This window comes from Streptomyces sp. NPDC008317 (genome assembly GCF_042955955.1).
Classification (GTDB): Bacteria; Actinomycetota; Actinomycetes; order Streptomycetales; family Streptomycetaceae; genus Actinacidiphila.
On the sequence record NZ_JBIBFQ010000002.1, the window covers coordinates 226,267 to 283,062 of the forward strand.

The following is a 56,796-nucleotide window of genomic DNA, read 5'->3' on the forward strand; positions in this document are numbered from 1 at the left end:
CCCGACGTCGTCGGCGTCCCTGGCGTGGCTCATGTACATGCGGGTGCGGATCACGCTGTCGGGCCCGAGGCCGAAGGGCTCGATCGCCGCCAGCGCGTTCCCGAAGGCGAGCAGGGCCTGTTCGTACGGGCTGCCCTCGCCGCGCACCTCGCCGTCGACGAGGGGCATCGTGCCGGACACCAGGACCAGGTCCCCCGCCGCGACGGCGCGGGCGAAACCGATGGTCTCCTCCAGCGGGCTTTCGGACTGGTCGCGCCGTACTGCGGGGGTCTCCGTCATCGTGATACCGCCTCCAGGGCTTCTTCCAAGGTGAACGCCTTGGCGTAGAGCGCCTTTCCGACAATCGCGCCTTCGACACCCCGCGGCACGAGAGTCGCGATGGCGCGCAGGTCGTCGAGGGACGAGACGCCGCCGGACGCGACGACCGGCCGGTCGGTGGCGGCGCAGACCCCGGCGAGCAGTTCCAGGTTGGGGCCCTGGAGCGTACCGTCCTTGGCGATGTCGGTGACGACGTACCGCGCGCAGCCCTCGGAGTCCAGCCGGGCCAGCGTCTCGTAGAGGTCGCCGCCGTCGCGGGTCCAGCCCCGGCCGCGCAGCGTGGTGCCGCGCACGTCGAGGCCGACCGCGATCCGGTCGCCGTGCTCGGCGATGACCTTGGCGACCCACTCCGGGGTCTCCAGCGCGGCCGTGCCGAGGTTGACGCGGGTGCAGCCGGTGGCGAGCGCGGCGGCGAGCGTGTCGTCGTCGCGGATGCCGCCGGACAGCTCGACCTTGATGTCCATCGAACGGGCCACCTCGGCGATCTGCGCCCGGTTGTCGCCGGTGCCGAAGGCCGCGTCGAGGTCCACCAGGTGCAGCCACTCCGCGCCCGCCGCCTGCCAGGCCAGCGCGGCGGCGTGCGGGTCGCCGTAGGACGTCTCGGATCCGGACTCGCCGTGCACGAGGCGTACGGCCTGACCGTCCCGGACGTCGACGGCGGGGAGGAGTTCGAGCCTGTTCATCGGGTGCGTCCTACGTCGTAGAAGGGAGGAGGTGAAAGCGGACGGTGGAAGGGGGCGGGGCGGCGAGTGAGAGGGTCTAACGGGTCGAGCGGTTGACGCGTGAGACCGCGTTAGAGGGTGTCCAGCCAGTTGGTGAGCAACTGGGCGCCCGCGTCGCCGGATTTCTCCGGGTGGAACTGGGTGGCCCACAGCGCGCCGTTCTCCACCGCGGCCACGAACGGCTCGCCGTGCGTGGCCCAGGTGACCTTCGGCGCGCGGATCGCCGCGTTGTGCGTGTCGAATTCCCACTCGCGCACCGCGTAGGAGTGCACGAAGTAGAAGCGGGCGTCGGTGTCCAGGCCCGCGAACTGCCGTGAGTCGGCGGGCGGCCGTACGGTGTTCCAGCCCATGTGCGGGACGACGGGCGCCTTCAGCGGCTCGACCGTGCCGGGCCACTCGTCGAGCCCTTCGGTCTCCACGCCGTGCTCGATGCCGCGGGCGAAGAGGATCTGCATGCCGACGCAGATGCCCATGACCGGCCGTCCGCCGGCCAGCCTGCGGCCGACGATCCAGTCGCCGCGTACGCCCTTCAGGCCCGCCATGCAGGCGGCGAAGGCGCCGACGCCGGGCACCAGCAGCCCGTCGGCGTTCATCGCCCGGCCGAAGTCGGCGGTGATCTCCACCTCGGCCCCGGCGCGCGCGAGCGCCCGCTCGGCCGAACGGACGTTGCCGAAGCCGTAGTCGAGGACGACCACGCTCTTGTGCCTCAGTCCAGTCATGTCGGCTCCTCCCGCTAGAGCTGGAGCAGCCCGGCCGCCAGCGCCATCACGGAGCCGATGGCCAGGACCGCGATCATGCTCTTGGACTGCTTCTGCTGCCAGAAGGAGTAGACGCCTCCGGCGAGGAAGAGCCCGAGCAGGATGAAGAGGGTCGAGTACGTGTTCATAGCGCGCCCTTGGTCGACGGCAGGATTCCGGCGGCGCGCGGGTCGCGCTCGCTGGCGTAGCGCAGCGCCCGGGCGAGCGCCTTGAACTGGCACTCCACGATGTGGTGCGCGTTGCGCCCGTACGGCACGTGGACGTGCAGCGCGATCTGCGCCTGGGCGACGAAGGACTCCAGGATGTGCCGGGTCATCGTGGTGTCGTAGGAGCCGATCATCGGCGCCATGTTCTCCGGCTCGGTGTGCACCAGGTAGGGGCGGCCCGACAGGTCCACGGTCACCTGGGCGAGGGATTCGTCCAGCGGGACCGTGCAGTTGCCGAAGCGGTAGATGCCGACCTTGTCGCCGAGCGCCTGCTTGAACGCGGCACCGAGCGCGAGCGCGGTGTCCTCGATCGTGTGGTGCGTGTCGATGTGCAGGTCGCCCTCGGTCTTCACCGACAGGTCGAACAGGCCGTGCCTGCCGAGCTGGTCGAGCATGTGGTCGTAGAAGCCCACACCGGTGGAGACGGCCACCTGTCCCGTACCGTCCAGGTCGATCTCGACGACGACGGACGTCTCCTTGGTGCTGCGCTCCACGCGGCCCACGCGGGTCATGCGGACTCCTCCGTACGGTGGTGCCTGATGTGCTGCTGGTCGCTGTGTTCCTTGACCACGGTCCTGACGGCGTCGAGGAACGCGTCGTTCTCCGCCGGGGTGCCCGCGGAGACCCGCAGCCAGCCGGGGACGCCGTTGTCCCGGACGAGGACCCCGTGGTCGAGGATCGCCTGCCAGGCGGCGTGGCTGTCGGCGAAGCGGCCGAACTGCACGAAGTTGGCGTCGGACTCGGTGACCGCGCAGCCGATCGCCGTCAACTCGGCGACGAGCCGGTCCCGTTCGTCCTTGAGCTGCTGGACGTAGCCGAGCAGTGTGTCGGTGTGCTCCAGGGCGGCCAGCGCGGTCGCCTGGGTGACCGAGGACAGGTGGTACGGCAGCCGGACGAGCTGTACCGCGTCCACCACGGCGGGGTCGGCTGCCAGATAGCCGAGCCGCAGCCCGGCGGCGCCGAACGCCTTGGACATGGTGCGGGTCAGCACCAGGTGCGGGCGGCCCTCGATCAGCGGCAGCAGCGACGGGCGGTGCGAGAACTCGCCGTACGCCTCGTCCACCACCACCATCGACGGCTTGGCGGCCTGCGCGGCCTCGTACAGCGCCAGTACGGTCGCGGCGTCCACGGCCGTACCGGTCGGATTGTTGGGCGAGCAGACGAACACCACGTCGGGGCGGCGGCGGTGGATCTCGCGGACCGCCGCGTCCACGTCGATCCGGAACTCCGCGTCGCGCGGCCCGGAGATCCAGCCGGTGCCGGTGCCGCGCGAGATCAGCGCGTGCATCGAGTACGACGGCTCGAAGCCGATCGCGGTCCTGCCGGGGCCGCCGAAGGTCTGAAGGAGCTGCTGGATGACCTCGTTGGAGCCGTTGGCCGCCCACACCTGGTCGCTGCCCACGCGGTGGCCCGCGGTCCTGGACAGATACGCGGCCAGCTCGGTGCGCAGCTCGACGGCGTCCCGGTCCGGGTAGCGGTTGAGCTGCCGGGCGGCCTCGGTGACCCGCTCGGCGATCCGGGCGACCAGCGCGTCGGGCAGCGGATACGGGTTCTCGTTGGTGTTCAGCCGCACCGGCACGTCGAGCTGGGGCGCGCCGTACGGGGACTGGCCGCGCAGTTCGTCGCGGATGGGCAGGTCGTCGATGCCGGTCACGGGAGGTCCCATCCGAAGCGGGCCTTGACCGCGGCGCCGTGTGCGGGCAGGTCCTCGGCCTCGGCGAGCGTCACCACGTGGTGGGCGACCTCGGCGAGCGCGTCGCGCGTGTAGTCCACGACGTGGATGCCGCGCAGGAAGGACTGCACGGACAGGCCCGAGGAGTGGCAGGCGCAGCCGCCGGTGGGCAGGACGTGGTTGGAGCCCGCGCAGTAGTCGCCGAGCGAGACGGGGGCGTGCGGGCCGACGAAGATCGCGCCCGCGTTGCGCACGCGGGCCGCGACGGCGGCGGCGTCCTCGGTCTGGATCTCCAGGTGCTCGGCGGCGTAGGCGTCCACCACCTCCAGGCCCTGGTCGAGGGTGTCGACCAGCACGGTCGCCGACTGGCGGCCGGTGAGCGAGGCGGTGATCCGCTGGGTGTGCCGGGTGGCCTCGACCTGGGCCTCCAGCTCCTTGTCGACCGCGTCGGCCAGCTCGGGCGAGGTGGTGACCAGGACGGCGGCGGCGAGCGGGTCGTGCTCGGCCTGGCTGATCAGGTCGGCGGCGACGTAGCCGGGGTCGGCGGCGGCGTCGGCGAGGATCGCGATCTCGGTGGGCCCGGCCTCGGCGTCGATGCCGATCCGGCCCTTGAGCAGGCGCTTGGCGGCGGCCACGTAGATGTTGCCGGGGCCGGTGACGAGGTTGACCGGGCGGCACTCGTCGGTGCCGTACGCGAACATCGCGACGGCCTGCGCGCCGCCGGTGGCGTACACCTCGGTCACGCCGAGCAGGGCGCAGGCGGCGAGAATGGTGGGGTGCGGGGAGCCGCCGAAGTCCTTCTGCGGCGGGGAGGCCACCGCGATGCCCTCGACCCCGGCCTCCTGCGCGGGCACGACGTTCATCACGACGGACGACGGGTAGACGGCGAGGCCGCCGGGCACGTAGAGGCCCACGCGCTGGACGGGCAGCCACTTCTCGGTGACGGTCCCGCCGGGCACGACCCGTGTGGTGACGTCCTGGCGGCGCTGTTCGCGGTGGACCAGGCGGGCGCGGCGGATCGACTCCTCCAGCGCGGCGCGCACGGCCGGGTCGAGCGCGGCCAGCGCGTCGCTCAGCGCCCGCTCGGGCACCCGCAGCCGGTCGACCCTGACGCCGTCGAACCGCTCTCCGTACTCGATGACCGCCGCCGTGCCGCGATGGCGCACGTCCTCGCAGATCGGCCGCACGGTGTTCAGCGCCGCCTCCACGTCGAACTCGGCTCGGGGCAGCAGGTCGCGGTCGATCCCGCCCTCGGGGAAGGCGGCACCGCGCAGATCGATTCGGGAGATCACCCTGCCAAGTGTAGAGACCCGGGCATGGGGGACGTTCCGCGGTTCCACTCCGTGATACGCCGCCCGGGACGGGCCCGCCGCTGTCGCGGGCATGCCCTAGCGTGGCGGCGGGTCGTGGGAGGGGGAAGGGTGAGCGAGCGTCGTGGTGAGGGGCCGCCGGGCGACTGGACGGCTGTGGAGCAGGGGATGTGGCGGGCCTTCCGGCTCGGTGCGGCCTTCGGGGCGGGGGCCGGGGGGACGCCCGCGGTACGGGCCGACGCCGTCGCGCAGCTGCTGCTGGACGGGCCGCCGCCGGAGCCGGGGCGGGTGGCGGCGCTCAAACTGGCGGGCCTGCGGATCACCGGCCGTCTGTCGCTGGCGGGCGGCACCGTCGCCCCCTACGTGCAGTTCGACGACTGCCGCTTCGAGGACCAGGTGCTGCTGCCGGAGTGCCGGGCGGGCAGTGTCCGGCTGGTGCGCTGCCACCTCCCGCGGCTGGAGGCCGCCCGGCTCCAGATCACCGGTGACCTGCATCTGCCGCAGTGCGTCGTGACCGGCGGCATCCGCCTGACCGACGCCCAGATCGGCACCGACCTGCTGCTCAACCAGCTCACCGTCCGCCGCGACCGCCACGGCCGCGCCATCGCCGCCGACGGTCTCACCGTCGGCCAGGACCTGGACGCCGAACTCCTCGACCTGCGCGGCGAGTTCAGCCTCCGCAGCGCCCGCGTCGGCGGCCGTCTCAACCTGCGCGGGGCCACCCTGCGCAATCCGTACGGCCGCGACGCGCTCAACGCCGCCCGCACGACGGTCGAGCACACCGTCTACCTCACCACCAGTTGGCCCGCGAACCGCTCGCCCGACACGACCGCGGCTCCCGGCGGGACGGACCCCGCGGGCGGCGGCGAGCCGTCCGGCACGGCCCGCAGGGAGTTCAGCGCGGAGGGCGGGGTGCGGCTGGACGACGCCAGGGTGGGCAACGCCGTGGTGATCGACCGGGCGCGGTTCCGGCTGGGGGAAGGGCAGCAGCTCTCGCTACGGCGGTTGCAGACGCCCGAGTTGCGGATCACCTTGGGGACGCCGCCCAGCGGGACGGTGTCGTTGGCGGGCGCGCGGGTGGGGCGGCTGACCGACGCGCCGCAGAGCTGGCCGGGGCCGGGGCAGGTCGATCTGACGGACTTCTCCTACGAGGCGCTGACCCCGCGCACCGCCTTCCCGCTGCGCGAGCGCGTCGCGTGGCTGAACGCGGCGACGCCGGAATACAGTCCCGGCCCGTACGAGCGGCTGGCCGCCGCGCTGCGGGCGGGCGGCGAGGACGCGCACGCCCGCGAGGTGCTGCTGGCCAAGCAGCGCCGCCGCCGCGAGTCGCTGCCGCCGGCCGGGCGGGCGTGGGGGTGGCTCCAGGACGTGACGGTCGGATACGGCTACCGGCCCGGCCGGGCGGCGGTGTGGATGGCGGTGCTGTGGGCGCTGGGCGCGCTGTACTTCGCCCTCCACAGGACGCCGCCCCCGGCGGGGAACGACTACCGGCCGCATTGGAGCCCCGCGCTCTACGCCCTTGACCTGCTCCTGCCGGTGATCGACCTCGGCCAGGACAACGCGTGGCGGGAGGTCGGCGTCAGCCAGTGGGTGGCCTCCCTGCTCACCCTGCTCGGCTGGACCCTCGCCACCACGGTCGCCGCGGGCGCCTCCCGCATGCTCAGCCGCGGTTGAGCACGGGCGGCTGCCCTCGGCCGCGGTCGAGCCGGACGACAGCCGTCAGGGCCGGGCGGGCCGCACGGCCGGACGACAGCCGTCAGGTCCGGGCGGGCCGCACGGCCGGACGACAGCAGTCAGGGCCGGGCGGGCGCCGTGTGCGGGAGAGCCGGGCGGCCGCCATGAGGTGCGTCACCCCCGCTCAACCGATCGGCGGCGTTTCGGGGCCCGCCGCGGCACCGAGGGGCGCAGCGGATGCCTAAGGCGGGCGTACTGCCCGTACCCTTGCTCACTGTGACCGATCGTCTTCCGCTCTTCCCGCTCAGTACGGCGCTCTTTCCCGGCCTGGTGCTGCCGCTGAACGTCTTCGAGGAGCGGTACCGCGCGCTCGTGGGCGATCTGCTGGCGCTGCCCGAGAACGCGCCGCGGCGTTTCGGCGTGGTGGCGATCAAGAACGGCCAGGAGGTCGCTCCGACGGGCCAGGACGGCGGGGACACCGGTCCGGCCGCCGGTCTCGGCGAGGACCCGGAGGCGGCGCTGTACGGCTACGGGTGCATCGCGGACGCGGCGGGCATCGCGGAGCGCGACGACGGCGGGTACGAACTGGTGGCCACGGGTCTGATCCGGTTCAAGCTGCTGTCGGTGGACGCGAGCGGGCCGTATCTGACGGCCGAGTACGAGGAGCTGCCGGACGAGCCCGGCGCGGGCGCGGGAGCGCTGGCCTCCGAGGTCTCACGGGTGTTCGGCACGTATCAGAAGCGGCTGGCCGGGGCGCGCGAGCGCACGCTCGCGCCGGGGCAGGAGTTCCCCGACGACGCCACGGTGCTGTCGTATCTCGTCGCGGCGGCGGTGGTCGTGGAGACCTCGGTGAAGCAGGAGCTGCTGGAGGCGGCGGACACCGCCGCCCGACTGACGGCCGAACTGCGGCTGCTGCGCCGCGAGAGCGCGGTGATCGACAAGCTGCCGTCACTGCCCGCGGTGGAACTCACCCACCAGGCGATCAGCGCCAACTAGCGCGTATCAGGGGGTCGGCGATGGCGAAGAAGGCGCGTACGGCCGGAGGCACCCCGGCCACGGTCGCCCTGGAGAAGGCGGGCCTGCCGTTCACCGTGCACGGCTACGCGCACGACCCGGCCTCCGAACTCTCCTACGGCGCCGAGGCCGCGGCGGCGCTGGGCGCGGCGCTCGGGGTGCCCCCCGACGAGGTCCGGGGCCGGGTCTTCAAGACGCTGGTCGCGGAGGTGGACGGCGCTTTGACCGTGGCGGTCGTCCCGGTCGCGGGCTCGCTCGACCTCAAGGCGCTGGCCGCGGCGGTCGGCGGCAAGCGCGCCACGATGGCGGCGCCGGCCGACGCCGAGCGCAGCACCGGTTACGTGCTCGGCGGGATCTCCCCGCTGGGCCAGCGCAAGCGCCTGCCCACGGCCCTGGACGCCTCGGCGCTCGGCTTCCCCACGGTCTTCGTCTCCGCGGGCAAGCGCGGCCTGGAGCTGGAGCTGTCCCCCGCCGACCTGGTGACGCTCACCTCAGCGGTGACGGCCCGGATCTCCCGTATCTGACCGGGACGTCTCGACCTCGCCTTGAGCGGGAGAGCGTCACTGCGCCGGGGGCGGCGGCGGAGGCGGCGGCGCGCCCCACGGCTGCGGCGCCACGTACACCGGCTGCGGGTCGCGCGGCCCGAAGAGCGAGGTCAGGCCCAGGTGCACCAGCATCGCCGCCGCCGACCAGGCGACCAGCGCGCTCTTGGCGCGCAGCTTCAGCGGCCCGTCGAAGACGACGTTCGGGCCGACCTCCTTGGCGTGTGCCTTAATGTGGACGGTCGGTCCGAGGGCGATGCCCAGCCGCCAGCCGACGAGGGAGGCGAGGACGCCGCCGACGGCGAGGCCGAGGACCACGGCGACGCCGCCGCGGCGGTACCAGAGGAAGACGCCGAGGGCGGTCAGCGCGCCCAGGCACAGCGCGATCAGCACGAAGGTGCCGTCGCCGCCGATCGCCTCTTCGCCCTCGGTGTCCTTGAGGTAGATGTACTTGCCGTCCGAGATCAGCGGGACGCGCGGTGACAGCCACGCCCACAGCAGCCCGAGGAACACCCCGCACACCGTGACGGCGACCGCGACGAGCGCGGCGCGGCCCAACTCGGCGACCGGTGAGGGCCGGTCCCCCTTGCCGTCGCCTCCACCGGGGCCTGCGCCCGGGTACGGCGGGAACGGCGGCGGCTGGTCATGCGGCGTCAGGGGTGCGGTCACCCGCCCATCGTGCCAGGTCTGCCTGTCCGTCGCTTCATCGGCAGGCCGCCCTGCGGTAGGCCCAGGTGGCGACGGCCAGCGAGCCGACGCCGACGGCCGCGCACACGGACAGGTCGCCGACGACCGCGGCCCAGTGCGGATGCCCGCCGAAGGTGCGGGCGAACGCCTCGACGCCGTACGTGGAGGGCAGCAGATCGCGCGCCCAGGAGATCGGCGCGGGCATGTGCGAGGCGGGCAGCACGCCGAGCAGCAGCGCCGCCGACATGCCCAACTGGCCGAAGAGCGTGGCGATCTCCTGCCGCGGCGCGAGCAGCCCGAGGGCCGCGCCGAGGCCGGAGAGCGCGGCCCCGGCCAGCGGGATCACGACGGCGAGAATCCACAGATTGGCCAGCGGCAGATGGAACAGGACGCAGCCGGTCACGGCGGTCACGAGGGTGCCGGGCACGGTGAAGGACGCGTACGCGCCCGCCGCGCCGAGGACGACGGCGGCCGGCGGCACCGGCAGCGTGGCGTAGTGGTCGAGTCCGCCGGACGCCCTGAGCTGTCCGAAGTACTGCGCGAGCAGATTGAGCGCGACGAAGGCGACCACCAGGACGCTGGAGCCCGCGACGACCGAGCGCGCCGCCTCCCCGTCCCCGCCGTCGACCACTCCGCGCATCATCACCATGATCCCGACGGACTGGAAGGTGGCGACGAACAGCAGCGGTATCCGGGCCACCCGGGCCCGCGAGAGCTGCGCGCGGTAGACCGCGCCGAAGGCGGGCCACAGCCGGGCCCGCGGCGCGAGCGGCGCGGCGCCGGACTGCTGCGCGGCGACGCCCCGGGGCGCGGGAACGGTTGGGGTGAGCACGCTCATACGCAGGCTCCACGCGTCGGTGCGGAACACGGCGGGGCCGTGTCGTACGGCGAAAGCACGGGGTCGCACCGCCTGGGGGCGGGTGCGTACGGCCGGAGGGCGGGTGCGTACGGCGCGACCGCCGGCCGGGGCGGCGCGGACCGCGGGGGGAGCCGTCTCATGACTTCACCAGGCCCTCTCCCCTGCCGCCGAGCGCGAGGTAGACGTCCTCCAGGCTGGGCATCGCCAGGGTGAAGTCGTCCAGGGCGGCGAAGGCCGGTCCCCCGGTGACCTCGGCGACGGCGGCGCGGGCCCGCTCCTGGGGCAGCCGCAGCGTCCAGCGGCGGCCCGAGATGTCGGCGAGCGGGTGCAGGGCGGCGATGGCGGGCAGCGACATCGGCGGCTCGTCGCGCCACACGAGGTCGAGCCTGACCTCGTCGGCGACCAGCGACCGCAGGCCCGTGGGGGTGTCGCAGGCGATGACCTTGCCGTGGTCGAGCACGGCGACCCGGTCCAGGACGTTCTCCGCCTCGATGACGTTGTGGGTGACCAGCAGCACCGTCGCGCCGTGCTCGGTCCTGCGGCGGCCGACCGCGGCCCACACCGCGCGCCGGGCGACCGGGTCCATGCCGGTGGTGGGCTCGTCGAGGACCAGGACGGGCCGCTGGCCGACCAGGACGGCGGCGAAGCAGGCCAGCCGCCGCTGGCCGCCGGAGAGGCGCTTGATGGGGCGTCCCGCGATCGGGCCGAGTTCGAGTTCGTCCAGGACGGCGTCGCGTTCGGCGCGGGCGGCGCGCGCGTCCAGGCCGCGCAGCCGTCCGGTGGTCTCGGCGGCGAGCGCGACGGTCAGCTCGTCCAGCGCGGACGACTCCTGGCCGAGGTAGCCCACCAGCCGGGAGGCCCGGTCCGGGTGGCGTACGAGGTCGTGGCCGAGCAGGTCGATCGATCCGGCGTCGGGCCGCAGCAGGCCGGTGAGCTGGCGGACCAGGGTGGTCTTGCCCGCGCCGTTGGGGCCGAGGATGCCGAAGAGTTCGCCCCTGCCGACGTCGAGGTCGATGCCGTCGTTGGCGCGTACGACACCGGGCCTGGGCACCGCGGCGGTCTCGGGTGCCTGGTCGGCGGCGGTACGGCGGCGGCGCAGCCCTCGGCCCCTGGCCGCGGAACCGGCCGGGTACGTTCTGACCAGACCGCGCACGGTGCACACCGTGTCGCGGGCTGTGGCGACCGCTGGGGGCGCCGTCTCCTCCGTGCCCGTACTCACGAGGATCGAGAGTACGCGCCGCACGCGGCATCCGGCGCAAGGGGGCCCGGTTCACCCGCTTTCCCCTCGGACCCGACCGAGGCGCGGGAGGGCGCGGGCCCGGCCGCTCACTCCCCCGCGGGTGCGTGCTCGGCGACCGCGTGGGCGTCGACCTCGCGCCAGAATCCGGCCCTGATCGCGTACCGGTCGTGCTCGTCGATCTGGTCGTCCTTGTGGGCGAGCAGGCCGAAGCGGGCGGCGTATCGCAGCAGCTCACCGTCTATGCGGTGCGGGACGCGGGGGTAGTGGGTGGAGAGCTGCTGGAGCTGGGAGGTGTCGGTGAGGCGGGCGATCCAGCGGCGGGCGAAGACCTGGCCGACCTCGAAAGGGTCGCCGCTGACCGCCGTGATGTCGGCCTCGCGGTCCGCCCAGCGCTGCTCGGCGGAGGTGAGCTGGGCGAGGGTGGGCAGGCCGCTGGTGTCGGGCAGGTCGGCGCCCGCGCCGCGGTCGGTCCAGCCCTTGTCCGACGACCAGCGCAGGGTGGCGCTGGGGGCCGGCTGGGCCGGCGGCGGCGCGGGGGCGGCGTGGCTGCGGCCCAGATCGGCGAGATCCTTCGGGGTGGGCACGGTGGGACCGGCGGGCTCCGGAGGGGCAACCTTGCCCGGCGGTGTGCTCTCGGCCGCCGCCGGTTCCGGCGCGGTGCCGTTCTTGCCCGGCCGCTCCTCCGGGGGCGCCAGCCGCTCGCCGCCCGAGGCCGACTCGGGCAGCGGCGCGGAGAGGATCGCGGCGATCTCCGGGCGCGGGCCGGGCGGCGGACAGACGCCGGGGATCTCGCGGGCCCTGATCGCCGCGGTGATCCACTGGCGGTCCAGCACGCGCCGCTCGTCGGCCTCCGCGACCAGGTCTTCCGACTGGTTGTAGTCCCCGTCGGCGGCCTGGACGGCCCACAGGTGGACGGCGACGCCGTGCTCCTTGGCGGACATCATGCCGGGCAGCAGATCGCCGTCACCGGTCACCAGGACGACGTCGGAGCACGCGCGGTTGCGGGCCAGCTCCGACAGCTCGGCGTGCATGGCGGCGTCCACGCCCTTCTGCGCCCACCGGCCGTCCGTCCGGGTGAGTGCGCCCAGTCGTACGGTCACTCGGGGCATCACCCGCAGCCGACGGTGTTCCGGTTGCGGAACCCGGTCGGGTGCGCCGTCGAACCAGTAGATCCGCAGCAGTGGCTGGCCGGTCTCCAACTCGGCACGTTCGCGCAGGCCAGCGACGACGGCGGCATGATCAACGGTGATCCGGGACCGGGAGGGTTCACCCGCCAACAGACTCGCCGCAGCACCCAGTAGGTAGCCTGCGTCCACCAGGACGACGCAGCGGTCCATGTTGCACCTCTTCCGGTCGCCCCCCGGCACGGATTTCCCCCGAGTCTGCCCGAATGCTCGGGGGTTATGACCTCGAACCCGATCATCGGCGTGGCGGTGGTCACTTTTCCGGCCGCCCCACTCCGTCAACTGCCCGAAATGCGCGCTTCGTACTCCCATGCAAATCTGATGGCGGCCGATGGGCCACCAGGCCAACGGCCGACATCCCCCACTAGGAGAGACGATCGTGGCTAAGAACAAGAACCAGAACCGTCAGCGCGAGAACCAGAACCAGCAGCGCGGCGCCGCCGCCACCGAGGAGCGGGAGCGCACGCAGCGCCCGATGGACGAGAACCAGCCGGAGATGGCGCCCGCGCAGGACTTCTCGCACAAGCAGAACAAGCAGAAGTTCGGCCACAACTAGTCCCACCGCGTGGTCGCGGGGGCACCCCTCCACCAGGGGTGCCCCCGCACTCACATCACGCGCGCCGGGCTCGTGCGGCCCGCGCCCCGGCGGTCAACCCGCCCCCGGCCCGGCGGTCAACGCGCCCCCCGCCCCGGCGGTCGACCCGCCCGCCGCGCCGGTGATCAGCCCGCCTGCTGCTGCGCGGCGCCCAGGCACGCGGGGCCCAACAGGGCCTTGAGGTCGCCGAAGAGCGAGGGGTCCGCGGTCACCCGGTGCCGGTCGAGCCGCAGCACCGTGGTCGTCCGCGCGCCCTGGAGCTTCACCCGTACCTCGGTGTTGCCCTTGTGGCTGGAGAGCACTTCGCCGAGTCTGGCCACCAGCGGCGGGGTCACCTTGACCGTCGGGATGGAGATCATCACCGGCGCGTTGGTGCCCACGTCCGACAGGTCGGGGACCATCAGCTCCATCGCCACCAGCCGGGGGATGTCCTCCCGCTTGTCGAGCCGCCCCTTGACGAAGACCACGGCGTCCTCGACGAGTTGGGTCGAGACCAGTTGGTAGGTGGCGGGGAAGAACATGCAGTCGACGGAGCCCGCCAGGTCCTCGACGGTGGCGATCGCCCACGCGTTGCCCTGCTTGGTCATCTTCCGCTGGAGCCCGGAGATGATGCCGCCGATGGTGACGATCGCACCGTCGGAGTAGTCACCGGCCAGCGCGGCGATCGCGGCGTCCGTCTTGTCGTTGAGGATGTGCTCGATGCCGAAGAGCGGATGGTCGGAGACGTAGAGGCCGAGCATCTCCCGTTCCTGCGCGAGCAGATACGTCTTGTCCCACTCGATGTCGGAGAAGACCACGTCCATCCCGAAGGCCGGGGTGTCGTCGCCCTCCTCCCCCGCGCCGCCGAACAGGTCGAACTGGCCCTCGGCCTCCTTGCGTTTGACCTGCACCACGTTGTCGATCATCGTCTCGAAGTGCTCGGTCAGACCGCGCCTGGTGTGCTTCATCGTGTCGAACGCCCCGGCCTTGATCAGCGATTCGACGGTCCGCTTGTTGCACGCCACCACCTCGACCTTGTCGAGGAAGTCCGGGAAGGTCGCGTACCGCCCCTTGGCCTTGCGGCTGCGGACCACCGACTCCACCACGTTCGTCCCGACGTTGCGCACGGCGGTGAGGCCGAAGACGATCGTGTCGTCGCCGCGCGGTGTGAAGTTGGCGTTGGACTCGTTGACGTCCGGCGGCAGCACCTTGATGCCCATCCGGCGGCACTCGTTGAGATAGAGCGCCATCTTGTCCTTGTCGTCCTTGACCGAGGTCAGCAGGCCCGCCATGTACTCGGCCGGGTAGTTGGCCTTGAGATACGCGGTCCAGTAGGAGACGAGGCCGTACGCGGCCGAGTGCGCCTTGTTGAAGGCGTATCCGGCGAACGGCACCAGCACGTCCCAGACCGCCTGGATGGCCTGGTCGGAGTAGCCGCGCTCGCGCATGCCCGCCTGGAAGGGGATGAACTCCTTGTCGAGGACTTCCTTCTTCTTCTTGCCCATCGCGCGGCGCAGCAGGTCGGCCTGGCCGAGCGAGTAACCGGCCAGCACCTGGGCGGCCTTCTGCACCTGCTCCTGATAGACGATCAGGCCGTAGGTGATGTCGAGGACTTCGCGGAGCGGCTCTTCCAGTTCCTTGTGGATCGGGGTGATCTCCTGCTGCTTGTTCTTGCGCAGCGCGTAGTTGATGTGCGAATTCATGCCCATCGGGCCCGGCCGGTACAGGGCCGAGACGGCGGAGATGTCCTCGAAGTTGTCGGGCTTCATCATGCGCAGCAGGGCGCGCATGGGGCCGCCGTCGAACTGGAAGACGCCCAGGGTGTCGCCGCGCCCGAGCAGCGCGTACGTGTTGGGGTCGTCCAGCGGCAGGGACAGCAGGTCGATGTCGATGCCCTTGTTGGCCTTGATCGACTTGACCGCGTCATCCATGATCGTCAGGTTGCGCAGGCCGAGGAAGTCCATCTTCAGCAGGCCGAGCGACTCACAGCTCGGGTAGTCCCACTGCGTGACGACCGCGCCGTCGTTCTTCGGCGAGAAGATCGGCACGTGGTCGATCAGCGGCTCGGCGGACATGATCACGCCCGCCGCGTGCACGCCCATCTGCCGGACCAGGCCCTCGATGCCCTTGGCCGAGTTGATCACCTTGGTGACGTCCGGCTCGTTCTCGTACATCGCCCGGACCTCGCCCGCCTCGCTGTAGCGCGGGTGGTCCTTGTCGGTGATGCCGGAGAGCGGGATGCCCTTGCCGAGGACGTCGGCGGGCATGGCCTTGGTGATCCGGTCGCCCATGGAGAAGGGGTAACCGAGCACGCGGGCCGAGTCCTTGATCGCGGCCTTGGCCTTGATGGTGCCGTAGGTGGCGATCTGCGCGACCTTGTCGGAGCCGTACTTCTCGGTCACGTAGCGGATGACCTCGCCGCGCCGACGCTCGTCGAAGTCGATGTCGACATCGGGCATGGACACGCGCTCGGGGTTGAGGAAGCGCTCGAAGATCAGGCCGTGCGGGACCGGGTCGAGGTCGGTGATGCCCATGGCGTAGGCGACGATCGAACCGGCCGCGGAACCACGCCCGGGGCCGACCGCGATGCCGTTGTTCTTCGCCCACATGATGAAGTCGGCGACGACGAGGAAGTAGCCCGGGAACCCCATCTGGACGATGGTGTCCATCTCGTAGTCGGCGAGCTTCTGCCGGTCCTCGGGGATGCCGGCGGGGAAGCGCCGGGCCATGCCGCGGGCCACTTCCTCGCGGAACCAGGTCACTTCGGTGTAGCCCTCGGGGACGTCGAACCTGGGCATCAGGTTCTTCGTCTCGAACATGCCCTCGGTCTCGATCCGGTTCGCGATCAGGAGCTGGCTGTTGCGGCAGCCCTCCTGCCACGCGTCCGAGGAGTCGATCGCGTACATCTCGGCGGCGGACTTCAGGTAGTAACCGCTGCCGTCGAACTTGAACCGGTCGGGGTCCGACATGTTCGAGCCGGTCTGGATGCACAGCAGGGTGTCGTGCGCCGAGGACTCGTTGGCGTACGTGTAGTGCGAGTCGTTGGTGACGACGAAGGGCGCGTCGATCTTCTTGGCGATCTCCTCCAGGCCCGCGCGGGCCCGGCGGTCGATGTCGATGTCGTGGTCCATGATCTCGACGAAGAAGTTCTCTTTGCCGAAGATGTCCTGGTACTCGCCGGCGGCCTTGATCGCCTCGTCCATCTGCCCGAGCCGGATGCGGGTGGAGATCTCGCCGGAGGGGCAGCCCGTGGTGCCCATCAGGCCCTCGGCGTACTCGCTGAGCAGTTCGCGGTCCATCCGGGGCTTGCGGAAGTAGCCCTCGAAGGCCGCCCGCGACTGGGCGCGGAAGAGATTGTGCAGCCCGACGGCGTTGCGCGCCCAGATGGTCATGTGGGTGTACGCGCCCGCACCCGAGATGTCGTCCCGCTTCTGGTGCGGCGCGCCCCACTTGACGGGCTTGTTGTACCGCCGCGACTCGGGCGCGAGATACGCCTCGATGCCCATCACCGGCGTGACACCGGCGTCCTTGGCCTGGTGGAAGAAGTCGTACGCCCCGTGCAGATTGCCGTGGTCGGTGATGGCCACATGGCTCATCCCCATCTCGTTGCACGCCTTGAACATGTCCTTCAATCTCGCCGCTCCGTCCAGCAGCGAGTACTGGGTGTGGACATGGAGATGGGTGAAGGGCTGGTCGGTCACGGGCGGCGATACCTCCGGCGAGAGGGGGCGGACTGCTGGTGCGTCGCTGGCTGATTCTGGCGGCGCTGCGAGTCTACGACTCGGGTCCGACAACGCGGCGCGGCTCCCCGTACCGCCACCCGTACCGCCACCCGCGCCGGTCCGCCGGAGGAGTCCGCCGCGTGCCGGCCGCCCTCTGTAGTCCCATCCGTTACCCGCCTTTAGGTCACACATACGCTCGCGCATGGCACACTCTGTCGCCATGGAGGACATACGGCCGAGGCTGAGGGCGCTGCGCGCTGCCCTTTTCGCCGCGCTGTGCGTCACCCTCTCCTCCACCTCCCATGTGCTGATGTCGCACACCCCGCTGCCGCTGACCGTGGTCGGCGGCGCGTTCGGCGGTGTCTTCGCGCTGGCGTATCTGCTCGGCGGCCGGCACGAGCGCGGCTTCTGGCCGATCGCGGGCCTGATGGTCCCGCTGGAACTGGCCGTCGACACCGTCTTCACCGCGGGCCAGCAGGCCTGTTACGGGCCCGCGGGCGGCCCGGTGACCGGTTCGTGGTGGTCGTTCCACGAGACGTTCCTGTGCAACGGCGGCCAGGTCGGCGGCCAGGGGCTGTCCGCGGTGCCGGGCGGCGCCGCCGCGGCGCAGATGCCGTCCACCGCGCTGCCGTGGCTGCTGCTGGCCGTCCATGTGACCGTCGGCCTGGTCGCGTCCTGGTGGCTGCGGCGCGGTGAGGCCGCGCTGCACCGGGTGCTGCGCGTGATGGCCGCCGCCGCCTTCCGGCCGCTGCTGCTGGCCGTGGCCGCCCGCACCGGGCTCGCGGTGCCGCCGCGCCGGTTCCGCCCGGCCGCCCGCGCCTCGGCGGGCCCGCTCGCCGTGCGCCCGCTGCTGCACTCCGTCGTACGCCGTGGTCCGCCCGTCGCGGTCGCAGTCTGACCGTCGTACCGGCACTTTCCTCTCATACCACCACGCGTCATCACGGAGATCCCCCATGAGCAGCAGGAACAGCAAGGCCAGCAAGCAGGCCGCCCGCGAGCGGCTGCGCGCGGAGCGCGAGCGCGAGGCGAAGCGGGCGAAGGTCCGCCGCCAGATATTCGTCGGCGTCGGCGTCGTCGCGGTGCTGGCCATCGCGGGCGGTGTCGCCGTCGCGGTCAACGCGGCGAACAAGCCCAGCTACTGGGAGTCGGCCAAGAAGGACAAGCTGGTCAAGCCCGCGAACACCTCGGGCACCAACGGCTCGACCATCGTGGTCGGCGACCCGAAGAACAAGAACAACCTCGACCTGTTCGAGGACCTGCGCTGCCCGGCGTGCGCGCAGTTCGAGCAGACCTCGGGCGCGGACGTCCTCAAGGGCGCCAAGGACGGCAAGTACAAGATCACGTACCACTTCGGCACGTTCCTGGACGGCAACCTCGGCGGCACCGGCTCCAAGAACGCGCTGAGCGCGGTCGGCGCGGCGGCCAACGTGAGCCTGGACGCCTTCGAGGCGTACCACACGCTGCTCTACTCCAAGGACCACCACCCGGAGGAGTCCGGCCCCGACCTGTTCGCGGACGACGCGAACATGATCAAGCTGGCGCAGTTGGTCCCGGCGCTCAAGGACAACGCCGCGTTCCAGACCGCGGTCAAGGAGGGCACCTACGACAAGTGGGCGCTGGACTCCTCCGACGCGTTCAACGCGGCGGGCATCAAGTCCACGCCGACCATCAGGCTCAACGGCAAGGCGCTGACCGCCGACGGCGTGATGGACCAGATCACGGCGGCCCTGAAGTAGCGGCACACCGCTCCGAACGGCGGGAGCCGGTCCCGTACGCGTACGGGACCGGCTCCCGCCGTTTCGCGCGGCCCGGTCTCCTGCGGCCCCGCGGTCCTACAGCCCGGCCAGGAAGTCCAACGCGACCGCCCAGGTCTTCTCGGCGGCCTCGGCGTCGTGGTCCGGCAGGTCGGGGTCGGTGTAGAGGTGGCCGGCGCCCCGGTAGCGGTGCACCTCGACGTCGGCGCCGGCCTTGCGCATCCCCAGGTACCAGGAGTTCAGCCAGTCCTCCGGCTCGAAGGGGTCGGGGTCGGCGACATGGAGCTGTACGGGGATGTCGGTGGCCGCGTCGTCGGCGATGTCCGAGGTGCCATGCAGGAGCAGCAGCCCGCGCGCCTTCTCGTCGCCGAGCGCCACGGTCTGCGCGAGGGCCCCGCCCAGCGAGAAGCCCGCGTAGACCAGCTCCCGCTCCGAGTACGGCGCCGCCGCGAGGACCGCCCGGCGCAGCAGCTCCTCGTTGCCGATCTCCTCGCGGATCGCCCGTCCCGCCTCGACGGTGTCCACGACCCGGCCGTCGTACAGATCGGGCACGACGACCTCGTGCCCGGCCGCCCGCAGCCGGTCGGCGGCGGCGTGCACGGCGGGACGCGGTCCGTAGACGGAGTGGAACAGGACGATCGTCACAGTGCTGCCTTTGTTCGGGTTCGGTACGCGACCATGGTGCCAGCTACCCTCCTTGGGCGGAGCGCCGCGATACGAAGACCCGATGATCCGGGTTTCCTACAAGAAAGCCGAGGTGGACGCGGGATGGTGATGGACAGCGCGCTGCGCCCGGTCCTCGTCGTCTGTGTGGCGGTCGGGGTCTCGCTGGTCGTGGGGTGGACCGTCGACCGCTCCCTGCGCAAGGTGGACGGCCGGCACCCGGAGACCCCGCTGTGGCATCTGCTGCGCCGCTGCGGCATACCCCTCCAGGTGGTGATCTGCACCGCCATACTGCGCGGCGGCTACCGGTCCGCCCATCTGTCGAAGGACCACGCGGAGGCCGTCGGCCAGTTCCTCGTGCTGGTGCTGATCGCCGCGTCCGGCTGGCTGGTGGTACGGGTCGCCGCCGCGGTCATCGACTCCTCGTACGCGCGCTATGTCGCGGTCAGCCACGACGTGCCCAAGATCCGCCGCCTGCGCACCCAGCTCACGCTGATCCAGCGGGTGTTCACCGCGATCGTGACGGTCATCGTCGTCGCGTCGATGCTCTTCACCTTCCCCGCGATGCGGACGGTCGGGGCGTCGGTGCTGGCCTCCGCGGGCATCATCGGCATCGTCGCCGGTGTGGCCGCCCAGTCCACGCTCGCGAATCTCTTCGCCGGTCTCCAGATCGCCTTCGGCGACATGGTGCGGATCGGCGACACCGTGGTCGTGGAGGGCCAGTGGGGTGTGGTCGAGGAGATCACCCTCACCTTCCTGAGCGTGCGCACCTGGGACGAGCGGCGGATCACGATGCCGGTGTCGTACTTCACCAGCAATCCGTTCGAGAACTGGTCGCGCGGCGACCCGCGGATGACCGGCACCGTCCTGCTGCACCTGGACCACTCGGCGCCGGTGGCGCTGATGCGCAAGCGGCTGCTGGAGATCCTGGAGAGCTGCGCGGAGTGGGACCGCAGGGCGTGGGGGCTCGTCGTGATCGACTCCACCCCGACCACGATCCAGGTCAGGGCGCTGGCCACCGCGAAGGACTCGGACGACATCTTCAACCTGCGCTGCATCGTCCGCGAGCAGCTGATCGACTGGCTGCGCTGCGAGCACCCGTACGCGCTGCCCCGGCTCAGCACCGCGCCCGCGCCCGGCCAGGAGCAGGACCCGGGCCGGGAGGCGGCCCCGGCGCCGGAATCGGGCGACCTGGGCCCGGGACCGGGCACCAGGTAAGAGGCTCTTACGCCCCCAAGGAGCCCTCACGCTGCGGGGCGTTACGGCAGTGAGAGGCTCTCACCTGTCAGCCGCGCATCGAGCGCAGGTCCAGCTGGCGCAGCACCCGGTCGACGACCTCCGGGTCGTACCCCGCCTCGCTGCGCGCCGACAGCACCTCGTGCCGGGCGGCGGACATCATCTCGTCCTGGATGCGGCGGACCGACTTGAGCCGCTTGACGCGCTTGGCGTGGCTCTCGCGCCGCTCGTCGTCCACGATGTCCGGGCAGATCCGCGCGCCGAGGTCGAAGGCGCGGCGGTGCAGCAGCTCCGACAGGTCGTCGCTCAGCGGCTCGACGGACTCGATGTCGCGCAGCCGCGCCTTGGCGGCCGTCATGGCCCGCAGCGCCAGCATCTTCTCCAGGTCGTGCTCGGCGTCGATGTCGCTGCGCACCCCGAGCCGTTTCACCAGCCACGGCAGCGTCAGCCCCTGGAGCACCAGGGTGCTGAGCACCACCGCGAAGGCGATGAACAAGATCTCCGTGCGGGCCGGGAAGCCGTCGCCGCTGTCGGTGGTCAGCGGGATGGCCAGGGCCAGCGCGACGGACGCCACCCCGCGCATCCCGGACCACCACATGATGACGCTCTCGCGCCAGCTCATCGGGATGTCCTCGTCCAGGTCGCGCAGCTTGTGCATCTTGCGCGCCGCCCAGGTCGCGGGCAGCAGATACAGCAGCCGCACGCCGATGACCACCGCGACCACTATGGCGGCGTGCCGCACCATCGGGCCCCAGTCGCCCGCGCCGACCCGGAACACATTGTGCAGTTCGAGGCCGATCAGGCCGAAGGCGATGCCGGTGACGAGGGTGTCGACGATCTCCCAGAAGGTGTTGCCCGCCAGACGGGCCGTCACGTCGTCGGCCTCGAAGGCGTATTCGGCCAGGAACAGCGCGGTGGTGAGCACGGCCAGGACCCCGGAGCCGCCGAACTCCTCGGCCAGCGCGTAGGAGGCGAAGGGCACCAGCAGTGACAGGCCGATCTGCAAGGTGGGGTCGCCGACCACGCCCATCAGCTTGTTGGCGCCCCAGCCGAGGGCCAGGCCGACCGCGATCGCGACCACGGCGGACAGCACGAGCTCCAGGGCCGCGTGGGGCGCGGAGAAGTTGCCGGACAGCGCCGCCGCGACGGCCACGTGGTACAGCACGATGGCGGTGACGTCGTTGAACAGCCCCTCGCCCTCCAGGATGGAGATCATGCGCCGGGGCAGTCCGAGGCTGCCCGCGACGGCCGTGGCGGCCACCGGGTCGGGCGGCGCCACGAGCGCGCCGAGCGCGAAGGCCCCGGCCAGCGTGATCTCCGGCACGACCGCGTCGGCGACCGCCGCCACCGCGGCCGTGGTGACGAAGACCAGCGCGACCGCGAGCAGGAAGATCGCCCGCCGGTTCGCGGCGAACTGCCGCCAGGAGGTGCGCTGTACGGACGCGTAGAGCAGCGGGGGCAGCACCAGCGGCAGGATCAGATCGGGGTCGATCTGGACGTTGGGCACCTGCGGGAGCAGCGCGAGGACCCCGCCGAGCAGCGTCATCAGGACCGGCGAGGGCAGCCCGATCCGGTCGCTGAGCGGCACCATGACGATGGCCGCGAGCATGAGGAAGAAGAAGAGAGCGAGCTGATCCACGGCGTCACGATGCCACACCGGCTCCGCGCCGCCGGACCCGCGGCCGCCCCGCCGTGCCTTTCACCGGCCCCGATACGGCTACTCGCTGTCGGCGCGGATCACGTCGAGCGCGTGCCGGAGGTCGTCCGGGTACTCGCTGCTGAACTCCACCCAGCGCCCGTCCGAGGGGTGTTCGAAGCCCAACTGCTTGGCGTGCAGCCACTGCCGGGTCAGGCCCAGGCGCTTGGCGAGCGTCGGGTCGGCGCCGTAGGTGATGTCGCCGACGCAGGGGTGGCGGTGCGCGGACATGTGCACCCGGATCTGGTGGGTGCGGCCGGTCTCCAGCTTGATGTCCAGCAGGCTGGCGGAGCGGAACGCCTCGATGAGGTCGTAGTGCGTCACGGACGCCTTGCCGTCGGCGACGACCGCCCACTTGTAGTCGTGGTGGGGGTGACGGCCGATCGGCGCGTCGATCGTGCCGCTCATCGGGTCCGGGTGGCCCTGCACCAGCGCGTGGTAGCGCTTGTCCACGACGCGGTCCCTGAACTGCGCCTTGAGCAGGGTGTAGGCCCGCTCGGACTTGGCGACCACCATCAGGCCGGAGGTGCCCACGTCGAGCCGGTGCACGATGCCCTGGCGCTCGGCGGCCCCCGAGGTGGAGATCCGGTATCCGGCGGCGGCGAGGCCGCCGATCACGGTGGTGCCGGTCCAGCCGGGGCTCGGGTGGGCGGCGACGCCGACCGGCTTGAGGACGACGACGATGTCCTCGTCGTCGTGGACGATCTCCATGCCCTCGACCGGCTCCGCGACGATCCGCACCGGGGCGGCGGCCTCGGGCATCTCGACCTCCAGCCACGCCCCGCCGTGCACCCGCTCGGACTTCCCCGCGGCCGACCCGTCGATCGACACCTTGCCCGCCGCCGCCAGCTCCGCGGCCTTCGTCCGCGAGAAGCCGAACATCCGGGCGATAGCGGCGTCGACACGCTCGCCCTCGAGGCCGTCGGGCACGGGCAGGGAACGGATTTCCGGAACGGTACTCACCACACGAGTATGCCGGACCCGCCGCCCCCGGCCGTACCAGCGCGGGACCGGGCGCCTCCTGCGGGAGTCAGTCCTCGCGGTGGACGGTGCCGTCCGGGTCGACGCCGCGGAAGGAGAGCAGGACGATCAGGGCGCCGCCGCAGCAGATGGCGGAGTCGGCGAGGTTGAAGACGGCGAAGTGCTCGGGCGCGATGAAGTCCACCACCCGGCCCTGGAAGCCGCCGGGAGCGCGGAAGACGCGGTCGGTGAGGTTGCCGAAGGCGCCGCCGAGGAGCAGGCCGAGCGCGACGGCCCACGGCAGGCTGTGCAGACGGCGGGAGAGCCGGGCGATCACGACGATGACACCGGCCGCGATCATCGTGAAGACGATCGTCATGCCCTGCCCCATGCCGAAGGCCGCCCCGGCGTTCCGGATCGCGTCCAGCCGCAGGTAGTGGCCGAAGACCTTGACCGGCTCGTGGTTCTCCAGGCTGGTGACCACCCAGATCTTGGAGAGCAGATCGAGGAGGTACGCCAGCGCCGCCACCCCGATCAGGGTGACGATCCGGCGCCGCCGCCGCGAGACGGCCTGCGGCCCGGCGGGCTCGTCGCCCCGCGCCGCGCCTTCCGTCCCGTCCGCCGCCGGAGCGGCCTGCTCCGACGGCTCGGCGACGCCCGACTCCTCGACGCCCGTCCCGCCGTCAGGCGTCGCGTCCGGCGTCTCCTCCGGCGTGGTGATGGTGCGCTCCGCTTCCGTCACGTGAGTCCCTCAGCCTTTGTGCTCCGTGCCCGCCAGGCCGAATCCTGACTGATGACGAGGGTACGGCACACCCGTACGACCGGGGCCGTCCGCGGGCGGAGCCCTCAGCGCCGCTCCTGCTTCTGCTTGCAGTCCAGGCACAGCGTGGCCCGCGGGAACGCCTGCATGCGGGCCTTGCCGATCGGATTGCCGCAGGACTCGCAGAGGCCGTACGTGCCCTCGTCCAGCCGCTCCAGGGCGTGCCTGGTCTGCGCCAGCATCTCGCGGGTGTTGGCGGCCAGCGCCATCTCGTACTCGCGGGTGATGTTCTTGGTGCCGGTGTCGGCCTCGTCGTCACCCGCGCCGTCGCCCGAGTCGCGCAGCAGGCCCGCCACGGCCGCCTCCGAGGAGCTGATGCCCTCCGTGAGCCGCTGGACCTCGCCCAGCAGCTCGGCGCGGGCCTCCTCGACCTCTTCCGGCGTCCACGGGTCCTCACCGGGGAGGACGGCCAGGCCGCCGGGGCCCGCGGTGCGGGCGGCGGGCACCGCGGACGCGGCCCCCGTGGTCGCGGCCGTACCCGCCGCGGTCTTCTTCGCTGCCACCTTGCCGGCTCCCGTCTTCTTCGCCGTACGGCCCGTCGCCGCCTTTTCGGCCGCCGCCTTCTTCGCGGCCGTCTTCTTCGCCGGCGCCTTCGCGGCGGCGGCCTTCCCTGCCGGAGCCGTTTCCCTGGCTGCCGTCTTCTTCGCCGCCGCCTTCTTCGCCGCCGTCTTCTTGGCTGCCTTCTTGGCCGGGGCCTTCTTGGCCGCCGCCTTCTTCCGCGGTGCCTCCTCGGCCGCGTCGCCCTCCTCCGCATCGATGGCGACCGTGACCGTACGCACGGACTTCCTCGCCGCCGCGGGCCCGCGGGCAGGCGCCACGGACGCCCCGGTCACACCGGGATGGTCGGAGTCGGCCGCAGGCCGTCCCCTTTTCTTCACGACCATGGCCGCGACCCCTTCACATCCGTGATCTTGTTCGCGAATCGTGCCGGAAACGGTAAATCGGCTCCGGACCCGCGGCAACGGGGCGCGCTGCCTGGCCGACCGGTCCGCCCCGGAGGGCGGGCAGGTCTGCATCCGTTGTGCCCAGCTCACCGCCAGGTATTCCGGTACCTGGCGGTAACGATCCGTGACAGTCGCCGTCGGGGCGCGCGGAGCAGGCCATTCGGGTCAGTGGGCGGCCCGGGTAAACCGTTCGGCCGGGCCGCTCCCAGCGCCGTACACTGAGCGCAGCGAAAGGCGTGGATGGGACGAGTAGCGCCGCACGCAGCCATGAGCGACCCGGGGACGGTGGAAGCCCGGGGGTGTGCGCGGTGCGAAGATCACCCCGGAGCCGCCGGAAGAAAGCCCGCGGGAGGCCCCTCAAGGCCCCCGGGCGAGTAGAACCGGTGTCGCTGCCCCAATGAGGGGGCGGTGGGTTCCCCGTGTGCGGGGCGCCTCCACCGCCAAGGAGGGTGGTACCGCGGGAGCGCTCGCTCTCGTCCCTTCGACGGAGTACGCACCAGTGTCCGCCGGAGGAAACCACCGATGAGCGACCACCAGACCGCGCAGGGACAGCCGCAGCCGCCGCAGTACCGGCCGGTGCCCGCCCAGGTCGACCTGCCCGCCCTCGAACACGAGGTGCTCGACCTCTGGAGCGAGCGGAAGACCTTCGCCCGTTCCGTCGAGCAGAGCCGCGGACTGCCCGACTGGGTCTTCTACGAGGGCCCGCCGACCGCCAACGGCATGCCCGGCGCCCACCACATCGAGGCCCGCGTCTTCAAGGACGTCTTCCCGCGCTTCAAGACCATGCAGGGCCACCACGTGACCCGCAAGGCCGGCTGGGACTGCCACGGGCTGCCGGTCGAGCTGGCGGTGGAGAAGGAACTGGGCTTCACCACCAAGCAGGACATCGAGGACTACGGCGTCGCGGAGTTCAACGCGAAGTGCCGCGAGTCGGTGACCCGGTACACCGACGCCTTCACCGACCTGACCACGCGCATGGGCTACTGGGTCGACCTCGACAACGCCTACCGGACGATGGACCCGGAGTACGTCCAGTCCGTGTGGTGGTCGCTCAAGCAGATCTTCGACAAGGGCCTGCTGGTCCAGGACTACCGGGTGGCGCCCTGGTGCCCGAAGGACCAGACCGGCCTGTCCGACCACGAACTGGCCCAGGGCTACGAGACGGTCGTCGACCCGTCGGTCTTCGTCCGCTTCCCGCTGACCGGCGGCCCGCTGGCGGGCGAGGCCGCGCTGCTGGTGTGGACGACCACGCCCTGGACGCTGGTCTCCAACACCGCCGTCGCCGCGCACCCCGACGTGACGTACGTCGTCGCCACCGACGGCACCGAGAAGCTGGTCGTCGCCGAGCCGCTGCTCGGCAAGGCGCTGGGCGAGGGCTGGACGGCGACCGGGCAGTCCTTCACCGGCCGCGAGATGGAACGCTGGACGTATCAGCGGCCGTTCGACCTCGTCGAGATCCCGGACGCGCACTATGTGGTGAACGCCGAGTACGTCACCACCGAGGACGGCACGGGCCTGGTCCACCAGTCCCCCGCCTTCGGTGAGGACGACCTCAAGACCTGCCGCGCGTACGGCCTTCCGGTGGTCAACCCGGTGCGCCGCGACGGCACCTTCGAGCCGGACGTGCCCCTGGTCGGCGGGGTCTTCTTCAAGAAGGCCGACGAGGCGCTGGTCGCCGAACTCCAGGCTTCGGGACGGCTGTTCCGGCACCTGCCGTACGAGCACAGCTACCCGCACTGCTGGCGCTGCCACACCGCGCTGCTCTACTACGCGCAGCCGTCCTGGTACATCAGGACCACCGCGGTCAAGGACGCCCTGCTGCGGGAGAACGAGAAGACCAACTGGCACCCGGACTCGGTCAAGCACGGCCGCTTCGGCGACTGGCTGAAGAACAACGTCGACTGGGCGCTGTCGCGCAACCGCTACTGGGGTACGCCGCTGCCGATCTGGCGCTGCGAGGACGGCCATCTGACCTGTGTCGGCTCGCTGGCCGAACTCGGCGAACTGACCGGCACCGACCAGTCCGGGCTCGACCCGCACCGCCCGTACATCGACGCGGTCACCTTCGGCTGCCCGTCCTGCGGCGGCACCGCGACCCGCGTCCCCGAGGTGATCGACGCCTGGTACGACTCGGGTTCGATGCCGTTCGCGCAGTGGGGCTACCCGTTCCACAACAAGGAGGTCTTCGAGCGCACGTACCCGGCGCAGTTCATCGCGGAGGCGATCGACCAGACCCGCGGCTGGTTCTACACGCTGATGGCCATCGGCACGCTCGTCTTCGACAGGTCGAGTTACGAGAACGTGGTCTGCCTCGGCCACATCCTCGCCGAGGACGGCCGCAAGATGTCCAAGCACCTGGGCAACATCCTCCAGCCGATCCCGCTCATGGACCAGCACGGCGCGGACGCGGTGCGCTGGTTCATGGCGGCCGGCGGCTCCCCGTGGGCGGCCCGCCGGGTCGGCCACGGCACGATCCAGGAGGTCGTCCGCAAGACGCTGCTCACGTACTGGAACACGGTCGCCTTCCAGGCGCTGTACGCCCGTACGTCCGGCTGGGCCCCCTCGGCGGTCGACCCGGCCGTCGAGGACCGCCCGCTGCTCGACCGCTGGCTGGTCGGCGAGCGGAACGTGCTGGTGCGCGAGGTGACCGACGCGCTGGAGTCGTACGACACCCAGCGCGCGGGCAAGCTGCTGTCGGCCTTCGTGGACGACCTGTCGAACTGGTACGTGCGCCGTTCGCGGCGCCGCTTCTGGCAGGGCGACCCGGCCGCGCTGCGCACCCTGCACGACGTGGTGGAGACCGTGACGCGGCTGATGGCCCCGCTGGTGCCGTTCATCACCGAACGGGTCTGGCAGGACCTGGTGGTGCCGGTGGTCCCCGGTGCCCCCGACTCCGTCCACCTCTCGTCCTGGCCCGTCGTGGACGAGCGGCACGTCGACCCGGCCCTGTCGGAGCGGATGCTGCTCGTACGGCGGCTGGTCGAGCTGGGCCGTGCCACGCGCGCGGAGTCCGGTGTCAAGACGCGTCAGCCGCTGTCGCGCGCGCTGGTCGCCGCCGCGGGCTTCGAGGGGCTCTCGGCCGAGCTGCGGGCGCAGATCACCGAGGAGTTGAACGTCAGCTCCCTGGCGTCGCTGTCCGAGGTCGGCGGGTCGCTGGTCGACACCACGGCCAAGGCCAACTTCCGCGCGCTGGGCAAGCGTTTCGGCAAGGGCGTCCAGGCCGTGGCGGCCGCGGTCGCCGCCGCCGACGCGGCGGCCCTGTCGGCGGCGCTGCGCGACGGCGGTACGGCCTCGGTGGTCGTGGACGGCGAGGAGGTCGCGCTCGCTCCTGAAGAGGTCATCATCACCGAGACCCCGCGCGAAGGGTGGTCGGTCGCCTCAGACTCCGGCGCCACGGTCGCGCTCGACCTGGAGATCACTCCCGAACTCCGCCTGGCCGGGCTCGCCCGCGACGCCATCCGGCTGATCCAGGAGGCCCGCAAGACCTCCGGCTTCGACGTGGCCGACCGGATCCACGTCCGCTGGGCCACGGCCGAGCCCGACGTCTCGACGGCCCTGTCCGCCCACGCCCCGCTCATCTCCGAGGAGGTCCTGGCGGACAGCTTCACCGACGCGTCGGCCGATGCCTCCTTCGGCCCGGCGTTCACGGAGGAGTCCCTGGCCCTGACCTTCCACCTGCGCAAGAGCTGAGCCCCGTAGGGGGCGAAGTCCCCTACGCACGGTGGTCGTCGCACAGAACAGGGCCGGGCCCCGCGGGGAAAAAGGATTCCCCGGGGGCCCGGCCCTGTGTGGTGCGGGTCCAGCCGACCGCTAGGTCAGTTGTCGTCCTCATCGATCAGGAAACCGCGCATCGGCGTCGGCGCCTGCTGCATCGGCTGCGGCGCCTGCGGCCGTACCGGTGCCATCGGCTGGGTCATGGCAGGAGACATCTGCTGCTGGCCGCCGTACGTCGGGCCGGGGGTGTGACCGCCGCCCATGCCCTGGCCGCCGTAGGACGGCGCGGAGCCCGCGTGTCCCATACCGGCGCCCGCGCCGGCCGGTGCCATGCCGTTGCCCATACCGCCGTTGCCCATGGATCCGCCCATCGAGCCGCCCATGGTGGACGCGGCCGGGAGGGAGGGAGCCGCGGGGGTGGTACGCGGCGGAGCCAGCGAGTCGTCGGCCTGGTTCTCGAGCTGACGGAGCTGGGACTCCAGGTAGGACTTCAGACGCGTGCGGTACTCGCGCTCGAAGCCGCGCAGGTCCTCGACCTTGCGCTCCAACGTGGCGCGGGCGGACTCCAGGGAGCCCATCGCGACGCGGTGCTTCTCCTGGGCGTCCCGCTCAAGAGCGTCCGCCTTGGCGCGGGCGTCCCGCTCCAGGCCCTCGGCGCGGCTGCGGGCCTCGCCGACGATCTTGTTGGCCTCGGAACGCGCTTCCGCGATGGCCTGGTCCGCCGTCTGCTGCGCGAGCGAGAGCACGCGGGCGGCGCTGTCGCCACCGGGTCCCTGCTGCTGCATCGGGTGGTGCTGCTGCTGTTGCTGCTGCATCGGGTGCTGGCCCATGGGGCCGGGTCCCTGCTGCTGCATCGGGTGCTGGCCCATCGGACCAGGCCCCTGCTGCTGCATGGGGTGCCCCATCTGCTGCTGCATCGGGCCGGGCCCGTGCTGCTGCTGGGCGCTGGGGCCCGGCGGCAACTGCGGCATACCGCCCTGCTGCTGCGGCGGACCCATCTGCTGCTGCGGCACCGGCTGCGGACCGGATATGGCAGCGGGCACCGGCCGGTCCTGCTGTTCGGGCTTGCGCATGCCCTGTTGCTGGTTCTGGGCGGCGGCACGGGTGGCCGCGGCCAGTTTGGCGCGCAAGTCCTCGTTTTCGCGGAGCAATCGAGTCAGCTCCGCCTCCACCTCGTCGAGGAAGGCGTCGACCTCATCCTCGTCATAGCCCTCTCGGAGGCGGACGGTCGTGAACTGCTTGTTCCGAACGTCCTCGGGGGTCAGCGGCATCTCTTCACCTCAACGTGATCGTCGACATATCGGGAGCCCGCACCGTTCACATCAAGTTCCCCACGACGGAGATCAGGATGTACACGATGATCATCAATACGAAGAAGGACAGGTCGAGCGCCACGCCCCCGAGACGTAGCGGCGGGATGAACCGCCGCAAGAGCTTGAGTGGCGGATCGGTGACAGTGTAGGTGCCCTCCAGGACCACCACCATCGCCTTCCCAGGGTGCCATGAACGGGCGAACTGGAAGACGTAATCCATCACCAATCGGAAGATCAGCACAAACAGGAAGCAGTACAGCGCGATGTACAGCACCTGGAGTGCGACACTCATCGCGCTTCCCTCTCCCCTGCTCGTCTTCGGCCCGGTGGCCGGGTCCCTGCGGTTGCGTCTCGTTCAGCTCTGGTTGAAGAACCCGCCCTCGGCGATCCGGGCTTTGTCCTCCGCCGTGACATCGACGTTAGCAGGCGACAGGAGGAACACCTTCTGCGTCACCCGCTCGATGCTTCCGTGAAGACCGAAGACCAGGCCGGCGGCGAAGTCGACAAGACGCTTCGCGTCCGTGTCGTCCATCTCCGTCAGATTCATGATCACCGGCGTTCCCTCGCGGAAGTGTTCCCCGATGGTACGGGCTTCGTTGTAGGTCCGGGGGTGCAGTGTCGTGATCCGGTACGGCTCTCGCTCTGACACGACCTTGGGCATGATCACCGGTGCGTTCTTCTCCAGGCTGTGACGTTCGGGTGTGATGGACGCCACGGGGGCGATCCGCGGTTCACGGGGCGCCGGGGCGTGTACGAGACGCGCCGGTTCGTCCTGCGACGACTGGTGCTGGCTCTGTGGTACGTGCTGCGGTACGTGCTGGCTGACCTGCTGCTGACGGCGAGGGGCACGCTCGGGGTCGGCGCTGGCCCGTGCTGCGGGCGGAGCGGCCATCTCGGGCTCGAACTCGTCGTCGGGGTCAAATCCCGGCCCGTCGTATCCGTCGTCCTCCACGAGGCCGAGGTAGACCGCCATCTTGCGCATCGCGCCGGCCATGCTCTGCGTCCTCTCAGCGGGGTTGCGGTCCTCGGCCGCCGCTCGGACGGCCGCCACACCATATTTATGCTGTGGTCCGACTTGTTGGTGACGTTACCCGAGCCCGGGACGGACTCCGAGTACCGCCGTACCGACGCGTACATGTGTCGCTCCGGCCGCAACGGCTTCGTCGAGGTCCTGGCTCATCCCTGCCGAGACCATGGTCGCAGCCGGATGGGTCTCGCGCAGGCCGGATGAGATTTCCATCAACCGATCGAAGGCGGCGCGGGGTTGGCCCGCGTACGCCCCGGCCAGCGGCGCGACGGTCATCAGGCCGTCGAGACGCAGCCCCGGTGCCGCCGCGATCGCGTCGGCGAGCGCGGCGACCGCGTCGGGTGCCACCCCGCCGCGCTCTCCCTGAGCGCCCGACTCCGCGTCCAGGGCGACCTGAACGAGGCACCCGAGCAGCTTTCCCGCGGCGATCGCCGCGGTCGACAGCGCGCCGGCCAGCCGGAGCCGGTCGACCGAGTGCACATGATCAGAGTAACGGACCACTGAACGAGCCTTGTTGGTCTGCAACTGCCCCACAAAATGCCAAGTAAGCGGAAGATCGGCGCACGCCGCCGCCTTGGGCGCGGCGTCCTGGTCGCGGTTCTCCGCCACATGCCGGACGCCGAGGCCGGCCAGCAGCCGGACGTCGCTCGCCGGGTAGGTCTTGGTGACCACGATCAGGGTCACGGCCGCGCGGTCCCGCCCGGCCGCCTCGCAGGCGGCGGTGATCCGCTTCTCGACACGGTCCAGATTCGCGGCGAGTTCCGCGCGCCTGGCGCCGTCCTCGGCCTCGGGGTCGGTCTGATGCTCGGTCACGCGGCGCCGTCCAGCCAGACATAGCCCGCCAGTCGACCGGTGACACCGTCGCGGCGGTAGGAGAAGTGATCGGCGGACTCCAGGGTGCACACACCCGCGCCCGGCCCGTCGGATGATCCGGCGCTCGGCCCGAGGTTCACTCCGGCGCGCGCGAGTTGGGCGCGCACCCCCGAAGCCACGTCGACCGCCGGAGTGCCCCAGCTCGTCTCGGCGTACGCCTCCGGCACCGCCCGGGCGACCTCGTCCCGCATCGCGGCGGGCACTTCATAGCACTTTCCGCACACGGCGGGTCCGAGCAGCGCGGTGATCCGCGCGGGGTCGGCCCCCCGCGCCGTCATCGCCTCGACGGCGGCGGGCACCACACCCGCGACCAGTCCCGGCCGTCCCGCGTGCGCGGCGGCCACGACACCGGCCACCGGGTCGGCGAGCAGTACGGGCACGCAGTCGGCGGTGAGTACGGCGAGCGTGAGGTCGGCGCGGGTGGTGACGAGCGCGTCGACGGCCGGGACCGGCCGGTCGCCCCACGGGGCGTCCACGACGGCGACCTCGCGGCCGTGCACCTGGTTCATCCACACCACCCGGTCGGGGTCGCGGCCGAGATCGGCCGCGGCGCGCTCGCGGTTGGCGCGTACGGCGGCGGGGTCGTCCCCCACCGCGCCGCCGAGGTTGAGGCTGTCGTGCGGAACGGCGCTCACCCCGCCCCACCGGTCGGTGAAGGCGAAGTGCGCGCCGCTCGCTGTCTGGCGGTGCCCTATCACTTCAAGAAGTCGGGTACGTCGAGCTCTTCGGCCGCGGTGTCCTGGTAGGGACGGGCCGGCGGCACGTGCGGGGGCGGGACCGGGGTCGGCGCCTCCGCGACGGGCTCGTTGTCGGAGTCGCGGTCCGACGAGGCGACCGGGACACTGCCGAGGCCGGTGTACGAGGTCGCCGGGCGGGCGGGTTCGGGCTGGCTGGCGATCCGGGCGCCGGAGGCGGGGGTCGTGTCGCGGTATCCGTCGAGCGCCTTGGCGCTGCTCTTGGTGGGCGGCTGGCCCCCGTCGAACCCGGCGGCGATCACGGTGACCCGCACCTCGTCGCCGAGCGCGTCGTCGATGACCGCGCCGAAGATGATGTTGGCCTCGGGGTGGGCCGCCTCGCTGACGAGTTGGGCCGCCTCGTTGATCTCGAACAGGCCGAGGTCGGAGCCGCCGGAGATGGAGAGCAGCACCCCGCGGGCGCCGTCGATGGAGGCTTCGAGCAGCGGCGAGGAGATCGCCATCTCGGCGGCGGCGACCGCACGGTCGTCACCGCGTGCGGAGCCGATGCCCATGAGGGCCGAACCCGCCTCGGACATCACGGACTTCACGTCGGCGAAGTCGAGGTTGATCAGGCCGGGGGTGGTGATCAGGTCGGTGATGCCCTGCACGCCGGAGAGCAGGACCTGGTCGGCCGAGCGGAAGGCGTCGAGCACGCTGACCTGGCGGTCCGAGATGGACAGCAGACGGTCGTTGGGGATGACGATCAGGGTGTCGACGTTCTCCCGCAGCCCCGCGATGCCGTCCTCCGCCTGGTTGGCGCGGCGGCGGCCCTCGAAGGTGAAGGGGCGGGTGACGACCCCGATGGTCAGGGCGCCGAGCGAGCGGGCGATGTTGGCGACGACGGGTGCGCCGCCGGTGCCGGTGCCGCCGCCCTCACCCGCGGTGACGAAGACCATGTCGGCGCCCTTGAGCACCTCTTCGATCTCCTCGCGGTGGTCCTCGGCGGCCTTGCGGCCCACGTCGGGGTTGGCCCCGGCGCCGAGGCCCCGGGTCAGTTCACGGCCGACGTCGAGCTTGACGTCGGCGTCGCTCATCAGGAGGGCCTGCGCATCGGTGTTGATCGCGATGAACTCGACGCCCTTGAGACCGACCTCGATCATCCGGTTGATGGCGTTGACGCCACCGCCGCCGATGCCGACGACCTTGATGACTGCGAGGTAGTTCTGCGGTGCTGCCACGTCGAAGGCCTCTCGCCTCGAGTTACGTATCTTGTGGGACGGTCGGTACGCTCGCCGATGCCGTTCCGAACCCTAACCGTGAGGTTTAGGGTTACCAGTATGCATGTCCCATGTGTTCCTTGGGACGAGACACTAAGTCGACAAGCGGTAGTGGTTCAACGAACACGCCGAACCTACCGTTTTTCTTTTGACCCTATGTGATCACGTCACCGGCTGGTGGGCCAGGGGTCGAATAATGCCATAAGGGGCGTCAACTCCCTGACGCCGCAGGGGCGCTGGGGGCACTCACGTCGTAGTGGGAGGCGTGTGGCTGGACCTTCAGGAGCGCATTGAGCACCGCGGCCTTCCGCGCGCCCTGTTCCGCGCTCCCCCACATCACGCTGCGTCCGCGCGAGAGTTCGACGGTGATGTTGTCGTAGGAACGGACCCGGATCGCGGTCGCCTGGCCGTGCAGCGATTCCGGAAGATCGGCGGCGACCGCAATGGCGGCCCGCAGCAGGCTCTTTGTTCCGAAATGCCGAAGGCTCGGCGACTGATCCGGCGTCAATTGCACGAGCGGTACGCCGCGCGGCGCGGTGTCGACGGTCGCGAATCGCACACCGCCCGGGTCCACTTCGGTGAACTTGTCGCCGCTTTTCAGTACGGCGGAGGCCGTTCGTTCGGTCACTTTCACCCGGACCGTGTGCGGCCACGACCGTTCCACGTCCACATGGTCGATCCGCGGCAGCGCGGTGAGCAGCCGCCTGCGGACCGCGCCGGTGTCCACCGAGGCCAGCGCGCCGCCCAGCGGTACGCCCGCGGCGCGCTCGATCTGCTGCGGCGTCAGCACGTCGTTGCCCGTGACGGTCACGCGCGTGGCGCGGAACCAGGAGGAGCCGTAGACGGCCCAGGTGCCGCCCGCGACGAGGACGGTGAGGACGACCAGTGTGATGATCGCCGTCCGGCGGCTGGGGAGGGTCAGCCGGGGGCGCGGGCGCCGTCCGGCACCGGGCGCCGCCCCGTCCCGGTCGGCGCCGACCGGCTTCGCTTGCGTCCCGGTCACCCCGGTCACCCGGCCTCCCCGCGTCGACGGATGCGGAGCGCCTCCGCGCCCCGCGGGCCCTATCGTGCCAGGCCCGGTCCGCCGCGCCGCGGGACACGCCCTCGGCGCGGCGGCCACCGTCAGCGGCGGCCCGCGGCCACCGCCTCGTACACCATGGCGACCAGCAGGTCGTCCGCGTCGCGGCGGCCGAACTCGGCTGCCGCGCGCGACATGTCGTACAGGCGGTGCGGGTCCGTCAGGACGGGCAGCACGTGTCCCAGCACCCAGTCGGGGGTGAGTTCGGCGTCGTCGACCAGCAGGCCGCCGCCGGCCTTCACCAGCGGCTGGGCGTTGAGCCGCTGTTCGCCGTTGCCGATGGGCAGCGGCACGTAGGCGGCGGGCAGTCCGACCGCGGACAGTTCGGCGACGGTCATGGCACCGGCACGGCAGAGCATCATGTCGGCGGCGGCGTAGGCGAGATCCATCCGGTCGACGTAGGGCACCGGGCGGTACGGCGGCATGCCGGGCATGTTGTCGGACCGCGGGAGTTCGTTCTTGGGGCCGACCGCGTGCAGGATCTGCACGCCGGACTGCTGGAGCCGCGGCGCGACGGTGGCGATCACCTCGTTGAGCCGCCGGGCGCCCTGGGAGCCGCCGGAGACCAGCAGGGTGGGCAGGTTCTGGTCGAGGCCGAACGCGTGCCGGGCCTCGGGGCGGGCGGCGGCCCGGTCGAGGGTGGCGATGGTGCGGCGCAGCGGGATGCCGATGTAGCGGGCGTCGCGCAGCTTGCTCTCGGGGGTGGAGACCGCGACCGCGTGCGCGTACCGCGACCCGATCTTGTTGGCCAGGCCCGGCCGCGCGTTGGCCTCGTGCACGACGATCGGCACGCCGAGCCGCTTGGCGGCCAGGTAGCCGGGCAGCGCCACGTAGCCGCCGAAGCCGACCACGCAGTCCGCCTTGGTGCGTTCCAGGATCTGCTCGGCGGCCTTGATGGTGCCGCGCAGCCGTCCGGGGACGGTGATCAGTTCCGGGGTGGGGCGGCGCGGCAGCGGGACGGCCGGGATGAGCGCCAGTTCATAACCGCGTTCCGGCACCAGCCTGGTCTCCAGGCCCTTCTCGGTGCCGAGGGCCGTGATGCCCACGGTCGGGTCCTGCCTGCGCAGGGCATCGGCGAGCGCGAGCGCAGGCTCGATGTGGCCGGCGGTCCCCCCGCCGGCGAGTACGACATGCACCGAAATTCACCGCTCTCCGGACGGCCGCCTGGTGACGTACCGCCGCATCGTCCGTGTCATTGCCCCGCTGAAAGCACTACGCCCCCGCATGGCCAGGGCCGCTCGCGCTCCGGGCTCGTTTCTCGCGAAGGAGATGAGCAGCCCGATCGCGAACATGGTCGGCAGGATGGCTGAACCTCCGTAGGAGAACAGCGGGAGCGGGACTCCGGCGATCGGCAGCAGGCCGAGCACCGCACCGATGTTGATCACGGCCTGGGCCGTGATCCAGGTGGTCACGCCACCCGCTGCGAACCTGACGAAGGGGTCCTCCGTACGACCGGCCACGCGGATACCCGCGTAGCCTAGTGCCGCGAAGAGGGCGAGTACCGACAGCGTCCCCGCCAGACCCAATTCCTCCCCGGTTACGGCGAAGATGAAGTCGGTGTGCGGCTCCGGGAGTTCACCCCATTTTTCCACACTCGCCCCGAGTCCCGACCCGAACCAGCCACCGGAGGCGAGGGCGTAGATCCCGTGCACGGCCTGCCAGCACTGGTCGTTGGTGCCGGGGTCGGTGGCGGCGATGCAGTGCAGCCGGCCCATCCGGTTGGGGCTGGTGATGACGGCCAGGGCCGCCAGCGCCGCCGCGCCGGACAGCACGCCCGCGAAGAGCCTGGTGGGGGCGCCCGCGAGCCAGAGCATGCCGAAGAGGATCGCGGTGAGGATCATCGTGGTGCCCATGTCGCCGCCGAGCATGATCAGTCCGAGCAGCAGGAACGTCACGGGCACGAGCGGCACCAGCAGGTGCTTCCACTGGATCAGCAGATTCCGGTCGCCCTTGCGGGCGAGCAGGTCGGCACCCCACATCACCAGGGCCAGCTTGCCGAATTCGCTGGGCTGGATCTGGAAAGGGCCGCCGATGGAGATCCAGTTGGTGTTGCCGTTGACCGTCTGCCCTATTCCGGGGACCTGGACCAGGCACATCAGGAAGACGGCGCCGAGCAGCAGCGGGTACGCGAGCGCGCGGTGCAGTCTGACCGGCATCCGGGCGGCGGCGTAGAGCAGCACGGAGCCGAGGGCGACCGCGAGGAGCTGCTTGCGGAAGTAGTACGTGGACGGCAGGCCGTAGCGCAGCGCCTGGATCATCGAGGCGGAGTACACCATCACCAGGCCGAGCACGGTGATCAGCAGGGCCGCGCCGAGGATGACGTAGTACGCCGTCAGCGGGCGGTCCCAGGCGGCGCGTACCCGCTCGGGGAGCCGGGCGGCGCCCCGGAGCGCGCTGCCGCGCTGCCGGGCCGGGTACGTGCTCATACCCGCCCCCCGCGGGGGCGGTGCGCGGGGCGGCGGGGGGACGCAGTGGCCGTCATGGGACCTCCATCGGAGCGAGGGCGCCGCACGACACCTGCGGCTAGGGCTCGTCGCTGTCGCTGTCGGCGGCGCCCAGGCGCCGGACGGCTTCCGCGAACATATCGCCGCGCTCGTTGTAATTGGCGAACATATCCATCGACGCACAGGCCGGTGCCAGCAGAACGGTGTCGCCGGGCTGGGCCCGGTCGCGTGCCACGGCGACGGCGGCGGCCATCGCCCCAGTGTCGGTCCGGCCCAGCTCGACCACCGGGACCTGGGGGGCGTGTCGCGCGAGCGCTTCACGGATCAGGGCGCGGTCGGCGCCGATCAGGACGGCGGCCCGCAGCCGGTCGGCGGACTTGATGACCAGGTCGTCGAAGACCGCGCCCTTGGCGAGGCCGCCGGCGAGCCAGACGATCGACGGGTACGCGGCCAGCGACGCCTCGGCCGCGTGGGTGTTGGTGGCCTTGGAGTCGTCGACCCAGGTGATGCCGTCGCGGGTGGCGACCTCGGCGATGCGGTGCGCGTCCGGGCGGAAGGCCCGCAGGCCCTCGCGTACGGCGGCCGGTTCGACGCCGTAGGCGCGGGCGAGGGCGGCGGCGGCCAGCGCGTTGGCGATGTTGTGCGGGGCCGGCGGGTTGACGTCGGCGGTCTCGGCCAGCTCCTGCGCGCTGTTGACCCGGTCGTCCACGAAGGCGCGGTCGACCAGGATGCCGTCGACCAGGCCGAAGTCGGAGGGCCGGGGCGCGTCGAGGGTGAAGCCGATCGCCCGGCAGCCCTCTTCGACGTCGGCCTCGCGGACCAGCCGCTCGGTCTCCGGGTCGGCGCGGTTGTAGACGCAGGCGACCTGGTTGCCCTGGTAGATCCGGCCCTTGTCGGCGGTGTACGCCGCCATCGAGCCGTGCCAGTCGAGGTGGTCGGGCGCCAGGTTGAGCACGGCGGCGGAGTGCGGGCGGATGCTGGGCGCCCAGTGGAGCTGGTAGCTGGACAGCTCGACGGCGAGGACGTCGTACGGCTCGTCGCCGAGGACCGCGTCCAGCAGGGAGACGCCGATGTTGCCGACGGCCGCGGTGCGCAGGCCCGCCGCGGTGAGGATCGCGGCGAGCATGCGGGTGGTGGTGGTCTTGCCGTTGGTGCCGGTGACCGCGAGCCAGGGGGCCGCGCCGGGTTTCCTGAGCCGCCAGGCCAGTTCGACGTCGCCCCAGATCTCCACGCCCGCCTTGGCGGCGGCCGTGAACAGCGGGCTGCTCGGCTTCCAGCCGGGGGCGGTGACCACGAGTTCGGTGCCCTCGGGCAGGGTCGCGCCGTCACCGAGGCGCACGGTGATGCCGAGCGCCTCCAGTTCGGCCGCCTCGGCCCGCTGCCGCTCGCCCGCGACGCCGTTGACGACGGTGACGCGGGCGCCGAGGGCGTGCAGCGCCTTCGCGGCGGGCACGCCGGAGACGCCGAGCCCGGCGACGGTGACGCGCAGGTCCGTGAAGTCGGGGTTCACGAAGCCCTGCCCGGCGGCGGACGGGGAGGCCGGAGACTCCGGGGACGCCGGGGAGTCGGTCGTCACGACGCGGCCACCCAGCCCGCGTAGAAGATGCCGAGTCCGACGGCCATGCACATGCCCTGGATGATCCAGAATCTGACCACGACCAGGACTTCGCTCCACCCCTTGAGTTCGAAGTGGTGCTGGAGTGGCGCCATCCGGAAGACCCGCTTGCCGGTGAGCCGGAAGGAGCCGACCTGGATGATCACGGACATCGTGATCAGGACGAAGAGGCCGCCGAGGATGGCCAGCAGCATCTCGGTGCGGGAGCAGATCGCGAGGCCCGCGAGCGCGCCGCCCAGGGCCAGGGAGCCGGTGTCGCCCATGAAGATCTTGGCCGGTGAGGTGTTCCACCACAGGAAGCCGAAGCAGGCTCCCATCAGGGCCGCCGCGACCACCGCGAGATCGAGTGGGTCGCGGACCTCGTAACACGCGCCGTTGGCGCTGACCGGGGCGCCGCACCACTGGCCGTACTGCCACACGCCGATGACGGTGTAGGCGGCGAAGACCATGGTGGAGGCGCCGGTGGCCAGGCCGTCGAGGCCGTCGGTGAGGTTCACGCCGTTGGACATCGCCAGGATCATGAACAGCGCCCAGACCACGAAGATCACCGGGCCGATGGACCAGCCGAAGTCGGTGGTGAACGACAGCTTGGTGGAGGCCGGGGTCTGGCCGCGGGAGTCCTTGAAGTTCAGCGCGAGCGCCGCGAAGGCGATGCCGACGATGAGCTGGCCCGACATCTTCGCCTTGGCGCGCAGGCCGAGGCTGCGCTGCTTGACGATCTTGATGTAGTCGTCGAGGAAGCCGACCAGGCCCATACCGGCGAAGAGGAAGAGCACCAGCACGCCGGACATGGTCGGCTTGTCACCGGTGATCAGCTTGGTCGCCGCGTAGGCGATCAGCGTGGCCAGGATGAACGCGATACCGCCCATGGTGGGCGTGCCGCGCTTGCTGTGGTGCGCCTTCGGACCGTCGTCCCGGATCATCTGTCCGTAGCCCTTGCGGGCCAGCAGGCGGATCAACAGCGGTGTGCCGACCAGCGACAGGAAGAGCCCCAGGACGCCGGAGACGAGAATCTGCTTCACAGGGCGGCACCCTCACGGGCCGAGCCGTCGAAGCCGTCGGCTTCGAGCAGCGCCAGGGCGACGGACTCCAGGCCGACCGACCTCGATGCCTTCACCAGTACGACGTCCCCCGGGCGCACTTCGCTGCGCAACAGGTCGATCGCCGCCTCCGCGTCGGACACGTGCACCGACTCCTCACCCCACGAACCCTCGTTATAGGCGCCCATTTGCAGCCAGGCGGCTTCGGTACCGCCCACGGCCACGAGCTTGCTGACGTTGAGCCGGACGGCCAGCCGCCCCACCGCGTCGTGCTCGACGAGTGCTTCCCCGCCGAGTTCGGCCATCTTTCCGAGCACCGCCCACGTGCGCCCCCCGCGCGCCTGTGTGGATCTGCCCATCGCTGCGAGTGTGCGCAGGGCAGCCCTCATGGATTCGGGGTTCGCGTTGTAAGCGTCGTTGACGACCGTCACGCCGTCGGGCCGCTCGGTGACCTCCATGCGCCAGTGCGAGAGCGTGCCGGCCTCGGAGAGCGCGGTGGCGATCTCGTCGACGGGCATGCCCAGTTCACGGGCTACGGCGGTCGCGGCGAGCGCGTTCGACACGTGGTGCTCACCGTACAGGCGCAAGGTCACCTCGGCGCACCCGGTGGGTGTTCGCAGCGTGAAGACGGCCTGACCCCGGTCGTTGAGCCGGACATTCTCGGCGGTCACCTCGACGTCCACGCCGTCGACCGACCTGGCCGACTCGCCGAAGTACACGACGCGCGCCTTGGTACGGGAGGCCATGGCGCGTACCAGCGGGTCGTCGGCGTTGAGTACGGCGATGCCGCCCTCGGCCGCCGCGGGCAGCGCCTCGACCAGCTCGCCCTTGGCCTGGGCGATCTGCTCCCGGCCGCCGAACTCGCCGATGTGCGCGCTGCCGACGTTGAGCACCAGGCCGATCCGCGGCGGGGTCAGTCCGGTCAGGTAGCTGATGTGGCCGATACCGCGGGCGCCCATCTCCAGCACCAGGTGCCGGGTGTGCTCGTCGGCGCTCAGCGCGGTCAGCGGCAGCCCGATCTCGTTGTTCAGCGAGCCCGGTGTCCACACGGTGGGCGCGTGCCGCTCCAGGAGCTGCGCGATGAGGTCCTTGGTGCTGGTCTTGCCCGCGGAGCCGGTCAGCGCCACCACGGTGGCGCCCAGCCGCTCGATGACGTGCTTGGCGAGGGCGCCGAGCGCGGTCTGTACGTCGTCCACGACGATCGCGGGTACGCCGACCGGCCGGGTGGCGAGCACCGCCACGGCGCCCGCCGCGACCACGTCGGCGGCGAAGTCGTGGCCGTCGGCCTTGGCTCCGGCGAACGCCACGAAGAGCGCGCCGGGCACCACCTCGCGGGAGTCCCTGACCACCGGGCCGGTGACACGTACTTCCGTGTCCGGTATGTCGTGCGTGCTCCCGCCGACCGCGCGTGCGACCTCGGCGAGGGTGAGGGGGATCACAGTGCTTGTCGGTCCTTCTCGATCGCGGCGCGCAGCACCTCTCGGTCGTCGAAGGGGCGTACCTCTCCGGCGATGTCCTGGCCCTGTTCATGGCCCTTGCCCGCCACCACCACGATGTCGCCGGGCTCGGCCCGTGCGACGGCGGCGGCGACGGCGGCGGCTCTGTCGGGTTCGACGATGACGTGTCCGCGCTGCTGCGCGGGGACCTCGCACGCGCCGTTCAGCATCGCGGCGAGGATGGCCAGCGGGTCCTCCGACCGCGGGTTGTCGGAGGTCAGTACGGCGGTGTCGGCGAGCCGGGCGACCGCCGCGCCCATCGGCCCGCGCTTGGTGGTGTCGCGGTCGCCGCCGCAGCCGAGCACGGCGTGGATCCGGCCGCGGGTGGTCTTGCGCAGCGCGCGCAGCATCAGCTCCACGGCGTCGGTCTTGTGCGCGTAGTCCACGACCGCCAGATACGGCTGTCCCGCGTCGACCCGCTCCAGGCGGCCGGGGACGCCGGGGACGGCGGCGATGCCGTCGGCGGCGGTCTGCGGGTCGAGGCCCGCGGCGGCCAGCGCGGTGATCGCGGCCAGGGTGTTGGCGACGTTGAAGGGGCCGGGCAGCGGCGCGGTGGCGTCCACCCGCTCGCCCTTGGGGCCGAGCACGGTGAAGGTGCTGCCGTGCAGCCCCGCCTCGACGTCCTCGGCCCGCCAGTCCGCGTCCAGCCGCCCTTCGGCGGAGAAGGTGACCAGCGGCACGGTGGCCTCGCCGACCAGCCTGCGGCCGTACGCGTCGTCCAGGTTGACCACGCCGAGCCGGCTGCGGCGCGGGGTGAAGAGCTGCGCCTTGGCCTGGAAGTAGTCCTCCATGCCCGCGTGGAACTCCATGTGCTCGGGGCTGAGGTTGTTGAAGACGGCCACGTCGAACACCGCCCCGTCGACCCGGCCGAGCACCAGGGCGTGGCTGGAGACCTCCATGACCACCGACTCGACACCGCGTTCGCGCATCACGGCGAAGAGCGCCTGGAGGTCGGTGGCCTCCGGTGTGGTGCGCTCGCTCTTGATCCGGTCGTCGCCGATCCGGGTCTCGACGGTGCCGATGAGGCCGGTGCCGCCGTCGCGCGCGGCGCGCAGGCCGCCCTCGACGAGGTAGGCGGTGGTGGTCTTGCCCGACGTGCCGGTGATCCCGACCCGCAGCAGGCCGTCGCCCGGCTGGTCGTAGACGGCGGCGGCCAGCTCGCCCATCCGGGCCCGCGGGTCGTCCACGGTCAGGACGGGCAGTCCGGTGGCGGCGGCGCGCTCGGTGCCCGCCGGGTCGGTCAGTACGGCGACGGCTCCGGCGGCGGCGGCCTGCGCGGCGAAGTCCGCGCCGTGGAAGCGCGCGCCGGGCAGCGCCGCGTACAGGTCACCGGAGCGGACCGCGCGCGAGTCGTGCGTGATGCCGGTGACCTGCGCGGTGGGGCCGTCCGGCACCCGCGTACCGAGAGGTCCGGTGAGTTCCGCGAGTTCGTGCAGGGTTTTGGGGCGGATACGCGTCGGGCGCGGCGCGCCCGGCTGGGTGAGGGTGGGCTGATCAGCTTTGGGCACGGCGGTGAGGTTACCGGGCTGGCCGGGGTGCGAGCCAAAATTCATGATCACCGCGCCTTGTCCGTGCCGGGCTTCGCGGTGCCGGGCGGCGTCGCGGGCTGGGCCGGGTCGAAGTCGACCGGCAGATGGGGAGCCTTGGTGCCGGACGGCGGGACCTTCAGCGTCTTGAGCGCGAATTCCATGACCTGCTTGAAGACCGGGCCGCAGATGGAGCCGCCGAAGTAGCTGCCCCTGGTCGGGTTCTGGATCACGCAGGAGACCGTGACGTGCGGGTCGTCGGCGGGCGCGAACCCCAGGAACGACGAGGTGTAGCCCTTGTACTTGCCGGTCTCCGGGTCCACCCGGTTGGCCGTACCGGTCTTGCCCGCGACGCGGTATCCGGCGATCCGCGCGTGGAGTCCGGTGCCCTGTTCGTCGCCGACGACCGATTCGAGCATCGTGGAGAGCGTCTTGGCGGTCTGCGCGCTGACCACCCGGGTCTTCTTGGCCGGGTCCGCGGGGACGTAGCGGCCGTCGGGTCCCGTGGTGCCGCGGATCAGCGTGGGCTGGACGCGTACGCCCCCGTTGGCGATCGTCGAGTAGACCGAGGTGGCCTGGAGCGCGTTGACCGACAGGCCCTGGCCGAACGGGATGGTGAACTGCTGGGAGGCGTTCCAGTCCTGCGGCTTGGCCAGGATGCCGGGTGTCTCGCCGGGGAAGCCGATGCCGGTGGGGTCGCCGATGCCGAATTTCTTCAGGTACGAGTAGAGCACCCGGTTGGCCTGCGGCTGGGTCGTGCCGAGCTGCTGGCTGGCCAGGATGGTGCCGATGTTGCTGGACTTGGCCAGGACACCGTTGAGCGTCAGGTACCAGGTGCCGTGGTCGACGTCGTCGTGGAAGACCCGGTCGGCGCGCGGCAGGGTGCCGGGGACGGTGACCCGGGTGTCGGGGGTGGCGGTGCCGGTGTCGAGGATCGCGGCCATCGACATCAGCTTGCTGACGCTGCCGGGCTCGTACGCGTCCTGCATCGCCGCGTTGCCGAGCGCGCGCGGGTCGGCGTGGGCGAGGTCGCCGGGGTCGAAGCCGGGGGCGTCGGCCATGGCCAGCACCTCGCCGGTCCGGGAGTCCTGGACGATCACATAGCCGCGGTCGGCCTTGGACTTCTGCACCTGGGCGGTGATCGCGCTCTGGGCGGCCCACTGGATGTCCCGGTCCAGGGTCAGCTCGACGTCGGAGCCGGGCACGGCGGGGTGTTCCTGGACGCCCGCGGTGGGCACCTGCCGGCCGTCGGACTGGGCGTAGCGGATCTTGCCGTTCTTGCCCGCGAGTTCCTTGTTGAGCATGGATTCGAGGCCGCCGCCGCCCACGCCCTGGCTGTTGACGAAGCCGAGGACGCCCGCGGCCAGGTCGCCGCCGGGGTAGACGCGTTTGGTGTGGGTCTCGCTGAAGACCCCGGCCAGCACGTTGGCGCCCTGTCCCCTGGCGTACGTGGCGGCGAACGCCTTCTTCAGGTCCTTGATCTGGTTCCAGACCTGCGGGGACTGCTGGCGGGCGATCACCTGGTAGCGGGACTTGGGGGTGGCCAGCGCCTTGGCGATGGCCGTCGGGTCGCCGCCGACGATCGGCGCGAGCAGTTCGGCGGCCTGGAGCGGCGCGTCCTTGGTCTTGGTCTGTTCCGGGGTGAACAGATACGGGTCGGCGGTGATGTCGTACGCGTCCACGGTCGTGGCCAGGTCGACGCCGGAGCGGTCGGTGATGGTGCCGCGGTCGGCGGTGACGTCGTGGGTCACCCAGCGGTTCACCGCGGCCTTGGCCGCGTAGGTGGAGGCGTCCACGGCCTGGACCTGGAGCAGCCGGATCACGAAGGCGGCCATCACCAGGGTGAGGGCGACGCCGACCAGTCGCAGCCGGGGCTTGGGCCTGCCGAGCTTGACCAGCCGGGGGCCGCGGGGGGCCCTCGGCGGCGGGGCGGTGCGGCGCGGGCGGGGGGCGGCGGGGCGCTGGCCGAGCCGCTGGCCCGCGCGCTGGGCGGGCCGGGGCGCGGCGCCTTCGGGGCGGGGGCGGCGAATCCGGCCCGCGGGGGCTCCTGCGGCTCCGGCCGCCGCGCCGCCCGCGTTGCCCGCTCCGGACGCGCGGGGGCGGGGCGCGCCGGGGCGCGGGGCGCGGCCCGGCTGCGGTCGTCTCGGCTCGCTCACCGGCCGGCCCTCCGCGCGGGGCGCGGGGAACGGGCGGTCGGGGAGGGTGGCTGAGGCTTCACGAAGTCACCTGCCGGGAGGAGTGGGAGTGGTCGTGGCTGCGGCGTGCGCGCCGCCGGGGGTCGTGGGGGCCGAAGGAGTGGTGCCGGGGGCGCCGGTCGGCGACCCGGTCGGGGTGCCGCTCGGCGGGGTCGCGGTGGGCGTGCCGGTCGGGGCCGGCGGCGCCTTGCTGGTCGGCGGCGGCGCGGGCGGCGCCGTGGCCTCCTCGGGGGTGCCCCGGACGCTGCCGTCCGGGTTGAGGAAGGCCGGGTTGCCGCCCGGCACCATGCCGAGCTGCCGGGCGCGCTGTTCCAGGCCGCCGGGGGCCGCGTACTGATCGACCTCCTGCTGGAGCTGCTGCTGCTCGTCCGTGTAACCGTTGGTCTCCTTTTGAAGCTTGTTCAGCTCGAAGGAGTCCTGGTTGACCGCTCCGTTGAGCAGCAGCAGGGAGAGCAGGCCGCCCGCGAGGAGGGTCACGACAAGAAGGACGAACGGCATACGGGCGGCGGTTGCGGACCGGGCGGACCCGCGGCCCGCGGACGGCCGTACGGACAGGCCGGGCGGGCGCGGCGGCCTGGGCACCCTCGCGGTCCCGCGGCGCGGCTCCCCGCGGTCCTGGCGCGGCGGCCGTTCCTGGCGGGCGGCCCGCTCGCGGGACGGTTCCTGACCGGCGGCCCGCTTACGGGGCGGTTCCTGACCGGCGGCCCGCTTACGGGGCGGTTCCTGGCGCGGGGCGCGGCCACGGGCGGGGTCCTCGCGCGGGGTGCGTCCGCGCGCCGGTTCCTCGCGTGCCCGGCCGTCGCCCGGCCGGCCCTCAGGTGACCGGTCCCGGCGTGCCCGGTCGTCGCCGGGGGGCCGTCGCCGGTCCCCCGGTCGGTCCTGGCTCACCGCGCGTCCTCGCGGATCCGCTCGGCGCCGCGCAGCCGGGCGGGCGCGGCCCGCCGGTTCTCGGCGATCTCGTCCTCGGTGGGCAGTTCCGCGCCGCGGGTGAGCAGCTTCAGGCGGGGCTGGTACTGCTCGGGCACCACCGGCAGGCCGGGCGGCGCGGTCGTGGCGGCCCCGGCCGCGAGGACCTGCTTGACCAGCCGGTCCTCCAGCGACTGGTACGACAGCACGGCGATCCGGCCGCCGACCGCGAGCGCCCCGACGGCCGCCGGGACCGCGCGCTCCAGCACCGACAGCTCGCCGTTGACCTCGATCCGCAGGGCCTGGAAGGTCCGCTTGGCCGGGTTGCCGCCGGTGCGCATCGCGGCCTGCGGCAGCGCCGTACGGATCAGCTCCACCAGGCGCGCGCTGTTGCTGAACGGCTCCCGTTCCCGCTCGCGCACCACCGCGTCCACGATCTTGCGGGCGAATTTCTCCTCGCCGTACGCGCGCAGGATGCGCACCAGGTCGCCCGGCGGATACGTGTTGAGCACCTCGGCGGCGCTGATCCCGGTGGTCTGGTCCATCCGCATGTCCAGCGGCGCGTCCTGGGCGTAGGCGAAGCCGCGGCCGGCCTCGTCGAGCTGCATGGAGGAGACGCCGAGGTCGAACAGGACGCCCTGGACGCGGACGATGCCGAGCCGGTCCAGGACGTCGGGCAGCTCGTCGTAGACCGCGTGCACGAGGGTGGCGCGGTCGCCGAAGGGCGCGAGTCGCTCGGCGGAGAGCTTCAGCGCCTCGGTGTCGCGGTCGAGCGCGACCAGCCGGGCGGCGGGGAACGTGCTGAGCAGCGCCTCGCTGTGGCCGCCGAGGCCGAGGGTGGCGTCCACGACGACCGCGCCCGGCTCGGCGAGCGCGGGGGCCAGCAGGTCCAGGCAGCGCCGGAGCATGACCGGCACATGGCGCGGCTCGGGCTGCGCGGGGGTGGTGTCGCTCATGGGGCCCTTCTCGGCGGTACGAGGGACGTAGAACCGGGTCCCCGCCCGCTCGAAAGGAAACGTTCCCCTGGCACCGGGGAAGTGGTGCCAGCGGAGCGGCAGAGCGGGAGGAGGCCGGGCCGTACGTCCGCGCGGTGGTACGGAGTCAAGCGTGGGGTGCGCGCAGGTGCGCCGGGGCGCGGACCGGTCGGGCCGCGCTCACAGTAATCCGGGCGGAACCTCCTCGGACAGGGCCGAAAAGGTGTCTTCCTGGGCCGCGAGATAGCCCTCCCAGGCGGTCGCGGACCAGATCTCCACCCGGCTGCCCGCGCCGATCACCGCGCAGTCCCTGACCAGCCCGGCGTAGGCGCGCAGCGGCTGCGGCACCGTGACCCGGCCCTGCTTGTCGGGGACCTCGTCATGCGCCCCGGCGAACAGCACGCGCAGGTAGTCCCGCGCGCCCTTCGAGGTCAGCGGGGCGTCGGACAGGCTCCTGGTGGCGGCCTTGAAGCCGTCGACCGACCACACGCACAAGCAGCGTTCCTGCCCCTTGGTGATCACCAGTCCGTCGGCGAACTGCTCGCGGAACCTGGCGGGCAGCACCAGCCGGTTCTTGTCGTCGAGCCGCGGGGTGTACGTCCCGAGGAACATGCACACCTCCAGCAGACGGCACCACTTCGCGCCACTTTACTCCACCGGCCCCCACGGTCAACGCAGAGCGGAGCCGGGCGCGTCACGTCCCCCGCGACCTCCGCGTCACCCCTCGCGTCCCCTCGCGTCACCCCTTTCCGGTGAGCCCCGGAGGGTGTGTGGGCTACCTCACACATCGTGGAATTGCCGATGCTTATCCTTTTTGAGCCGAAATTTCGTGGGAACTCACAGCAGGTGGAACGGCACCCGGAGCCGTACCGTCAGAGACATGTCGATATCTGCCAGTGGTTCCCCAGCGCCGACCGACGTCAGCGGCCGCTCCGGAGACACCGCCACCGCGTCCGTTACCGACCGGCTCGTCGCAGCCAACCAGCGCTACGCCGACGCGTTCCAAGACCCCGGCATGGATGCCAGGCCCGTTCTGAAGGTCGCCGTCGTGGCCTGCATGGACGCCCGCATCGACCTGCACCGGGCGCTCGGCCTGGAGCTGGGCGACTGCCACACCATCCGCAACGCGGGCGGCGTGGTCACCGACGACACCATCCGCTCCCTCACCATCAGCCAGCGCGCGCTGGGCACCCGCTCCGTCGTGCTGATCCACCACACCAACTGCGGCCTGCAGAGCATCACCGAGGACTTCCGTACCGAACTGGAACGGGAGGTCGGCCAGCGGCCGACCTGGTCGGTGGAGGCGTTCACCGATATCGACCAGGATGTCCGGCAGTCGATGAACCGGGTGCGCACCTCGCCCTTCCTCGCGCACACCGACGACGTGCGCGGGTTCGTCTTCGACGTGCACACTGGTCTACTCCGGGAAATCACGAACAAGTAACGGCAGGCGAGTGACGTGGGGTGCCGCGTAAGGGAAGAATGCATCGTGCGGCACCGCACTGCCTCGCCCGGCGCGAGCACGAGCGGCACGCAAGTGGGGTGGGCCGGTCCAGGGATGACCGTGTCCCGAGGAACATGGCCGAGGAGTACCGGGTGACGACCTTTGACGCACGAGCAAGCCTGAGCGATCTGACGACGACCGCTGACCGGGTGCGCCGCAGTGTGGAGAACGTGATCGAGGGCAAGCCCGAAGTCGTCCGCATCGCACTGACGGTGCTGCTCGCCGAGGGACATCTGCTGATCGAGGACGTGCCGGGTGTCGGTAAGACGATGCTGTCCAAGGCCCTGGCACGGTCGATCGACTGTTCGGTGCGGCGTATCCAGTTCACACCCGACCTGCTGCCGTCCGACATCACCGGTGTGAGCGTCTTCGACCAGCAGCGGCGGGACTTCGAGTTCAAGCCGGGCGCGATCTTCGCGCAGATCGTGGTCGGCGACGAGATCAACCGCGCCTCGCCCAAGACCCAGTCGGCGCTGCTGGAGTCGATGGAGGAGCGGCAGGTCACCGTGGACGGCACCACGTACGAACTGCCGAGCCCCTTCATGGTGATCGCCACCCAGAACCCGGTGGAGATGGAGGGCACCTATCCGCTGCCCGAGGCGCAGCGGGACCGGTTCACCGCCCGGGTCTCGATCGGCTACCCCAGCCCGGACGCCGAGTTGAAGATGCTCGACGTGCACGGCGGTGTCTCGCCGCTCGACGACCTCCAGCCCGTCGCGCACGCCCACGAGATCGTCAAGCTCGTCGAGGCCGTACGGATGGTGCATGTCTCGGAGCCGGTACGGCGGTACGCGGTGACGCTGGTCGGCGCCACCCGCAACCACCCCGATCTGCGGCTCGGCGCCTCGCCGCGCGCCACCTTGCACCTGGTGCGGGCCGCCAGGGCCTCCGCCGCGCTGGACGGCCGGGACTACGTGCTGCCCGACGACGTGCAGGGCCTGGCCTCCTCCGTACTGGCGCACCGCCTGCTGCCCACCGCGCAGGCGCAGTTGAACCGGCGCACCCCCGAACAGGTGGTCGCCGAGATCGTGCAGCGCGTCCCGGTGCCCGACCCGGCGGCCGGCGGCTGGCCGCAGAAGCCGTCCGCCCGCCCGCAGGGCCTGCGGGGCCTGTGATGGCGACGCCCGGCGCCGGGACCCCGCCGCCGACCCGACCGCCGCAACCCGCGCCGCAGCCGCAGCGCGGCCCGGCGCAGGGCCGCCAGGGCGGCCCGCCGGGCACCGCGGGACCGCAGCAGGCGAGCGGCGGATTCCGTACCGCGCTCGGCGGACTCACCACCCGGGGCCGGTCCTTCGTCGCGGCCGGGGTCGCCGCCGGGATATGCGCCTACGTGCTCGGCCAGCCCGACCTGCTGCGGGTCGGACTGCTGCTGGCGATCCTGCCGCTGGTCTGCGTCGCCGTCCTGTACCGCACCCGCTACCGGGTCGCGGGCAGCAGGCGGCTCGCCCCGTCGCGGGTGCCCGCCATGTCGGAGTCCCGCGTGCACCTGCGGGTCGACAACGTCTCGCGCATCCCCACCGGACTGCTGATGCTCCAGGACCGGGTGCCGTACGTGCTCGGCCCGCGCCCGCGCTTCGTACTGGACCGGGTGGAGCCCGGCGGCCACCGCGAGGTGTCCTACCGGGTCCGCTCCGACCTGCGGGGCCGCTACCCGCTCGGCCCGCTGCAACTGCGGCTGACCGACCCCTTCGGCATGTGCGAACTGACCCGCTCCTTCAGCGCGTTCGACACCCTCACCGTGGTGCCGCGCGTCGAGGCGCTGCCGCCGGTACGCCTGGCCGGTGAGGCCAACGGCTACGGCGAGAGCCGCACCCGCGCGCTGGCCTTCGCCGGCGAGGACGACGTCATCCCGCGCGGCTACCGGCACGGCGACGACCTGCGCCGGGTGCACTGGCGCTCCACCGCCAAGTACGGCGAGCTGATGGTGCGCCGCGAGGAGCAGCCGCACCGCGCGCGCTGCACCGTCCTGCTGGACACCCGGCGCTCCGCCTACTACGGCGCGGGCCCCGACTCGGCGTTCGAGTGGGCGGTCTCGGCCGCCGCCTCGGTCTCCACCCACATGCTGGAACGCGGCTTCGCGGTAAGGCTGCTGACCGACACCGGCAGCAGCGTCCCCGGCCCCGAGGGCACCGGCGGCTACGTCGGCGACTCCTCGGACATGGCGGGCGTCCTGCTGGACACCCTCGCCGTGGTCGACCACTCCGACGACCTGGCGCAGTCGCCCGGCTCCGGCTCCGGCTCCGGCTCCGGCTCCGGCCCCGACGCCGCGCACAGCGACGGCCTGTCCCGCGCCTACGAGGTGCTGCGGTCCAGCCACGAGGGGCTGCTGGTGGCCTTCCTCGGCGACCTGGACGAGGAGCAGGCGGCCAACGTCGGCCGGATGCGGCAACGGGCGGGCGGCGCCGTCGCGTTCGTCCTGGACAGCGACGACTGGACGGCCCGCGAGCCGGGCGCCAGGTCGGAGCCCCCGGCCGAGCACGGCGCGCGGGAGACCGGCGCCGAGGACGACGACACCCCGACACCGCTGCGGATGCTCCGCGAGGCGGGCTGGACGGTGCTGTCGGTACGCGCCGGGGACTCGCTGCCGGAACTGTGGCAGCGGGCCGACCGTTACCGCTCACGCGAGGAACAGCAAGAGGCAGGGGCCACAACATGAGCGGACGTGCCCGGCTGACGGTGTGTGCGGCGGCCGCCTCCGTGATGGCCGCCTGCTCGCTGCTGCCGCTGGCCACCCCCGCGGGCTGGATGTTCCAGGCCGTGCTCTTCGTGGCACTCCAGTCCGGGGTCGGCGCGCTGGCCCGACGGGTGCCGCTGGCCCGGCCGTTGACCGTCCTCGCGCAGGCGGTGGTCTCACTGCTCGTGCTGACCGTGATGTTCGCGCCGCACCAGGCACTGGGCGGCGTCATCCCCGGTCCCAACGCCTTCGTCCACCTCAGCGACCTGGTACGCGACGGGCTGACCGACGTCAGCCAGTTCGCCATCCCGGCGCCGGTCACCCCCGGCATCAGGATGCTGCTGGTCGGCGGTGTGCTGGTGGTCGCGCTCGCGGTGGACGCGCTGGCCGTCACGTACAACAGCGCGGCCCCCGCGGGACTTCCGCTGCTGGCGCTGTACTCGGTGGCCGCGGGGCTGTCCAACGGCGGTGCGCAGTGGCTGTACTTCGTCGTCGCCGCCGCCGGTTACCTGCTGCTGCTCCTGGCCGAGGGCCGGGACCGGCTCTCGCGCTGGGGCCGGGTCTTCGGCGGCGGTCCGCCGGCCAACGGCTGGGGCGGCTCCGCCAACCCGGCCTCCGGCAGCCGGGCGCTGGCCCCGGTGCGCACCGGCCGCAGGATCGGCGTGATGGCGCTGGGCCTGGCCCTGGTCGCGCCCGCCGTGCTGCCGTCGCTGGGCAGCGGCCTGCTGGACACCTCGGGCACCGGTACGGGACCGGGGCGCGGCGGCACGATCTCCGCGGTCAACCCGGTGGTGGCCCTCCAGGACAACCTCAACCAGCAGGACAACCGCGAAGTCCTCTCGTACCGGACCAACTCCACCGATCTGTCCAGCATGTACTTGCGGATCGTGGCGCTCGACCAGTTCGACGGCACGCAGTGGCAGCCGTCGAAGCGGAAGATCGAGGACATCCCGTCGGTGCTGCCGCAGCCCGCGGGCATGGCCTCCGACGTGAAGTACTCCAAGGTCCAGACGACGGTGAAGGTCGACGACGGCTACGCGCAGGGCTGGCTGCCGATGCCCTTCCCGGCGCTGGGCGTCGACGTGTCGGGGCACTGGCGGTTCGAGCCCGAGGGCCGGACGATCATCGGCGACCGCGGGCAGAACACCTCGGGTCTGACGTACTCGGTCACGAGCATGCAGGTGCAGCCGACGGCCGCGCAGCTCGCCGCCGCGCCCCCGGCCACCGGACGGGTCGCCGAGGAGTACACCAAGGTGCCCGGCTCGCTGCCGAAGGTGGTCGCGCAGACCGCGCAGCAGGTGACGGAGTCGGCGAACAACGACTACGAGAAGGCGCTGGCGCTCCAGCGGTACTTCACCTCGGGCGCGTTCGTCTACAACACCAAGGCGCAGTCGGGCACCGGCGTGGACGCCATAGCGCGGTTCCTGCGCACCAAGGAAGGCTTCTGCATCCACTTCGCCTTCACCATGGCGGCGATGGCCCGCACGCTGCACATCCCGGCGCGGGTGGCGGTCGGCTTCACCCCCGGCTCGCAGCAGGGCTCGGACGGCACGATGTCAGTGGGCCTCAAGGACGCGCACGCCTGGCCCGAGCTGTACTTCGAGGGCATCGGCTGGACCCGTTTCGAGCCGACCCCGTACCGGGGCACGGCCCCCTCGTACACCCAGACCACGACGCCCTCGGGCACCAACGAGCCCGCCGACCAGGGGCAGCACGGCACGGCGACGACGCCGACCCCGACGCCGTCGGCGAGCGCGAGCTGCGGCAGCGACAACCGGGCGCAGAGCTCCTGCGACAACACGGCGGTGGCCGCTTCCGGCGGTTCCGGCGGCGGCGGATTCGGCGGCGGCAGGATCGCCGTGCTCACGCTGCTCGCGCTGCTGGTGCTGGCCGTCCCGCTGCTGCCCATGCTCTGGCGGCGCCGACAGCGGTCCAGAAGGCTCGGCGGCGGACGTGACAGGGCCGAAGGGCTCGCCCTGTCCGCCTGGCGCGAGGTGGTCGACACCGGCTGGGACTACGGCGTCCCGCCGGACGACTCCGAGACCCCGCGGCGGGCGATGGCCCGGCTGGTCCAGGACGGCGGTCTGACCGGCCAGGCCGCGGTCTCCGCGGGCGCCCTGGCCACGGCGGTGGAGCAGGTGCTCTACTCGCCCAGGCCCCAGCCGGTCACCGGGTTGCCGGCCGATGTCCGGCACGTCCGCGAGGGCCTGCACGCGGCGGCCGGGCGCCGCGGTCGCCTTCGGGCGGTGCTTCTGCCGCGTTCCTCCGCCCGGGTGATCTGGCAGCTTTCTGACCGGTGGTCCGCGGTCACTCTCCGTCTGTCCGAGGCCGGGCATCGCCTTGTCGCTCCGCTGAGGAGGCGCCTGGCCCGCCAGGCGTGAGTCCCCACCGCGCGGGTGGGGCGCCCCTCAGGGGGCTGCGCCGTCCGCGCGGGGCGTGCCCCCGTCAGGGGCGGGAGGAACAGCGCGCCCGCCCCCAGGGGCCGGTGGTCCGGGAACGACCGGACTGCCCCGCCGGGGCGGGTGGTCACCTGCGGGAGCGCGGCCGGCGGCCGACCGCGCGGTTCCTCCCCCAGCTAACGCTGGGAGGCGCCCCCCAGCGCCCCTCCGGGGACATGCCTCGCGCGCCAGCACGGCCTCAGGGCCGCGACCCTCAGGGATCGGCTCGCCGCACGGCGACAGGTGGGCGCCCAGGGGGCAAAAAGATCGGCGCACCGCCGGGAGGGTGCGGGACCCTCGGACGGTGCGCCGTGCTGGCGGAAGTGACCCTCTAGCGGCCACCCTGCTGCTCGTCGCGGCGGCGCTGCCACCGCTCCTCGATCCGGTCCATGACCTTGCCCCGCTTGGCCTGGTTGCGGCGGCTGAGCCGCCGGCCGGGTGCGCCGGGGGCACCGGGAACCCCGGCGGCGGGCGCCGCCTCGCCCGGCTTGCCCGCCTTGCGCCAGCCGGTGACGGCCAGCACCGCACAGGCCAGCATGACCAGGAAGCCCACCACACTGATCCAGGGCTGCTTGGCGATCATGCCGCCCATGAGCAGCGCGATACCGACCAGGAAGCCCGCCACCGACTGGTAGACACGCCGCCTGGTGTACGTGCGCAGCCCACTTCCCTCAAGCGCCGACGCGAACTTGGGATCTTCGGCGTACAGCGCTCGCTCCATCTGCTCGAGCATGCGCTGCTCGTGCTCCGAGAGCGGCACGGAGTCCTCCTACTCGTCGGTCGCAGGGGGGCGACCGGTCCGACCCTTTCAGGATAGGCAGGGATTCGCCCCCATGAAACCCGCCCCACTACGCCAATCCGACGGGGGCTTCATTCCCCGTCCGCCGTTACGTCATGCCAGCATACGGTCAGCAATGGCGGTACGGGGGGCCTGTGACCGACTACTCCGGCCGGTGGCGGGGGCGGGTGAAGCGGAAGAGGTCCTTCCGGGGGTCTCGCGGGGTCCGTCAGCCGCGCTCGCCGAGGACGTGGAGCTGGGTGGCCACCGAGTGGAATCCGGGCTCCTCCGCCGCTGCCAGCTCCAGCCGCAGCAGCGCCTCCAGGGCGCCCGGCTCGGTGTCGACCAGGACGCCGGGGACGAGGTCGGCGAAGACCCTGATGCCGTGCACGGCGGCGGCCCGCAGACCCGCGTCGGTGACCAGCCGGGTGAGCTGGTCCGCGGTGTAGCGGCGGGGCAGCGAATCGCCGTCGCCCCATCGGCCGTCCGGGTCACCGAGGGCGTGCTGAGCCTCCGCGAAGTGCCCGGCGAGGGCGCGGGCCAGTACGGCGCCGCCGCGGCCCGCCGCGAGCAGGCTGAGGGCGCCGGAGGGGCGGAGCGCGCCGACCACGTTGCGCACGGCCTCCGCCGGGTCGTCCACGTACTCCAGGACGCCGTGGCACAGCACCATGTCCCAGCTCGCGCGGGGCACGATGTCGGGCAGCCCGTGGGTGTCGCCCTGGACGGCGCTGACCCGGTCGGTGACCCCGGCCTCGGCGGCTCGCCGCTCCAGTGCGAAGAGCGCGTCGGGGCTGGGGTCGACGACGGTGACGCGGTGGCCGAGCCGGGCGACGGGCACCGCGAAGTTGCCGGTGCCGCCGCCGGTGTCCAGGACGTCGAGTGCCGCCGTGTCCGCGGTCTTGGCCCGCCGTTCGAGAGCGTCCTTGAGGACCTCCCACACCACGGCGGTACGCAGACTGGCACGGGGGCGCATCGGGTCCACCCCTCCTTGACGGGACATGGCGCGCGGCTCCTCGCAGGGGCTGGTCACATCGGGCGGCTCCACTCTAGAGCCCCCGGCCGAGGTGGGGCCGCCGCGCGCGCGGCCGGGTGTCGTGGTCCGGGTGCTCGTGCGTGACCGGGACGACGGGGCCGCCGCGCGCGGCCGGGTGTCAGTTGGCGCGTCTGCGGGGTGGCTCCGCGGCCGCGGGGGCCGGGATCAGGGGCGGCTTGCCCGCGAGCGCGGGCTGGAGGAGCAGCATGCGCTCCACCAGGCGCAGGAACATGGTCGCGGCGCGCAGCAGGTCGTCGGCGTCGCGGGGGCCCGCGGCTCCGGCTATGCCGGCCTCGGCGCGGGCCCTGCGGGCCGCGCCCGCCTCGAACAGGGCGCTCCACTCCGCCAGTTCGGGCGCGACCTCGGGCAGCACCTCCCAGGCGGTGCGTATCCGCTGGCGGCGGCGCGGGGCGGGCTCGGGTCGGCCGCGTACCGCGAGCACCGCGGCGGCGGTGCGCAGGGCGGCGAGGTGGGCGGTGGCGTAGCGCTCGTTCGGAGTCTCCAGGACGGCGGCCTCTTCGAGGCCGAGGTGTGCCTGGGTGAGCAGGTCAAGGGCGGCGGGTGACGCGGTGGCGCGGCGCAGCACAGGATGGATGTCGCTTACGGGAGCTGCCATGGCGAGCCTCCTTTCTCCGTGCCACCCATAGTGGGGGCTACCACTGACAATCGGTCCTGACCTGGGGTAACGCCCGAAAACGGGACATTCGCGCGGTGGCCGGAATCCGCCGGGTGAACGTGCCCGGTGAACATGCCGCACGCCGGACAGGCAGAATCGGCACCATGACCACCGCACGACGCCAGGCCACTCGTCAGAAGCTGTACGAGGCCGCCGTCACCCTCATCGCCGAACAGGGCTTCTCCGCCACCACGGTCGACGAGATCGCCGAACGGGCCGGGGTCGCCAAGGGCACCGTCTACTACAACTTCGCCAGCAAGAACGACCTGTTCGAGGAGTTGCTGCGGCACGGCGTGGGTCTGCTGACCGTCTCGCTGCGCGAGGCCGCGCAGGACGCGGAGGCCAAGGGCGGCGGCAAGGTCGACGCGCTGGACGCGATGATCCACGCGGGGCTCGACTTCATCGTGCGCTACCCGTCCTTCACGCAGCTCTACGTGGCCGAGCTGTGGCGCACCAACCGCGCCTGGCAGGACACGCTGATGATCCTGCGTCAGGAGGCGGTGGCGGTGGTCGAGAAGGTGCTGGGCGAGGCCGTGGCGGCGGGTGAGCTGAACGACGAGATCGACGTACCGCTGACGGCGTCCGCGCTGTTCGGGATGGTGCTGGTCGCCGCGCTGGACTGGCAGGCGTTCCAGCCGGAGCGCGGTATCGACGAGGTGCACGCGGCGCTGTCCCGGCTGCTCCAGGGCAGGGTCGGCGGGCGTTCGGCGCGCCAGTGAGCGGTCCGCGGGTGCGCTGTTCTGGCAGGGTCCGGTCCCCCGCAGGTCCGTGCCAGAACAGCGCCTCCCCCGTGCGCCCCCCGTTCACGTACGGACCGGTGTACTTCCGCCGCCCCGTGTCGGCGGTTCTGGCACCGAAGCCCGTCCGCGGTCCCCACTCTTCCGGTTTCCCGGCCGACGCCCCATCCGCGAACGTACTCAACCGCGCGTCTAGGTACGGATACTCATGACCGCGCGATTTCACTCGGTGACAGTGGGCGCGGT

The 56,796-nt window shown here is 72.1% G+C and carries 50 protein-coding genes (1 of these 50 only partly in view); 13 read left to right on the forward strand and 37 right to left on the reverse strand.

What is annotated here, in order from left to right; all coding sequences use genetic code 11:
• The 7 genes from ACFY9V_RS06080 to hisD all read right to left on the reverse strand — a co-directional run.
• On the reverse strand, positions 1 to 279 hold the 5' portion of the coding sequence (locus ACFY9V_RS06080) for a Rid family hydrolase (protein ID WP_355334043.1). It extends 126 nt beyond the left edge of the window; the window shows 279 of its 405 coding nt (coding positions 1-279); the start codon lies at positions 277 to 279; its stop codon lies off the left edge, out of view.
• Positions 276 to 1,001, reverse strand: a complete 726-nt coding sequence (gene priA / locus ACFY9V_RS06085; protein WP_391044004.1) for a bifunctional 1-(5-phosphoribosyl)-5-((5-phosphoribosylamino)methylideneamino)imidazole-4-carboxamide isomerase/phosphoribosylanthranilate isomerase PriA — start codon at positions 999 to 1,001, stop codon at positions 276 to 278. The genes ACFY9V_RS06080 and priA overlap by 4 nt, the downstream gene beginning before the upstream one ends.
• 110 nt (positions 1,002 to 1,111) lie before the next feature.
• The gene (hisH, locus tag ACFY9V_RS06090; protein ID WP_355334049.1) at positions 1,112 to 1,759 is read right to left on the reverse strand and encodes an imidazole glycerol phosphate synthase subunit HisH; all 648 of its coding nucleotides are present in this window, start codon (positions 1,757 to 1,759) and stop codon (positions 1,112 to 1,114) included.
• 14 nt (positions 1,760 to 1,773) lie between these two features.
• Positions 1,774 to 1,926: a hypothetical protein gene (locus ACFY9V_RS06095; RefSeq protein WP_188280531.1), complete on the reverse strand. Its 153-nt coding sequence runs from the start codon at positions 1,924 to 1,926 to the stop codon at positions 1,774 to 1,776.
• Entirely contained in the window at positions 1,923 to 2,516 is a 594-nt protein-coding gene (gene hisB / locus ACFY9V_RS06100) for an imidazoleglycerol-phosphate dehydratase HisB (RefSeq protein WP_355334053.1), read from the reverse strand. Before hisB ends, ACFY9V_RS06095 begins: the two co-directional genes overlap by 4 nt.
• Positions 2,513 to 3,670: a histidinol-phosphate transaminase gene (locus ACFY9V_RS06105; RefSeq protein WP_355334055.1), complete on the reverse strand. Its 1,158-nt coding sequence runs from the start codon at positions 3,668 to 3,670 to the stop codon at positions 2,513 to 2,515. Before ACFY9V_RS06105 ends, hisB begins: the two co-directional genes overlap by 4 nt.
• Positions 3,655 to 4,968 (reverse strand): histidinol dehydrogenase, encoded by a 1,314-nt coding sequence (gene hisD / locus ACFY9V_RS06110; protein ID WP_391043996.1) that lies wholly within the window; start codon positions 4,966 to 4,968, stop codon positions 3,655 to 3,657. Before hisD ends, ACFY9V_RS06105 begins: the two co-directional genes overlap by 16 nt.
• Before the next feature lie 186 nt (positions 4,969 to 5,154).
• On the opposite strand from hisD, the gene ACFY9V_RS06115 reads away from it, so the two are divergent.
• The 3 genes from ACFY9V_RS06115 (at position 5,155) to ybaK (ending at position 8,198) form a co-directional block, all read left to right on the forward strand.
• Entirely contained in the window at positions 5,155 to 6,660 is a 1,506-nt protein-coding gene (locus tag ACFY9V_RS06115) for an oxidoreductase (RefSeq protein WP_391044274.1), read from the forward strand.
• Positions 6,661 to 6,897: 237 nt separating this feature from the next.
• Positions 6,898 to 7,656: an LON peptidase substrate-binding domain-containing protein gene (locus ACFY9V_RS06120; RefSeq protein ID WP_355334061.1), complete on the forward strand. Its 759-nt coding sequence runs from the start codon at positions 6,898 to 6,900 to the stop codon at positions 7,654 to 7,656.
• A gap of 20 nt (positions 7,657 to 7,676) precedes the next feature.
• Positions 7,677 to 8,198, forward strand: a complete 522-nt coding sequence (gene ybaK, locus ACFY9V_RS06125; RefSeq protein ID WP_391159748.1) for a Cys-tRNA(Pro) deacylase — start codon at positions 7,677 to 7,679, stop codon at positions 8,196 to 8,198.
• A gap of 36 nt (positions 8,199 to 8,234) precedes the next feature.
• Here ybaK and ACFY9V_RS06130 read toward each other — a convergent pair whose 3' ends face one another.
• The 4 genes from ACFY9V_RS06130 to ACFY9V_RS06145 all read right to left on the reverse strand — a co-directional run bounded on the left by ACFY9V_RS06130 (position 8,235) and on the right by ACFY9V_RS06145 (position 12,339).
• Positions 8,235 to 8,885 (reverse strand): hypothetical protein, encoded by a 651-nt coding sequence (locus ACFY9V_RS06130; RefSeq protein ID WP_355334067.1) that lies wholly within the window; start codon positions 8,883 to 8,885, stop codon positions 8,235 to 8,237.
• Positions 8,886 to 8,919: 34 nt separating this feature from the next.
• Positions 8,920 to 9,741, reverse strand: coding sequence for an ABC transporter permease (locus tag ACFY9V_RS06135; RefSeq protein ID WP_355334070.1), 822 nt, complete (start codon positions 9,739 to 9,741; stop codon positions 8,920 to 8,922).
• Positions 9,742 to 9,898: 157 nt separating this feature from the next.
• A complete protein-coding gene (locus ACFY9V_RS06140; RefSeq protein WP_391159751.1) occupies positions 9,899 to 10,981 on the reverse strand; it encodes an ATP-binding cassette domain-containing protein in 1,083 nt (360 codons plus the stop codon).
• A 107-nt stretch (positions 10,982 to 11,088) separates the two neighbouring features.
• Positions 11,089 to 12,339, reverse strand: coding sequence for an NYN domain-containing protein (locus ACFY9V_RS06145; RefSeq protein WP_391043988.1), 1,251 nt, complete (start codon positions 12,337 to 12,339; stop codon positions 11,089 to 11,091).
• Positions 12,340 to 12,565: 226 nt separating this feature from the next.
• Between ACFY9V_RS06145 and ACFY9V_RS06150 the strand changes: the two genes are divergently transcribed.
• A complete protein-coding gene (locus ACFY9V_RS06150) occupies positions 12,566 to 12,742 on the forward strand; it encodes a hypothetical protein (RefSeq protein WP_355334079.1) in 177 nt (58 codons plus the stop codon).
• Between the two features lie 164 nt (positions 12,743 to 12,906).
• On the opposite strand, the gene dnaE is transcribed toward ACFY9V_RS06150, so the two are convergent.
• Complete coding sequence (gene dnaE, locus ACFY9V_RS06155) at positions 12,907 to 16,461, reverse strand: DNA polymerase III subunit alpha (RefSeq protein WP_355334082.1); 3,555 nt, start codon at positions 16,459 to 16,461, stop codon at positions 12,907 to 12,909.
• 223 nt (positions 16,462 to 16,684) lie between these two features.
• Here dnaE and ACFY9V_RS06160 point away from each other — a divergent pair, with 223 nt between their 5' ends.
• Positions 16,685 to 17,380 (forward strand): hypothetical protein, encoded by a 696-nt coding sequence (locus tag ACFY9V_RS06160; RefSeq protein ID WP_391159752.1) that lies wholly within the window; start codon positions 16,685 to 16,687, stop codon positions 17,378 to 17,380.
• Between the two features lie 55 nt (positions 17,381 to 17,435).
• Positions 17,436 to 18,218, forward strand: coding sequence for a thioredoxin domain-containing protein (locus tag ACFY9V_RS06165; RefSeq protein WP_355334086.1), 783 nt, complete (start codon positions 17,436 to 17,438; stop codon positions 18,216 to 18,218).
• Positions 18,219 to 18,314: 96 nt separating this feature from the next.
• Here ACFY9V_RS06165 and ACFY9V_RS06170 read toward each other — a convergent pair whose 3' ends face one another.
• The gene (locus tag ACFY9V_RS06170; RefSeq protein ID WP_355334701.1) at positions 18,315 to 18,968 is read right to left on the reverse strand and encodes a dienelactone hydrolase family protein; all 654 of its coding nucleotides are present in this window, start codon (positions 18,966 to 18,968) and stop codon (positions 18,315 to 18,317) included.
• Between the two features lie 42 nt (positions 18,969 to 19,010).
• Here ACFY9V_RS06170 and ACFY9V_RS06175 point away from each other — a divergent pair, with 42 nt between their 5' ends.
• The gene (locus ACFY9V_RS06175) at positions 19,011 to 20,117 is read left to right on the forward strand and encodes a mechanosensitive ion channel domain-containing protein (RefSeq protein ID WP_391044271.1); all 1,107 of its coding nucleotides are present in this window, start codon (positions 19,011 to 19,013) and stop codon (positions 20,115 to 20,117) included.
• Between the two features lie 67 nt (positions 20,118 to 20,184).
• Here ACFY9V_RS06175 and ACFY9V_RS06180 read toward each other — a convergent pair whose 3' ends face one another.
• From ACFY9V_RS06180 to ACFY9V_RS06195, 4 genes are all read right to left on the reverse strand, one after another.
• Positions 20,185 to 21,774 (reverse strand): Na+/H+ antiporter, encoded by a 1,590-nt coding sequence (locus ACFY9V_RS06180; RefSeq protein ID WP_355334089.1) that lies wholly within the window; start codon positions 21,772 to 21,774, stop codon positions 20,185 to 20,187.
• 78 nt (positions 21,775 to 21,852) lie between these two features.
• Positions 21,853 to 22,794, reverse strand: coding sequence for an RluA family pseudouridine synthase (locus tag ACFY9V_RS06185; RefSeq protein WP_355334093.1), 942 nt, complete (start codon positions 22,792 to 22,794; stop codon positions 21,853 to 21,855).
• Positions 22,795 to 22,861: 67 nt separating this feature from the next.
• Positions 22,862 to 23,533: a signal peptidase II gene (gene lspA / locus ACFY9V_RS06190; RefSeq protein WP_391159754.1), complete on the reverse strand. Its 672-nt coding sequence runs from the start codon at positions 23,531 to 23,533 to the stop codon at positions 22,862 to 22,864.
• A gap of 104 nt (positions 23,534 to 23,637) precedes the next feature.
• Complete coding sequence (locus ACFY9V_RS06195; RefSeq protein ID WP_391159757.1) at positions 23,638 to 24,495, reverse strand: TraR/DksA C4-type zinc finger protein; 858 nt, start codon at positions 24,493 to 24,495, stop codon at positions 23,638 to 23,640.
• A 582-nt stretch (positions 24,496 to 25,077) separates the two neighbouring features.
• Between ACFY9V_RS06195 and ileS the strand changes: the two genes are divergently transcribed.
• Entirely contained in the window at positions 25,078 to 28,245 is a 3,168-nt protein-coding gene (gene ileS / locus ACFY9V_RS06200) for an isoleucine--tRNA ligase (protein WP_391159758.1), read from the forward strand.
• 125 nt (positions 28,246 to 28,370) lie between these two features.
• On the opposite strand, the gene ACFY9V_RS06205 is transcribed toward ileS, so the two are convergent.
• The 17 genes from ACFY9V_RS06205 to mraZ all read right to left on the reverse strand — a co-directional run bounded on the left by ACFY9V_RS06205 (position 28,371) and on the right by mraZ (position 47,322).
• Entirely contained in the window at positions 28,371 to 29,540 is a 1,170-nt protein-coding gene (locus ACFY9V_RS06205; protein WP_391043975.1) for a DivIVA domain-containing protein, read from the reverse strand.
• A gap of 46 nt (positions 29,541 to 29,586) precedes the next feature.
• Positions 29,587 to 29,874 carry a YggT family protein gene (locus tag ACFY9V_RS06210; RefSeq protein ID WP_355334104.1) on the reverse strand — a complete coding sequence of 96 codons (288 nt, stop codon included), beginning with the start codon at positions 29,872 to 29,874 and terminating at the stop codon, positions 29,587 to 29,589.
• Between the two features lie 63 nt (positions 29,875 to 29,937).
• Positions 29,938 to 30,576, reverse strand: coding sequence for a cell division protein SepF (locus tag ACFY9V_RS06215; RefSeq protein WP_188282131.1), 639 nt, complete (start codon positions 30,574 to 30,576; stop codon positions 29,938 to 29,940).
• Between the two features lie 93 nt (positions 30,577 to 30,669).
• Positions 30,670 to 31,422, reverse strand: a complete 753-nt coding sequence (locus ACFY9V_RS06220; protein WP_391159760.1) for a YggS family pyridoxal phosphate-dependent enzyme — start codon at positions 31,420 to 31,422, stop codon at positions 30,670 to 30,672.
• Positions 31,419 to 32,180 (reverse strand): peptidoglycan editing factor PgeF, encoded by a 762-nt coding sequence (gene pgeF, locus ACFY9V_RS06225; RefSeq protein ID WP_355334110.1) that lies wholly within the window; start codon positions 32,178 to 32,180, stop codon positions 31,419 to 31,421. Before pgeF ends, ACFY9V_RS06220 begins: the two co-directional genes overlap by 4 nt.
• Entirely contained in the window at positions 32,177 to 33,397 is a 1,221-nt protein-coding gene (gene ftsZ, locus ACFY9V_RS06230) for a cell division protein FtsZ (RefSeq protein WP_355334113.1), read from the reverse strand. Before ftsZ ends, pgeF begins: the two co-directional genes overlap by 4 nt.
• Before the next feature lie 250 nt (positions 33,398 to 33,647).
• Positions 33,648 to 34,439 (reverse strand): FtsQ-type POTRA domain-containing protein, encoded by a 792-nt coding sequence (locus tag ACFY9V_RS06235; protein WP_391159762.1) that lies wholly within the window; start codon positions 34,437 to 34,439, stop codon positions 33,648 to 33,650.
• Between the two features lie 119 nt (positions 34,440 to 34,558).
• A complete protein-coding gene (gene murG, locus ACFY9V_RS06240) occupies positions 34,559 to 35,650 on the reverse strand; it encodes an undecaprenyldiphospho-muramoylpentapeptide beta-N-acetylglucosaminyltransferase (RefSeq protein ID WP_391159764.1) in 1,092 nt (363 codons plus the stop codon).
• Between the two features lie 6 nt (positions 35,651 to 35,656).
• Positions 35,657 to 36,940 (reverse strand): putative lipid II flippase FtsW, encoded by a 1,284-nt coding sequence (gene ftsW, locus ACFY9V_RS06245; RefSeq protein ID WP_391159766.1) that lies wholly within the window; start codon positions 36,938 to 36,940, stop codon positions 35,657 to 35,659.
• 97 nt (positions 36,941 to 37,037) lie between these two features.
• A complete protein-coding gene (gene murD, locus ACFY9V_RS06250) occupies positions 37,038 to 38,468 on the reverse strand; it encodes a UDP-N-acetylmuramoyl-L-alanine--D-glutamate ligase (RefSeq protein WP_355334707.1) in 1,431 nt (476 codons plus the stop codon).
• A 62-nt stretch (positions 38,469 to 38,530) separates the two neighbouring features.
• Entirely contained in the window at positions 38,531 to 39,595 is a 1,065-nt protein-coding gene (mraY, locus tag ACFY9V_RS06255; RefSeq protein ID WP_188282125.1) for a phospho-N-acetylmuramoyl-pentapeptide-transferase, read from the reverse strand.
• A complete protein-coding gene (gene murF / locus ACFY9V_RS06260) occupies positions 39,592 to 41,052 on the reverse strand; it encodes a UDP-N-acetylmuramoyl-tripeptide--D-alanyl-D-alanine ligase (RefSeq protein WP_355334122.1) in 1,461 nt (486 codons plus the stop codon). Before murF ends, mraY begins: the two co-directional genes overlap by 4 nt.
• Positions 41,049 to 42,662: a UDP-N-acetylmuramoyl-L-alanyl-D-glutamate--2,6-diaminopimelate ligase gene (locus tag ACFY9V_RS06265; protein WP_391159768.1), complete on the reverse strand. Its 1,614-nt coding sequence runs from the start codon at positions 42,660 to 42,662 to the stop codon at positions 41,049 to 41,051. The genes murF and ACFY9V_RS06265 overlap by 4 nt, the downstream gene beginning before the upstream one ends.
• 2 nt (positions 42,663 to 42,664) lie before the next feature.
• Positions 42,665 to 44,791: a penicillin-binding transpeptidase domain-containing protein gene (locus tag ACFY9V_RS06270; protein WP_391159770.1), complete on the reverse strand. Its 2,127-nt coding sequence runs from the start codon at positions 44,789 to 44,791 to the stop codon at positions 42,665 to 42,667.
• Positions 44,792 to 44,857: 66 nt separating this feature from the next.
• Positions 44,858 to 45,328 carry a cell division protein FtsL gene (locus ACFY9V_RS06275; RefSeq protein ID WP_391159772.1) on the reverse strand — a complete coding sequence of 157 codons (471 nt, stop codon included), beginning with the start codon at positions 45,326 to 45,328 and terminating at the stop codon, positions 44,858 to 44,860.
• Between the two features lie 386 nt (positions 45,329 to 45,714).
• Positions 45,715 to 46,692 (reverse strand): 16S rRNA (cytosine(1402)-N(4))-methyltransferase RsmH, encoded by a 978-nt coding sequence (rsmH, locus tag ACFY9V_RS06280; RefSeq protein ID WP_355334131.1) that lies wholly within the window; start codon positions 46,690 to 46,692, stop codon positions 45,715 to 45,717.
• Positions 46,693 to 46,890: 198 nt separating this feature from the next.
• Entirely contained in the window at positions 46,891 to 47,322 is a 432-nt protein-coding gene (gene mraZ, locus ACFY9V_RS06285; protein ID WP_355334133.1) for a division/cell wall cluster transcriptional repressor MraZ, read from the reverse strand.
• Between the two features lie 268 nt (positions 47,323 to 47,590).
• On the opposite strand from mraZ, the gene ACFY9V_RS06290 reads away from it, so the two are divergent.
• The 4 genes from ACFY9V_RS06290 to ACFY9V_RS06305 all read left to right on the forward strand — a co-directional run bounded on the left by ACFY9V_RS06290 (position 47,591) and on the right by ACFY9V_RS06305 (position 53,269).
• On the forward strand, positions 47,591 to 48,154 hold the full coding sequence (locus ACFY9V_RS06290; protein WP_355334136.1) for a carbonic anhydrase: 564 nt from the start codon (positions 47,591 to 47,593) through the stop codon (positions 48,152 to 48,154).
• A 152-nt stretch (positions 48,155 to 48,306) separates the two neighbouring features.
• Entirely contained in the window at positions 48,307 to 49,329 is a 1,023-nt protein-coding gene (locus ACFY9V_RS06295) for a MoxR family ATPase (RefSeq protein ID WP_188283215.1), read from the forward strand.
• On the forward strand, positions 49,329 to 50,870 hold the full coding sequence (locus ACFY9V_RS06300) for a DUF58 domain-containing protein (protein ID WP_391159773.1): 1,542 nt from the start codon (positions 49,329 to 49,331) through the stop codon (positions 50,868 to 50,870). Before ACFY9V_RS06295 ends, ACFY9V_RS06300 begins: the two co-directional genes overlap by 1 nt.
• On the forward strand, positions 50,867 to 53,269 hold the full coding sequence (locus ACFY9V_RS06305; protein WP_391159775.1) for a transglutaminaseTgpA domain-containing protein: 2,403 nt from the start codon (positions 50,867 to 50,869) through the stop codon (positions 53,267 to 53,269). Before ACFY9V_RS06300 ends, ACFY9V_RS06305 begins: the two co-directional genes overlap by 4 nt.
• Positions 53,270 to 53,657: 388 nt before the next feature.
• Here ACFY9V_RS06305 and ACFY9V_RS06310 read toward each other — a convergent pair whose 3' ends face one another.
• The 3 genes from ACFY9V_RS06310 to ACFY9V_RS06320 all read right to left on the reverse strand — a co-directional run bounded on the left by ACFY9V_RS06310 (position 53,658) and on the right by ACFY9V_RS06320 (position 55,753).
• Positions 53,658 to 54,086 carry a DUF3040 domain-containing protein gene (locus ACFY9V_RS06310; protein ID WP_355334142.1) on the reverse strand — a complete coding sequence of 143 codons (429 nt, stop codon included), beginning with the start codon at positions 54,084 to 54,086 and terminating at the stop codon, positions 53,658 to 53,660.
• 247 nt (positions 54,087 to 54,333) lie between these two features.
• Positions 54,334 to 55,104, reverse strand: a complete 771-nt coding sequence (locus ACFY9V_RS06315) for a methyltransferase domain-containing protein (RefSeq protein ID WP_391043951.1) — start codon at positions 55,102 to 55,104, stop codon at positions 54,334 to 54,336.
• Between the two features lie 151 nt (positions 55,105 to 55,255).
• Positions 55,256 to 55,753, reverse strand: a complete 498-nt coding sequence (locus ACFY9V_RS06320) for an SAV_6107 family HEPN domain-containing protein (protein ID WP_355334148.1) — start codon at positions 55,751 to 55,753, stop codon at positions 55,256 to 55,258.
• Between the two features lie 164 nt (positions 55,754 to 55,917).
• Between ACFY9V_RS06320 and ACFY9V_RS06325 the strand changes: the two genes are divergently transcribed.
• Positions 55,918 to 56,532 carry a TetR/AcrR family transcriptional regulator gene (locus tag ACFY9V_RS06325; RefSeq protein WP_355334150.1) on the forward strand — a complete coding sequence of 205 codons (615 nt, stop codon included), beginning with the start codon at positions 55,918 to 55,920 and terminating at the stop codon, positions 56,530 to 56,532.
• Positions 56,533 to 56,796: the final 264 nt, after the last annotated feature.

Bases quoted from the DNA above. Each gene is read 5' to 3' on its own strand.
- priA (WP_391044004.1), bottom strand. From the start codon at position 1,001: ATGAACAGGCTCGAACTCCTCCCCGCCGTCGACGTCCGGGACGGTCAG.
- hisH (WP_355334049.1), bottom strand. From the start codon at position 1,759: ATGACTGGACTGAGGCACAAGAGCGTGGTCGTCCTCGACTACGGCTTC.
- ACFY9V_RS06095 (WP_188280531.1), bottom strand. From the start codon at position 1,926: ATGAACACGTACTCGACCCTCTTCATCCTGCTCGGGCTCTTCCTCGCC.
- hisB (WP_355334053.1), bottom strand. From the start codon at position 2,516: ATGACCCGCGTGGGCCGCGTGGAGCGCAGCACCAAGGAGACGTCCGTC.
- ACFY9V_RS06105 (WP_355334055.1), bottom strand. From the start codon at position 3,670: ATGGGACCTCCCGTGACCGGCATCGACGACCTGCCCATCCGCGACGAA.
- ACFY9V_RS06115 (WP_391044274.1), top strand. From the start codon at position 5,155: ATGTGGCGGGCCTTCCGGCTCGGTGCGGCCTTCGGGGCGGGGGCCGGG.
- ACFY9V_RS06120 (WP_355334061.1), top strand. From the start codon at position 6,898: ATGCCTAAGGCGGGCGTACTGCCCGTACCCTTGCTCACTGTGACCGAT.
- ybaK (WP_391159748.1), top strand. From the start codon at position 7,677: ATGGCGAAGAAGGCGCGTACGGCCGGAGGCACCCCGGCCACGGTCGCC.
- ACFY9V_RS06135 (WP_355334070.1), bottom strand. From the start codon at position 9,741: ATGAGCGTGCTCACCCCAACCGTTCCCGCGCCCCGGGGCGTCGCCGCG.
- ACFY9V_RS06145 (WP_391043988.1), bottom strand. From the start codon at position 12,339: ATGGACCGCTGCGTCGTCCTGGTGGACGCAGGCTACCTACTGGGTGCT.
- ACFY9V_RS06160 (WP_391159752.1), top strand. From the start codon at position 16,685: ATGGCACACTCTGTCGCCATGGAGGACATACGGCCGAGGCTGAGGGCG.
- ACFY9V_RS06165 (WP_355334086.1), top strand. From the start codon at position 17,436: ATGAGCAGCAGGAACAGCAAGGCCAGCAAGCAGGCCGCCCGCGAGCGG.
- ACFY9V_RS06175 (WP_391044271.1), top strand. From the start codon at position 19,011: ATGGACAGCGCGCTGCGCCCGGTCCTCGTCGTCTGTGTGGCGGTCGGG.
- ACFY9V_RS06195 (WP_391159757.1), bottom strand. From the start codon at position 24,495: ATGGTCGTGAAGAAAAGGGGACGGCCTGCGGCCGACTCCGACCATCCC.
- ileS (WP_391159758.1), top strand. From the start codon at position 25,078: ATGAGCGACCACCAGACCGCGCAGGGACAGCCGCAGCCGCCGCAGTAC.
- ACFY9V_RS06205 (WP_391043975.1), bottom strand. From the start codon at position 29,540: ATGCCGCTGACCCCCGAGGACGTTCGGAACAAGCAGTTCACGACCGTC.
- ACFY9V_RS06210 (WP_355334104.1), bottom strand. From the start codon at position 29,874: ATGAGTGTCGCACTCCAGGTGCTGTACATCGCGCTGTACTGCTTCCTG.
- ACFY9V_RS06215 (WP_188282131.1), bottom strand. From the start codon at position 30,576: ATGGCCGGCGCGATGCGCAAGATGGCGGTCTACCTCGGCCTCGTGGAG.
- ftsW (WP_391159766.1), bottom strand. From the start codon at position 36,940: ATGAGCACGTACCCGGCCCGGCAGCGCGGCAGCGCGCTCCGGGGCGCC.
- ACFY9V_RS06265 (WP_391159768.1), bottom strand. From the start codon at position 42,662: ATGAATTTTGGCTCGCACCCCGGCCAGCCCGGTAACCTCACCGCCGTG.
- ACFY9V_RS06275 (WP_391159772.1), bottom strand. From the start codon at position 45,328: ATGCCGTTCGTCCTTCTTGTCGTGACCCTCCTCGCGGGCGGCCTGCTC.
- rsmH (WP_355334131.1), bottom strand. From the start codon at position 46,692: ATGAGCGACACCACCCCCGCGCAGCCCGAGCCGCGCCATGTGCCGGTC.
- mraZ (WP_355334133.1), bottom strand. From the start codon at position 47,322: ATGTTCCTCGGGACGTACACCCCGCGGCTCGACGACAAGAACCGGCTG.
- ACFY9V_RS06290 (WP_355334136.1), top strand. From the start codon at position 47,591: ATGTCGATATCTGCCAGTGGTTCCCCAGCGCCGACCGACGTCAGCGGC.
- ACFY9V_RS06300 (WP_391159773.1), top strand. From the start codon at position 49,329: ATGGCGACGCCCGGCGCCGGGACCCCGCCGCCGACCCGACCGCCGCAA.
- ACFY9V_RS06305 (WP_391159775.1), top strand. From the start codon at position 50,867: ATGAGCGGACGTGCCCGGCTGACGGTGTGTGCGGCGGCCGCCTCCGTG.
- ACFY9V_RS06315 (WP_391043951.1), bottom strand. From the start codon at position 55,104: ATGTCCCGTCAAGGAGGGGTGGACCCGATGCGCCCCCGTGCCAGTCTG.
- ACFY9V_RS06320 (WP_355334148.1), bottom strand. From the start codon at position 55,753: ATGGCAGCTCCCGTAAGCGACATCCATCCTGTGCTGCGCCGCGCCACC.
- ACFY9V_RS06325 (WP_355334150.1), top strand. From the start codon at position 55,918: ATGACCACCGCACGACGCCAGGCCACTCGTCAGAAGCTGTACGAGGCC.